The sequence below is a fragment of the Ohtaekwangia kribbensis genome, assembly GCF_042676245.1.
Taxonomy (GTDB): Bacteria; Bacteroidota; Bacteroidia; order Cytophagales; family Cyclobacteriaceae; genus Ohtaekwangia; species Ohtaekwangia kribbensis.
Genome location: NZ_JBHTKA010000014.1, coordinates 1 through 56,623, shown reverse-complemented (window position 1 = coordinate 56,623; position 56,623 = coordinate 1). Strand labels below are relative to the sequence as shown.

The following is a 56,623-nucleotide window of genomic DNA, read 5'->3' as shown; positions in this document are numbered from 1 at the left end:
AGTAATGGAAGTACGCAGTGCTACGAACGAAGAAATTTCTCATGGCCATGTGCACGGTCCGGGTGGACACCACCATTAACAAATAGCTTCGAGTTTGAGCTGTGAGCTTCGAGCAGTAGATATAGCTGCTCGAAGCTCTTTTTTTTCTCCTAGCTGTGAGTTGCGAGCTTCGAGTACAAGATATAGTGGCTCGAAGTTTTTGTAGATGTATAGATATACTATGTGTAGGAGTAGCTATCCATCAGAAAGTTTCCAAGATTTCCATATGCCTTATCTCGTCAATGCGAAAGTCAATATTGTTCCAAAAATATATAGTACAATAAAGCTATCATTGAATACTGAAGGTTGATTGCGTAAAAATTCACGCTCCATTTTCTTAAAACGGCCAGCCGGCAAGAAAACAATACCATTCAATAACAAAAGCACTATGCATGGCACCCAAAGGGAACCTTCATCAATATTTTCATTAGCAGGCAAAAACGATAGTACATTTAATGTCTCTAATACTGAAATAATGAGAACGGCTATTATAGCATTGTGCAAGTCCGATTGATAATTCTTTTCACTTTTTTTCAAAAGCCTATATACCAGAAAAAACAAGTTTTTATAAATCCTGATCATAGGGCAGTAGGGTATACTCTCGAAGCTCGCAGCTCAAAACTCAAAACTATTTTTATTCCAGCGAGAGTTCTTCGCGCTTTTTTTGGTGAGTTTGCTTTTTATCAGTTCGTACGATTGGCGAATGTAGGTTTGGAGCTCTGTGGGTTTTACTGCATTTATATCGGTTAGCAATACCCACTTGTTGCGGCCCATATAGGGTGCCGGTATAAATCCTTCCTGGGCCGCGATTTCTTCGAAATCTTCATCGGGTACCTTAAATGATATTTTTCAGCGGTCCTTCCATCGAAGTAACGCAGAACATTTTTCCGCCTACGCTAAAACATAAATCTGCTCCCCACTTAACGTCTTCCGTTACTGCAGGGAGAGAAAGACAGAATTTACGAAGGGCCTCTATCTTCATACCAACGTATTAACTGTTGAAGATAAACCCGTAATTAAAGTATATATAGTTTGAACAACTCAAGCACTTACTTATAGTACGTTACTTCAACGCGGAAGCGCGGATCGATGGCTCCCAATCTATCGTAAGCAGATTTTGATATTTTGATAACCACTTTATCCGTAAGTGCTGTATCCGGAAGTTTACCCATTACGCGTACAAATACTTCGCGGTTGTTCAACTCGTTTCTCACTTTTAATATAGTACCTACAGGAGCGGTGCGATGGAGCGCCAGGTATTTTCGGTTGCCATCCGTTCCTTCAATCAACTCGGCTATACCTTTCTCCAAAATCTCATCTCCATTCTTTACCGATTCCGAAATACGAATTGTCTCCGTATTGGTCTTCACGGTTTCGCGCGGTGGTGTATCGTTCTTTACCGGAGGTGTATCGTTCTTGGGAACATCATTTTTCACCGGCTGTGTTGTGGTGTTCTGGCGCGCAGTAACAACCGACTGTTGTGTTGTTGCCGAAGTATCTCTCCGCACAGGCGTAGCATTGCGCGAAGGTTGTTTTACATAAATCGTTTGTCCGATATCGAGCTCGTTGCTTTGCAGATTATTCCACTCCTTCAACTGCTGCACCGTGATGTCATATTTATTGGCGATGGAGTATAGTGTCTCTTTTGCCTCAACGGTATGTGTACTGGCTGCATTCGTTGCAGGTGTTGTTGTCTGACGAGTGGTTGTTGGCTGCGTAGCCGTATTGCTGGCTGCGGAAGTGTTTCGTTTTTTAATAACAATCTCTTGTCCGATCGAGAGCGTATTATCTTTCAGATTATTCCACTGCCTGATCTCATCAACGGAAACACCATACGCTTTTGAAATGGAGAACATGGTTTCCTTGGCAGCCACTACGTGAATGATGCCACCTCCTCCTGCAGCTTTTGTATTTGTTGCTGCCGGAGTCGTTTTTGTATATGGAACTTTTAGTATCTGTCCGATTGAAAGACCTGAACTTGCCGAAGGGTTATATTGAACAATAGCATCTACCGTTGTACCGTAGCGCTTCGATATTCCATATAACGTTTCCTTCTCACCCACCTGGTGAACAACAAAGATTTTTCCATTGACAGTCTCAATGCCCAGTGAGTCCTGAGCGTGCGGCTGAAAAAATAAAGCACCCGCGTAAATCAATACATTCATCATAAAAAATAACTTATCAGCTCACGTTTATTCTTCACGAAAATTACACATCCTGAGAGGATGAAAAAAGTATCCTGGCCGATTCCTTTTAAGGACTCATCCAGTTTTTCATGCAGCAATAACTCGCCTGCATGCGACAATACTAACAAATAATTCGCCAGATCATTCTCTTTCGTGTAGTACGAAATAAAAATCTTCGAATCATATTCCAGATACTCCAACGCAACAACGGGCAATAAATTTAGCCTGGTCTCTAAAAATATTTTAACAGTGTTAAAGTACGAAGTTCCTTCGGAATAAAGCGAAGGTCGTATCACCGGCTCGTCTTTTTTTGCCGAGACTTCAGTCCATGATTCTTTCAGTTCTTTCCCCGAATGTAAATCAAGTACTACATCTTTCGCCCCCAGTTTTGAGGAAACTCCCAACACTCTGCCAGGAGCAACTGACACAATCGAGAAATCATTATGCCACCACAACAATTTCAGGTCTTTACCCGAACAGCCCAATATTCCTTTTTTATCCGGATTGTTTGTGTCGAGGTATATTGTAAAAAGTATAACGCCCTCAGCCGCGGCACTCAGGTTAACCCACCACGGTTCATCCAGTTTTATATGCTGCCAGCGAAATGTATCCGTTGCATAGTGCCATGCAGAAAATGTTACGATGCGCTCTTCATGACTGCGCTCTTCAACCAGCAAAAGCGATTCTTCCGGCAGCACCGCGGTGTTCCACACAAGACCGTTGAAGCGATGTGAAAACTTACGTTTCAGTCTTTCTGTCAACTTCGTTTAATTGGTTATTTTAGTGCAAGTATAGAAGATTGACCTTTGGATTGGAAGTTTAAATTCATGAAGACCCTGCCTGTATTACTGTTGAGTTTTTTGTTGCTTTCTTTTTCGGCCGTGGCACAGAAGAAGAATGTGATGATTATGGAGATCAAGCAGGAAATTGATCCGCGCATGACGCGCTATGTTGAACTCGCCCTGCAACATGCTGAAGAAACAAAAGCCGATATCGTAATTATTGAAATGGATACCTATGGTGGTGTGCTGACGGATGCAAAAGATATTGTTGACAAAATCATGGCTTTCAAAAATCCGGTGTGGGTATTTATCAATTCAGATGCTGCTTCTGCCGGTGCGCTGATTTCTATTGCATGTGATAGTATCTATATGGCACCTGCCGCCAGCATTGGTGCTGCTACGGTTGTAGATGGAAGCGGTGGTAAAGCTCCCGATAAATATCAGTCGTATATGCGCTCCATAATGCGCGCCACGGCAGAAGAAAACAAACGCGATCCGCGTATAGCAGAAGGCATGGTAGATGAAAGCGTTGTGATTGACAGCGTTAAGAAAGAAGGACAGATAATTACATTCTCTACATCCGAAGCGATCAAACATGGTTACTGCGAAGCCAAGGTTGAATCCATCAACGAGATACTGCAACGAAATAAGGTTACCGACTACGAGATCGATTATTATCAACTAAGCGCTACGGATAAAGTTGTAGCGTTCTTTCTCAACCCGTTTATCAGTGGACTTCTTATACTCGTGATCATTGCCGGAATATATTTCGAGATGCAGGCCCCGGGTATAGGCTTTGCCGGATTAGCGGCTTTGGTAGCACTGATACTTTACCTTGTACCGTACTACTTAAACGGACTTGCCGAAAATTGGGAGATCATCGCGTTCTTCGTTGGTATAGGTTTGATCGCAGTTGAAATTTTTATTCTGCCCGGCTTTGGTGTAGCAGGCGTTTCGGGTATAGTTCTGGTGATCGGATCGCTCGTACTCATCATGATCAACAACGATGCGTTTGATTTTGAGTTTGTACGCATGAATGATATACTCTATGCGCTGGCCGCTGCTATAGGCGGACTACTCGGAGGCACGGTACTTTTATTTGCGGGAGGCGCCAGACTTGCCGATACCCGCTTTTACAAACGTGTCGCGTTGGTCGATACGCAGGATCGCGCGCAAGGCTATACATCCAGCTTTAAAGAAAATATGAAAGGACAACGCGGTGTAGCCCATACGGTGCTTCGCCCCAGCGGAAAAGTTATGATCAACGATAAACTTCACGATGCATTTACGCGTGGTGAGTATATTGAGCGCGGTGAGGAGATTGAAGTGATTGATGATGAAACTACATCCTTAAAAGTTAAGAAAGTATCTGCATGAAAATTTTAGGAATTATACCAGCACGCTACGCATCTACCCGTTTTCCGGCCAAGCCGCTGGTAGATATAGCGGGCAAGTCGATGATACAACGTGTATACGAACAAGTGAAGAAGACTTCGGGTATAGCTGACGTAATTGTTGCAACGGACAATGACCTGATCTTTGATCATGTGAGGAAATTTGGCGGTGAAGTATGTATGACGAAAGAAAATCACGTTAGCGGAACGGATCGTTGCTATGAAGCACTGTCGCTTCAACCCGGTAAATATGACTATGTGATCAACATACAGGGTGATGAGCCATTTATACAGCCATCACAAATAGAATTACTCGCTTCGAAATTAAACGGCCAGACCGAGATTGCCACGCTGATCAAAGCAATCGACAACCCCACACACCTGTTCAATCCGAACCTGGTAAAAGTGGTGGTGAGCAAATCCGGTGAAGCGCTATATTTCAGTCGCTCTACCATTCCGCACATTCGCAATACACCGCAAGAAGAGTGGCTGAGTAAACATACTTTTTATAAACATATAGGAATGTATGCCTACCGTGCAGACATTCTGCAACAGCTTACGCAGATCCAGGTTTCATCGCTGGAGCGGGCAGAATCATTGGAGCAATTGCGTTGGCTTGAAAACGGCTTTAAAATTATGGTGGCCGAAACGAAGGAAGAGACTGTGGGGATTGATACACCAGATGATCTGAAACATGCCCTTAATCTCATAACCTCTCATGAATTGTAAAAACTGCGATGCAGCCACGCAAGGTAAATTTTGTTCATCATGCGGTCAGCAGATAGATACGCACCGGATCACCGTTCCGCATTTATCGCATGAACTTATACATGCACTGACGCACGCTGACAAAGGATTTTTACTGTTGCTGAAAGACCTTGTTACCAAACCCGGTATTGTAGCGCGGCAATACGTTGAAGGCAAACGCAAAAAATATTTTAATCCGTTAAGCTTCATTGTTATTACAACTGCGCTATCGGCCCTTATAAGTTTCAAGGCCGGATATTTCGAAGCCCTTACTTACCCGCAATCGAAACGACAACCTCCACTACCCTACTATCGCGAGAGCATGGAGTTTATGGTTGGCCATGGAAAAGTACTCGGCCTCGTATTGATACTACCGCTGCTTGCATTCTTTGCCTGGATATTTTTTAAACGTTCGCGGTTTAACTTTGCCGAAAGCTTTGTGCTTCACTGCTTCGTAATCGGTGAGACCAATATACTTCGTGTACTCGTATTTATACCCGCGTTTCTGCTTGCACCTCACGCTATCGGCATAAACGATGCTGTATTCAGTGTTGTATTTCAGGTATACCTGATCATTGCCTATAAACAGTTTTACCAGGGGAATATACTGTTGGTGATCGTGAAATCACTGCTGATCCGTATCCTGTTTATTATATTCTACTGGCTGCTGATCTGGAGCTTTGTAGCGGCAACACACGGGTTGTTCGGGTAGTACATATATTCTTCAGTTCGATACAACGCCCATTACCACACGAAGCGAATTGTAATCAGCATCCGATGCTTTTACAAATCCCTCTGAGCCGTAAAGCTCTAGCAGCATTTGTTTGCCTTTGGATTCTGTCGCCAGTTTTACCAGTGCAACGTATAGCTTACGTGCAGCTTCGGGGTTAAAGTTTTTGGAGAACACAATCGGGTCGTTGGGTATAGCATCCGTTTTTACCAGGGTAACTACCTTCTGCTCTACATCCGGATATTTATCCTTAAGCCGTAAGCGGGCATCGCGCAGTGTACCGTCTGTTGCAGGAGGCGAATAGAATGCGGCACCCGCATCAACCTTGCCTTCGTATACCAGCTTTACAACTTCATCATGCTTCTTAACGAAAATTTCTTTGGAAGGCGTCACATTATTTTTCTCCAGCATCTTTTTCGGATAGAGATAACCGGAGGTTGAAAGTTCATCGGTATAGGCAATTGTTTTCCCCTGAAGATCCTTAATTGATTTTATACCGGAAGAAGCACGCGTCAGAATCTGTCCATAATATACCGAGTGACCGAAACGAACCGTGCGCAGCTTTACAACAGCACCATGTTTTTTATTGGCCAGCACGTAACTCTGACTACTCATGATAGCGAAGCACGATTTGCTGGTTCCAAAGTAATCTACCATTTCATCGTACGATGACGGGATCGTCATGCGAATCTCAAGGCCCGTTTCTTTCTCCAGGTAATCTTTAATAAATGCACCATTCTTGTTGAGCAGCTCGGTAGATATAGACGGTGTCAGATAAAAATTTATAGCTTCCGTCTGTTGTGCCCGCAAGGGCATGGATGAAAAATATAGCAGCAGGAAGAAGACAACGATGCCTGCAATTTTACGACCCGACAAATCGGGGTGAATAATACTTACATGACTATACCGGAAGTAAGGGATATTCGAAGCAGGTTGCTTCAGTAGTTCAGGATGTATCATGGTTATAACTGGTTGTTTGTAAAGATAAAAGAACCTTTTAAAAGAGATACTACCCTTGTTGCAAACTCCTGTTGGGGATTAGCAATAATTTTATTTCATTTCGAGGTAAATCAATGAATTGCAATGAAAACCTATTTTTTCAGGCTGTTAACCGTTGTTCTTTTTAGTGTGATAGCTTCTTCGTGTGGTGGTAAAAAGGACGGTGAAGTAAAAACAACGCGCGACAGCCTGTCGTTGCACTATACCGTAATCAGCACCCTTCCACACAATGCAGAAGCATATACTCAAGGTTTAACGATCTATGATAACAAGATACTGGAGAGTACCGGACAGAATAACCGGTCGTGGATTGCCGAAGTAAATCCGGGCTCCGGACAACACGATAAAAAAGTAACATTGCCGGGCCAGTATTTCGGAGAAGGCATTACGGTGTTGAATGATAAAATATACCAGCTCACGTGGCAAAATAAAGTTGGCTTTGTGTACGATGCAAAAACATACCAGCAACTTCGCGAATTCAAATATGATACCGAGGGATGGGGCATTACCCATGACAACAAAAATCTGATCATGAGCGATGGCAGCGAAAAATTGTACTACCTGGACACTACGAGTCTTAAGCCTGTAAAGACAATAACGGTGATGGATGGCGGAACACGCGTAAAGAAACTGAACGAGCTCGAGTATATTAACGGGTATATATATGCCAATGTGTATGAAACTACCTGGATACTGAAGATTGATCCGGCTACCGGAAAGGTTGTAGGGAGAATCGACTTTTCTCCCATCGGCAATGAAATCAGAAGTATGTATCCGAATGCCGATGTGTTAAATGGTATAGCCTACGACCCCAAATCAAAAGCGCTGTTGCTAACCGGCAAGCTGTGGCCTAAATCGTACCTGATCAGACTGCAATAACAAACTATATTTCCTGGAACGTTACACGGTGCTAATCAGATCGACTGATTAGCCAGTGCTGCCAGACTCTTGGAAACCTTGATCTGTCGCTTGTCCAATTCGGTGTTGTTGATATCGAAACGCAGCGTGCTGTTTTCCATTACTACAAAACTGAAACCAGCACCTTTCTTGAATAAGCCTTCGCGTTCGCCAATGATGAGCACCGGTTTACCTTGTGTGAATTTGAGTATATCATCCAGCGCACTGCTCTTGCCATCGGCTACATATACTATCTGCGACTGGCCTATAGCATCTACATTATCGGCCTGACTTACTTTTACGATATGGCCGTTTACATTTTTACCATTCTGTTTCAGCAGCTCATCGTAGATCTTCGATTTGCCGAATACAGTGATGTGCAATTCCCCATTCTGTTCCGGCCATGACGAATACTTGGCGATGTTGATAACAAACAATGAATATACCTGGTAGTTGGTTGTTTGTGCATGAGCCGATACTGCCATCACCACAAAAACTATAATAGAAAGTATAACGTGACGCATATCCTTATTTAGCAAAGTTGAGCTGATACGAAAGTTTAACTACATATTCGCGACTGCGGCCCGGTATAGGTCCGTAACCACCGTTGTATGCCTGCGGTATAGCGGGTCGTTCATTGAGTATATCATAAGCACCAACACCTGCTGTTAATCCCGGGAGGAGATTTCTGTAGTTCAGAAATGCATTGGCCACAACATACGGATCGAGTGCTGTGCTTATCGCGTTGCCATCATCATCAACCGCAGTATACGCATATCGCTTGCTTGCATAGATGAACGTTGGGTTGAAGCTTAATTTCGAAGTGAGGTTAAAATTGGTATTGAGTGTAATCTTGTGAGTTGGAAAACCAACGTACTGTCTATCGGTCTGGCTTACTTCATATACTTCTACTGTATTGCTCTTGATAGCCTGACTGAACGAGTATGTAAGATGGGCATACCATGTTTTCTGGCGGACGCTGTACACTACTTCTATACCTTTACTGCCACTCTTCTGCGAGTTTTCATACCATTCCTGAAATGTTTCGTCTTCACCTTCCGAACCGTAGATCATAACGTTTCGTGTGCTGATGCTGAATGCGTTTACCGCCAGCAACATCTCCGGAGTAAACTGATAGCCGAGTTCCAACTCAAACACGTCAGACTTCTCCGGTTTGATCTTATCATTCAACGCTATATTTATATTCTGCAGTGAGGGCGCACGAAACGCCTGGCTATATAAAACCTTGAAGTGAAAGTTTTCGATCTTCTTGGTCAAAGCCAGTCGTGGTACAAAAGCGCCACCGTAGCGGTTGTTCTTTTCATAACGAAATCCTACGGTAGCATTTGCCAACCGATGTTTGAATAATGCCTGCGCGTAGAATGCGTAATTGGAAAGTGTTAATGAACGGTCTCCGGCAAACGTGCTCAGCACCGTTTCATAATCTCCATGATCGCGAAAATATATAGCACCGAAATTTATACTGGTTTTGCGTGAAGCGTTGTACTCGCCATCCGCTTGCGCATAGAGGCGAGTAGCCTGTGCTTCAAAATCCGGGTCCTTGTTTTCCTTCGGACCGTATGTCCATGGACGCTGATCTGTAAATTTCAGTTGAGGTGTTAATTTGAATTTATCATTGATCTTCCACGCGTAGCGCAGATCTGCAAAGAAGTTTTTGAATGACACATCTACCTGCGGATCTGACGTTTTAAATTCATCATACATCGTACGCAGGTATAAATCTTTATACCGCAGGCCGAGGTTAATATTCATGGGATCGGCCGTAGAAACTTTCGCAAGATTCTGATTAATATAGTTTGTATTACCATTGTAGGCGTTCTGTATCGGGTCATCGTGGTGCTGATCATCGCTTACAATACCTGCACCTTTAAAGAAAGAAAAATCCCACGCCAGTGATTCTGTTTTTCGGGAAGCCATAACACCAGCATTGGTACGCCCGGTAGCATCAGCATGAAAACCACCCGTACCATAAATAGCAACTCCGTTGAGACTCTCCGCTGCCTTGGTAATTATATTGATAACGCCATACTCGGCAGAACCTCCGTAGATAGCAGAACCCGGACCGCGAATAATTTCAATCCGTTCCACAGCATCTATAGGGAAGCGATTTCCTACAGCAACAGACTGGTATAATAAATCATTGAAGGGTTGTCCATCCATCATCACCAATACTTTCCCTTCGTTGGCCCAACTGCCGCGCAGACCAATGCCCATTACAAACTGCAGGTCTTGCATAACATCAAAGCCCGGCACAAGGCGCAGCACATCGGTAAGATCGCGGGCACCGCTGTTCTGAATTTCTTCAGCGGTAATTATACTCAGGATGCCTGGTGTCTCACGTGATGAGAGCTTTTGTGCAGATACACCTACGTTTTTATTCAATAACTTTTGCAGGTCACTTTCTTTCGTAAAAGCGTTGAGGTTCATTAACGAATCAAGATCCTGGGCTGATAGTAAAGATTGAGATAGGATGAGAAAAAGAAGAGTAGTGATTAGCCTCCACTGCTGCATACGGGTAAAATTCAGATCAGGTTAGTAGAAAACGTGTTGGACTGCTTAGAGGGAAGATCAGCCCTGGCACTTTTACAACCTAAAGTAAACCATTTTTTTTGAGACTATATAGGGCAAAAAAAGAAATCGGACAGCGATGTTATAAACATCCCTGCCCGATCGCTTTTGTTAATTTAATTATACCTTATAAACCGGGAATAATTTTGCCTTTCGGATATTTTACTTCGAATTTATAGGTTACCTTTTTGGTTTCGTTCGGCTGCACATTCAACTCCCACATCAGCTTGCCGGTGTCTTTGTTGTAACCCGCACCGCCCGCATCGGTAGACGTTACTTCTATCTGACTGTTTTGAGAAACCGGCAGCTGATCTTCCACTACAATTTTGACGGCTTCGTTTTTGGTATTGCGTACGGAGATCTCGTATGCAAAACTTTCACGCTGATTTGATCCTATCGTTTTACGCGAGTTATAGTCTTTTAACTTTTCACGTTTCACCACGATGCGCTTATCTCTACCCAACGATACTGCTAATGTATCTTTTATATTGTTCGGATCGAGATACGTTTTAGCAACAAATGTACCTTCAAAGAAAACGTTGGCTTCGCCCGGTAATAAACTCAGCTGTTCCCAATCAACAACCTGTGCCATCAAAAAGGCATCGGCATCCAGTTTAGGCGCTACGGAGTATTGATAGGTTGCCTTCAAATCATGTTTGCTGATGTCTACCAATGTTGGCTTGCTGGATGAAGCAACGGTATAGGGCAAGGCTATATCAAAAACAGCGTTGAGTGATGTTTGAATAGTGTTTACATAGTCGGCAGTAGTGGTAACTTCATTCAGAGCCTCCGCATCTTCTTCCGCTTTATCCTTTGCCATAGCAGGTGCTGCTGATTCCAGCATTACACCGGCTGCTCTTCCTTTAAGTCTTTTATAAAGAACAGGTTCTTCAAAATTAAGATACCAGGTATATAATTCAGGCTTTAAACCTCCTTCGCTTGGATTTGCCGTTGATAGTTTAAGCTTTACATTTTTCCATTCTTCACCGGTGCTCTGATATACATTTGCTTTGTAGCTCAACTGCACGGGGCTCTTTGTGTTGATTGCACGCAGATCGTATTGCGGATACCATCCGGCATTCGCTACTATATAATTTACTTGCAGGTCTGCCGCAGATGCTGCATCCGCAGAAATGCTGATCACAATTTCGCTTGTGTTGCGTGCATATAGCTCGTTCTGTTCCTGTATCTGTCGCTGTAGTTTAACAACACGTTCGTTTATCTTTTTAATCTTGTCATCGTGCTTCATGCGTGTTGTTACAATCTCGCTTAAGCGTACGCGATAAAAGTCTGCCATGCCTTTCAACTCTGCTACCGTCAGATTTTGGTTGGTGCCTCCAATCTTCTGGTTGCTCAAAAGCATTTGTTCTTCCTTGTTCAGAATTTCTTTCTGACTTTGCTCGAGTGCTATCTGCTTTTGCAAATATTCCAGGGAATCCTTGAGTATACGCAGCGAAGCCGGTACATTCAGTTCACTCAGATAATTCTGCTGATGTGTAATACCCAATATCACAAAATTACCCTTGCCGGCCACTTGTATACTTTGTGGATCGAGCTGCGATGTTAAGCCGGTTACAATCAGATCAGTTTTACCTGCCTCCACACGCGTTTTAATTACGCGTTCTATCTGCGCCTTGTTCAGAAATACGGTTACGTGACTAATTCGGGAATCAACGGTTTTAACTTGTTGTGCTGACAACCGTAAACTTAACAGCAACAGAAACCATAACATTGTCTTATTCATATCTGGATTGATTTTTTAGTAAGATGCAGGTGGGACAAATTTTCCATAAGGCACAGTTTCGATTTTTTTTGTTTTCTGAAATTCAGGGATCGGAACGTGACACCGGAAAAATTAGGAAGAATTTGTTACTTTTCTAATGTTGTGAGCCCACGCACTGCTACAGATTTAAAAACCGTTTAATAAGATGTTTAAAAAATCAGGGCAATCGTTAAAAATCACTGTAATCTATACCCTGCTGGGTATTGCCTGGATTTACGGAAGCACCGCATTACTAAACACATATTTTACGAACGAATCGGGATACGATGTTAAGATACTGAATGTGCTGATGCGGATAAGTTTTGTACTTGTTTCCGGACTGCTTTTATATATACTGATGAACAGCTTTCATGTTACGCTGCAGCGGAGAATAGCCGAGTACGAAAAACTCTTCATGAAGAATCCCAACCCTATGTGGGTATATGATTTGGAAAACCTGTCATTTCTCGCCGTGAATGAAGCGGCCGTGCGTGAATATGGCTATACCGAAAAAGAATTTCTGTCGCGAACCATTCGCGACATACGACCGGCTGAAGATATACCGAAACTACAGCAGGCTATTCTCGGGATCCCGAGCGGTGTATATAGCTCGGGTATATGGCGACATGTAAAGAAAGACGGTACATTAATATGGGTGCAGATAACTTCGTATGCTATGGAATGGAATGGCAAACGAGCCGAACTCATTTTATCGCAGAATGTTACCGAGCGTGTAAAGTTTGAACTCCAGCTTCAAGAACTGAATGTTAATCTCGAAGAAAAAATTATAGAACGCACGCGCCAGCTAGATGAAGCAAATCATGCACTGGCCAGCACCAATGAAGAACTGATCACCACCAACGAAGAATTACTGTCTACGAATGATCAGCTGTCGGCAGCACACGAGAAAATACAGGAACAGGCAAACGACCTGGTAAGACAAAGTCAACAGAAGTTGAGCAGTATACTCAGCACGCTGAAAGATATGGTATGGTCTGCAAAGTTTACCGGTATGCGCGAGATACAAATCGATTTTGTAAACAATGCTGCTGAAGAAATATTCGGATACTCGGCACAGGAGTTTTACGAGAACAACCTGTTGGTAGAGTGCATGCTTGTGGATGATCCGGAAGGAACAGCGGATGCCATGCATCAGCAACTGCTTGCTAAATCTTACACAGAAATCGAACACATGATTCTGAGCAAGCAGCGAAAACAAAAATGGGTAACCAGCAGAATATGGATGACGAAAGACTATACCGGCAAACCGGTGCGACTCGATGGAATTATCACCGATATAACATTACGAAAGAAAGCCGAGCACGAACTGATCCGTCAAAAAGAAGCATTGCAACGACTGATTGATAATTTACCATTGATCATTGTATTGTTTGATGTTCATAGAAATATAAACTTCATCAATCAATTCTGGGAGAGTACATTTGAGCAGGCCGATGGAGATATAGGCAAAGAACGTATTCTGCAACAGTTCTTCCCACGCAAGCTCAACACGAAAGAGACACTGGAATTTATCAGAAGCAGAGATGGAGAATGGCACGATTTCAAAATTGAGGCACCATCAGGTTTGGTTGACATCAGTTGGTGTATGATTCCGCTATCGGATGATTCAATCATCGGTATAGGACAAGATATCAGTCAACGTAAAAAACAGGAAGAAGAGAAGAGTAAACTTTTGCAACAACTGGTGATGCACAACAATGATCTGCTCCAGTTTTCTTTTATAGCATCGCATAATCTTCGCGGACCCGTTGCTACCATCATGGGACTTTCCAAACTGATAGAACTTCAACCTATCGAAAACCAGGAACTGAATATACTGCTCAATCACCTCTTCACATCTGTAACGAAACTCAATGAAGTTATCAAAGATCTGACGAAGATATTGGAGATACGCGGTGACCACTATCAATCCAAACAATGGCTTGATATAGCCGATCTCTATACCAGTATACGGGAAACACTGGCACTGCAACTGATTAGTAGTGAGATTGAAATACGAACTGATTTTTCGGCATACTCGCATTTCTTTACTATAAAAACATATTTCTATAGCATACTTTACAACCTGGTATCGAACGCTATCAAGTATAGATCTCCCCACCGGCCGGCCGTTATTGAGATCAAAACTTTTCAATCAAATGGTCATGTTGGATTCTTTGTTCGTGACAATGGCTTGGGTATAGATCTCGAACAATTTGGCAATAAATTATTTACCCTGTATCAACGCTTTCACCTCGATGTAGAGGGCAAAGGGCTAGGACTATACCTGGTGCGTACGCAGGTTAATGCCCTGAATGGTTCCATCGATGTTGCCAGCAAACCCGGGCTGGGCACTACATTCACGGTAAGTTTTCCGGCACCGTCTGTAATGCCCGATTAACAGCAACCATTATTCCGATTAGAACTATATATTTGTCCGCAGTATGGTAATGGACAAACTCTTTTCTTTCGAATCCCTACAGGTATTTACGCGTAACATCTTTAAGCATATAGGCTGTTCAGATGCAGAAGCTACGCTGGCGACAGAAGTTTTATTGAATGCTGATCTGCGTGGCATCGATTCGCATGGTATAGCGCGTCTGTCGGGTTACGTTCGTCTGTGGGAAGCAAAGCGCGTTAATGCCACTCCCAATGTGCGCGTGGTACACGAATCGCCCAGCACAGCCGTAGTAGATGGCGATAGTGGATTGGGATTGGTAGTTGCCCCGAAAGCGATGGAAATTGCTATAGCCAAAGCGCGTACTGCCGGCACCGGCTGGGTTGCTGTAAAGAATTCGAATCACTTTGGTATAGCAGGACATCACGCGATGATGGCATTGCCACATGATATGATTGGTATTGCTATGACCAATGCCAGTCCGTTAGTAGCACCTACATTTTCAGTGGAGCGACTGCTGGGTACAAACCCTATTGCGGTTGCTATACCTGCCGATAAACAACCTCCCTTCGTTGCTGACTTTGCTACAACGACTGCAGCCAATGGCAAGCTTGAAATTCTTCAACGTAAAAATCTGAATGCTCCTATGGGCTGGGTACAAACCAAAGATGGGAAACCTTCTACAGACCCGAATGAAACGAAGAGCGGAGGTGCACTTATACCTTTAGGCAGTGATCGTGAACACGGCAGTCATAAGGGATATTGCCTGGGTGCATGGGTAGATATATTTTCAGCCGTGTTGTCGGGTGCTAATTATGGACCGTGGGTTCCTCCGTTTGTAGCGTTCCTGAGTCCACCGAGTGATCCGGTAGGTGAAGGTATAGGACATTTCTTTGGAGCCATGCGTATCGATGCATTCCGTCCTGCAGCGGAGTTCAAACAACACATGGATAACTGGATCAACTGCTTCCGTTCTGCCAAGCCGATTGAAGGACAGGAACGCGTTCTTATACCGGGAGATCCTGAAAGAGAAATTACTGCACAGCGATTAGCGGAAGGTATACCACTCAACCCAAAAGTGGTGGAAGACCTCCAGTTACTCAGTGCTAAATTTGGAATCGCTTTTTAGAAACCGGCTGTTACACCTACGCGCAATACAAGTGGACTGTCGTATGGAGTAACTTCTCCCGGGTTTGCAGCTCTGTAACTAAAGTTATAGAGTGCAAGTGCATAAAAGCCTGCACGTCTTCCCAGTGGTTGAAACAAACCTCCACCTGCTAAAAAGCTGTTATACTTCTTGCGTATACTTTCGCTGGTAGTTACCGGGAATTCGTAGTTGAGGTATTCATATTCCGCCTGCAGAAAGAAAGGCGAGTATACATTGTAGCGCACAAACGGACTTATACCGTAATCATTGGTTGAAAACTTGGGTGTAAATTCTTTATAGCGGGTATAGCGATACTGTACTTGTATACCGGCCGCCAATTTAGGCGTTACTTTATACCCGATGAGTGGTGATACTGAAACAAAATCGTAATAGCTGGAGAAGCTCAGACCAAAACCACCACCGGTAAATATTCGTTCGCGCAGTGTTGGCTCATCGCTCATTTCTTCGTCTCCCCATTGCGCCATGGCCAGTGTGCACAGCGACAAAGCAATTAAGGTTAGTATAGTCTTTTTCATGTTATTATAACATTAGGTCGGATTTATACTAAGACAGGCTGCAGAAGACTTACCCCTATTGCATGGCTATGGATTTTATCAATCCACTTCTTCTACTATAAAAATATCTTCTGTCTCTTTCTTCATTAAGTACTTCTCACGCGCAAACTTCTCAACGGATTCTTTATCACCGAAAAGTTCATCGCGATCCTTTTCCACTTCCTTGATCTTCTCCTCGTAGTATTCTTTTTCATTTTCCAGCGAACGAAGTTTGGAACGTAACTGGAACCTCGCGATCAGGTTATTCGGATCCAACAACAACATCCATACAAAGAATACGATGGTTGTCAGTACAAAAAAATTACGGAACGGCTTTGGTAGTTTGTTCAGCATAAAGTTTAAAAAGTGATACGAAGATAGAGAAAAAAGTTATTCATTATTCGCTAAAGCCGTATCCGTGTAGTAATGCGTGTGTGCGTGCAACATAGTAAAAACGAAAAAAGCCAGAGTGTGTTGCTCTGGCTTTCTGTATTTAATAGCTATAGTATTAGAATTTACGGCCAGGGAAGTATGCTACTTCGCCTAACTCTTCTTCAATACGGATCAATTGGTTATACTTCGCCATCCGGTCTGAACGTGAAGCTGAACCTGTTTTAATCTGACCAGTGTTCAATGCCACAGCAAGATCAGCGATGGTGCTATCTTCTGTTTCACCTGAACGGTGCGACATAACGCTCTTGTAAGCATTGCGTTTTGCCAGGTTAACCGCTGCTATAGTTTCTGTTAACGAACCAATCTGGTTTACTTTAACAAGGATTGAGTTAGCAACACCTTTGTCGATACCATCCTGCAGACGGGTTACGTTTGTTACAAACAAATCATCTCCAACCAACTGAACTTTCTTACCGATTTTATCAGTCAGACCTTTCCAACCTGTCCAGTCATCTTCAGCCATACCATCTTCAATAGAGATGATCGGATATTTAGCAGCCCATGCAGCCCAGTAATCAACCATCTCGGCAGAGCTTAATTTCTTGCCGTCAGACTTTTTAAAAGTATAGGTATTGTTTTTCGCATCGTAGAATTCAGAGCTGGCAGCATCCATCGCGATGAATATATCTTCGCCTGGTTTGAAACCAGCCTTCTCGATTGCTTTCAATACAACTTCGATCGCTTCTTCGTTTGACTTGATGTTCGGAGCGAAACCACCTTCGTCACCTACGTTAGTAGAAAGGCCCTGATCGTGCAATACTTTCTTCAGTGTATGGAATACTTCAGTACCCATGCGCAGTGCTTCTGAGAATGTATCAGCCTTTACAGGCATAACCATAAATTCCTGGAAGTCGATTGAGTTATCAGCGTGGCTACCACCGTTGAGGATGTTCATCATTGGCACAGGCAATGTGTTAGCACTAACACCACCGATGTAACGATATAGTGGTATACCAGCTTCTGCTGCTGCAGCTTTCGCTATAGCAAGTGAAGTTCCTAATATAGCGTTAGCACCTAAGTTACCCTTGTTAGGAGTACCATCGAGCTCAAGCATGATTTTGTCGAGCAGGTTCTGATCGAATACATCAAACCCTACAATTTCAGAAGCGATTTTAGTATTTACGTTTTCAACAGCTTTCAATACACCTTTACCAACATATACTTTTTTATCGCCATCGCGAAGCTCAACGGCTTCGTGCGTTCCGGTTGAAGCGCCGGATGGAACTGCTGCACGTCCGAAAGCGCCAGATTCAGTTACAACATCAACTTCAACAGTAGGATTACCGCGGCTATCAAGAATCTGCCGGGCATGAATGCTTTCAATTAAGCTCATAGTTGTTATAGATTTATGGATTGTAGATTTTACCGCTATATATAGCAGTGATTATTTTATATCTGATTTAATCATGGTCACGAAGTCATCAAAAAGATAACGTGAGTCATGTGGCCCTGGAGAAGCTTCCGGGTGATATTGCACCGAGAAAGCTTTCTTATCTTTTCTGCGTATACCCATGATGGTGCTGTCGTTCAGGTGAACGTGCGTTACTTCAACATTTGGATTCTTCTCGATATCTTTTTCAGATACAGCGAAGCCGTGGTTCTGTGAAGTCATTTCACCTTTACCTGTTACCAGGTTCTTCACCGGGTGATTTAATCCGCGGTGACCATGGTGCATTTTATAGGTTGATACGCCTGATGCAAGCGCCAGCAACTGGTGTCCTAAACATATACCGAATACAGGTTTATCTGAATCTAAAGTTTGCTTTACTGTCTTCACAGCGTAGTCCATGGCTGAAGGATCGCCAGGACCGTTAGAGATGAAATATCCGTCTGGCCTCCATGCAGCCATTTCATCAAATGATGTTTTAGCCGGGAACACTTTGCAATAGCAACCTCTGCCCGCCAGGTTCTCCACTATACTTTTCTTGATACCGAGATCAAGTACAGCAATTTTTATAGGAGCATTTGCATTGCCAACGAAGTAAGGCTCTTTGGTGGTAACTATAGATGATAATTCGAGTCCATCCATGGAAGGAACCTTCTTCAATTCCGTCATCAGCTTATCAGGCGACAACTCAGAAGAGATGATTGCATTCATCGCACCTTTGCTGCGCAGGTAACGAACCAGCATGCGTGTATCTACATCTGCAATCCCTACTATGCCTTTTGTTTCCAGGTAATTCTGTAAACTTTCCTTCGCTGATTTTCTGCTATATTCTTTAGCAAAATCATTCACTACAAGTCCCGCGATCTGCGCACCCACAGACTCCTGTTCTTCGTCCATCGCGCCATAGTTACCTATATGCGATGTTGTGTTAACAATGATTTGTCCGTAGTACGATGGATCGGTGTAAATTTCCTGATATCCGGTCATGCCGGTGTTGAAGCAAATCTCTCCACCAGAAGTACCAATTTTTCCGATGGCAGTACCTTCTACCAGAAGGCCATCCTCAAGAAGTAAATAAGCTTTTTTCTGCATTGCGGTGACAAAAATACGTTAGAATTTGATGTTTAAAACAGAAAATAGTGTGGGCGTGTCTCTTTGTTAAAAATTCCTTTCAACGCAAACGAACCCGCCTGCCTTGCAGGGCAAAAAAAAAGGATTGAACTTTCATTCAATCCTTTTCTGTATATGAGATTCTCAAACACTATTCTTTAGCTTTTTTAGCTGCAGTTTTTCTAGGTTTCTTTTCTGCTTTAGCTTCCGCTGCAGGAGCTTCAGTAGCTTCTGTTGAAGCAGCAACTTTAGCACCTTCTTTCTTACCGCCTCTGCGGCTTCTGCGAGTTTTAGCTTTCTTCGCAGCACCTTCTTTAGTATACAGTGTATTGAAGTCTACTAATTCGATGAGGCACATTTCTGCGTTATCACCTACACGCGTATCAGCTAATTTGATGATACGTGTATAACCACCCGGACGCTCAGCTACTTTACCTGCTACCTCTCCAAACAAAGTCTTCACAGACTCTTTGTTCTGAAGATAAGAGAACACAGTTCTTCTTGAGTGAGTTGTATCGTCCTTAGCTTTTGTAATCAAAGGCTCAACATATTTTCTAAGCGCTTTAGCCTTCGCTACAGTCGTTGTAATCCGTTTGTTAAGGATCAACGATGAAGCCATGTTTGAAAGCAATGCTTCGCGGTGCGCTGTTTTCCTTCCTAAATGGTTAACTTTCTTACCGTGTCTCATGATTTCTTAATCCTCATCTAATTTATACTTGCTGAGATCCATACCGAAAGTAAGGTTCTTCTCAGCAACAAGTTGTTCAAGTTCAGCGAGTGACTTCTTACCGAAGTTTCTGAATTTCATCATATCAGAAATTTCAAGTTCAACAAGGTCACCTAATGTTTTTACATCTGCAGCTTTCAAGCAGTTGTAAGCACGTACCGAAAGATCAAGGTCATGAAGAGGAGTCTTCAACAGCTTACGCATATGCAGCATCTCTTCGTCAACCTGCTCAACCTCAGCATCTTTGCCAGTTTCAAGCTCCATTGATTTATCAGAGAACAATGCAAAGTGCTTGATCAAAATATAGGCAGCACCTTCCAATGCCTTCTCAGGGTGGATTGAGCCGTCTGTTTCGATATCAATTACGAGTTTTTCGTAGTCGGTCTTCTGCTCAACGCGGGTGTTCTCAACGCTATACTTTACATTTTTGATTGGTGTAAAGATCGCATCAATCGGAATGAATCCGAATACCTGCTCCGTTGGTTTATTCTCTTCTGCAGGGAGGTATCCTCTGCCTTTTTCAATTGTCAGTTCGATTTCAAAGTGAGCAGATTCATCCAAGTTACAGATTACATGCTCAGGGTTAAGAATCTCAAATGCAGAAGTAAACTTGGCTATGTCACCAGCTTTGAACTGCTTTTGTTTCTTAATGTTAACCGTTATCTTATTATCGAAATTGTCAGCTACTTTTCTGAAGCGAACCATTTTCAGGTTCAGAATGATCTCCGCTACATCTTCTACTACACCTTCTATAGTTGAAAACTCATGCAATACTCCTGGTATTTTAATTCCAGTAATCGCATAACCTTCCAGGGAGGATAACAGAATTCTTCTCAGCGCATTGCCAATGGTAACTCCATATCCTTTTTCCAGAGGCTTGAATGTAAACAGTCCGTGAAAATCATCAGACTTTTCCATTACAACCTTCTCTGGCATTTGAAATGCTAATATTGACATAGTCTTGGTTTGATTAACTGTTACAATTACTTCGAGTACAATTCAACGATCAGCTGCTCGTTGATGTTTTCCGGGATATCCTCACGTGGAGGTAAGTTAATGATCTTTCCGACCATTTCGGTACTATCCCACTCTAACCAGTTATATTTTTTAGCACTTTGAGTAGAAAGACTGTTGGTTACTACTTCAAGTGATTTAGAACGCTCACGTACGCCAACCAAGTCACCAGGTTTCAGAGAGAAAGAAGGTACATTAACAACGTCTCCATTTACCTGCACGTGCTTGTGCAATACTAACTGGCGGGCAGCTCTTCTGGTAGGAGCAATGCCTAAACGGTATACAGTATTATCTAAACGAGACTCGAGCAATTGGAGTAATACTTCACCGGTAACACCTTTTTTACGGGTAGCTGTATCAAACAATTTCGCGAATTGTCTTTCCAGCAATCCATAGATATATTTTGCTTTCTGCTTCTCAGCAAGCTGCGTAGCATATTCTGATTGCTTACGCTTTTTGCCACGACCATGCTGACCAGGAGCATAGTTTTTCTTTTGCAGAGCCTTGTTTTCACCTAAGATTGGCTCATTGAAACGTCTTGATATTCTAACTTTAGGGCCTGTATATCGTGCCATTCTATTCTAATTTTTAAATTTTAGACCTTGACTACAGCTCTTCGTGTAATCGTGAATCTTCAATTGTCTATATTAAACTCTTCTTTTCTTTGGAGGACGGCAACCGTTGTGAGGAAGCGGAGTTACATCGCGGATTGCAGTGATCTCGATACCAGAGTTCTGGATTGTGCGGATAGCAGACTCACGACCGGCACCAGGACCTTTCACGAAAACCTCAACCTTACGCAAACCAAGTTCAAAAGCTTTTGAAGCACAGTCTTGCGCTGCAGTTTGAGCAGCGTATGGTGTGTTCTTCTTAGAACCTTTGAAGCCCATTTTACCAGCTGATGCCCAAGATATAACCTGGCCAGTTGAGTTGGTAACGGAGATTATGATGTTGTTGAAAGTAGCGCGGATATGTACCTGGCCAACAGCCTCAACATTCACTACTCTCTTTTTTGCTTTATCTTTTCTCTTTTCAGCAGTCGCCATTATTGAAAAGTTTATCTATTAACCTTTAGTTGCTTTCTTCTTATTCGCTACAGTCTTACGCTTACCCTTACGAGTACGAGCGTTGTTCTTAGTAGTCTGGCCACGTACAGGAAGTCCTTTACGGTGACGAAGACCACGGTAGCATCCGATATCCATCAGACGTTTAATGCTAAGCTGAATCTCAGATTTAAGAACGCCTTCGATTCTGAATTTCTCAGCGATGATCGCGCGAATCGCATTTGATTCTTCATCATTCCAATCCTTAACTTTCTTATCCCAGTCTACACTGGCTTCAGAAAGAATATTTTGGGCTGACCTGCGGCCAATACCAAAAATATAAGTAAGGCTGATTTCGCCTCGCTTGTTATCAGGAATATCTACACCTGCTATACGTGCCATAGTCTATTATCCTTGTCTTTGTTTATACCTCGGATTCTTTTTGTTAATCACATACAGTTTGCCCTTGCGTCTGATGATCTTACAGTCAGCGCTACGCTTCTTTATGGATGCTTTAACTTTCATGTCTTTAATCTATCTACTTGTATCTGAATACAATTCTTCCTTTTGTTAAATCATACGGTGACATTTCCAAGCGTACTTTGTCTCCAGGTAAAATCCGGATGTAGTGCATGCGCATCTTTCCGGAAATATGAGCTAATACCTCATGCCCGTTTTCTAGTTGTACCCGAAACATTGCATTCGACAATGCTTCACTTATAGTACCATCTTGTTCAATTGACTTTTGTTTCGCCACTTATACGTATAATTTTCTTCTATATACTTGTGCGTTGTCAATATCTCCGTCCTATCTTCATGCACAGCGACAGTATGTTCAAAATGTGCTGAAGGTTTCTTATCTGAGGTCCGGATTGTCCATCCATCCCTCTCCTGCACCACATTCTTCGTTCCCTGGTTAATCATGGGCTCTATTGCGAACACCATTCCAGATACTATCTTAATTCCTTTGCCGCGCTTACCGTAGTTTGGTACTTCTGGGTCTTCATGAAGTTTTTTTCCAACTCCATGTCCCACCAGCTCTCTCACTACTCCATATCCGAAGCTCTCAACATAACTTTGGATAGCATGGGCTACATCCCCTATCCGATTTCCTGCTTTTGCTTGTTCGATCCCTCTATATAAAGAATCGTATGTTCGCTCTAGCAGAAGAAGCGTTTCTGAACCTACAGCTTCCAATGGATACGTATAGGCCGAATCACTGTGATAATCTTTATAATATACTCCGCAATCAACAGAGATTATATCAGTAGCTCGTAGTTCATAATTCCCAGGAAACCCATGAACCACTACCTCGTTGACAGATATACAAAGTGAAGCAGGGAATCCGTTATAATTCTTAAATGATGGTATTCCACCATTATCCCTGATAAACTCTTCGGCAACTTTGTCCAACGTTGAGGTTTTGACGCCTGGCTTAATCAGCTTAGCAACTTCTCCATGTGCTTTCCCAAGTATTTGGGCGCCTTCACGGATAAATATCAACTCCTCTTCCGTCTTTAAATGGACCATTCAGTTTAGGCCGCAGCAAATTGAGAACGTCCTTTCACTCTACCCGACTTCATCATACCTTCATAGTGTCTCATCAGCAGGTAGCTTTCGATTTGCTGTAGTGTGTCTAATACAACACCTACCAAGATCAAAAGAGAAGTACCACCGTAGAACTGAGCGAAGTTTTGACCAACTCCCGCTTTTACTGCAAATGCCGGAAGCACTGCAATAGCCGCCAGGAATATCGCACCCGGTAATGTGATCCGTGATAACACGGTATCTATAAATTCGGCAGTCTGTTTACCTGGCTTAACACCTGGAACAAATCCACCATTTCTTTTCAAGTTATCAGCGATGTCGTTTGAGTTGATTGTGATCGCGGTGTAAAAGAACGTGAAGATCAAAATCATGCTGGCAAACAACACACTATACTGCCATGAATAAGGATCTGAGAAAGTTGATCCTATATAGGCACCTAAATCGCTATCATTCCATATACCTGCCAGCAGTGCTGGAATAAACATCAGTGCTTGCGCGAAAATAATTGGCATCACACCAGCTGAGTTCAACTTCAGCGGAATAAAATCGCGTTTACCACCATATAACTTATTTCCAATAACCTGCTTCGCATATTGAATAGGTATTCTGCGAGTTGCCTGCGTTAACGCTATAACAGCTACTACTATACCGAAGAGGGCAAAAATCTCAATAATGAAGAAGATGGCCTTTCCCGGAAATTTATCTGTCACTTCAGACACCAAGGCTAGTGGTAGTCTTGATACGATACCAATCATGATCAGCATCGATATACCGTTACCTATACCTTTATCTGTTATGCGTTCACCTAACCACATACAGAACATTGTACCTGCAATGATCAATACCAGTGAAGTAACATAAAACATAGTACCCGGAGTTGTGATAACAGCAGGATCAATAGTCCCTTTCAAATAGCTATATCCCTGGAATACAGTAATAACAATGGTTAATACGCGCGTGAGTTGATTAAGTCTTTTACGACCAGATTCACCTTCTTTTTGGAGCTTCTGAAAATAAGGTACAGCAAATGTCAAAAGCTGTACTATAATTGAAGCTGAGATATAGGGCATTATACCCAACGCAAAAATTGATGCGTTGTTAAATGCACCTCCCAAAAATGTGTTCAGGTATCCAAGAATACCGCTGGTATTCCTGGTTGGATCCAATAAGTTTGGATCTATACCTGGCAATACAATGAAAGATCCGAGTCTGAATATGATCAGGAATCCGATAGTATTAAGGATTCTGACTCTCAGATCTTCAATTGAAAAGATGTTCTTTATGGTCTGAAAGAATCGCTTCATTACTTAACCGTTGTAGCAGTTCCGCCTACTTTTTCAATTGCTTGTGTCGCAGTTGCAGAGAAAGCATGTGCTTCCACACTTACTTTAGTTTTAAGTTCTCCTCTGCCTAAAACTTTAACTTTATCATTTTTCCCAATGACACCATTCTCTACTAATACCTGTAAAGTTAATGCATTGGTCTTAGCCTTTTCAGCCAAGCCTTCAAGAATGTCAAGATTAACTGCCTTGAAGTATTCCTTATTATTATTCTTGAATCCGAATTTAGGCACACGGCGCTGCAGCGGCATCTGACCACCTTCAAAACCAGCCTTCTTAGAATAACCTGATCTTGATTGAGCACCTTTGTGACCACGTCCTGCTGTGCTTCCGCCAGAACCTTGACCACGGCCAAGACGCTTGTTTGTTTTTGTAGAACCTTCAGCAGGTTTAAGTGTATGCAGTTTCATCTTAAAGTTCTTTTACGGTGATCAAATGATTCACTTTTGAAATCATTCCGGCAATCTGAGGAGTCAATTCCACCTCCACTGCCTTATTGATTTTGCCGAGTCCCAATGCAATCATAGTACGCTGTTGAGTCTCAGGTCTTTTAATCATGCTTCTGGTTTGAATAATCTGTACTTTAGCCATGATGCTTAACCGTTAAATACTTTCGACAATGAAACTCCTCTGTTCTTAGCAACAGTATATGCATCGCGCATGCTGGTTAATGCTTTGAAGGTAGCCTTCACAACGTTGTGCGGGTTTGAAGAACCTTTCGACTTAGCCAATACGTTGTGTACTCCAGCACTTTCCAATACGGCACGCATCGCACCACCAGCAATAACACCTGTACCAGGTGAAGCAGGCTTCAGCAGTACAAAACCACCACCGAATTTGCCAAGCGACTCATGAGGAACTGTTCCTTTAATGATCGGAACTTTAACCAGATGCTTCTTTGCATCGTCGATACCTTTTGTGATGGCATCTGTTACTTCATTGGCTTTACCGAGTCCGTAACCTACTACTCCATTACCATCACCTACTACAACGATCGCTGCGAAGCTGAATCTACGACCACCTTTTACCACCTTTGCAACACGCTCAATGGCTACTACGCGTTCTTTCAGATCGATTTCGCTGGCTTTTACTGTGCTAATATTGCTTACTGACATATTTCAGTTCTTAGAATTTTAATCCACCTTCTCTGGCACCTTCAGCCAAAGCTTTAATATTTCCATGGTACAGATAACCGTTACGGTCGAAAACGATCGACTGAATTCCGGACGCAATTGCCTTTTGAGCAATTTTTTTTCCTACATTCTTCGAGTTCTCAATGTTCAGCTTTGCTTTTTCACCAAGTTCAGTGGTTGAAGCGGCTGCTACAGTAACACCGTTTATGTCATCAATAATTTGTACATAAAGTCCGCGATTGCTTCTGAAAACCGATAATCTTGGGCGTTCTGAAGTCCCGCTGATTCTTTTACGAACACCGGCCTTTATTCTCTCGCGTCTTTCTCTATTCTTGCCTGCCATAGCTTTATTGCTCTATGATGCTTTTATTAGTTTAATTATTTAGCAGCAGCTTTACCAGCTTTTCTGCGAACAAACTCACCTGTGAAGCGGATACCTTTACCTTTGTAAGGCTCAACTTTGCGAAGTGATTTAATTTTTGCTGCAACCTGACCGATCAATTGCTTATCAATTCCTTCCAAGATGATCGTTGGGTTTTGACCTTTTTCCTGGATAGCCTGAACTTTAATTTCAGACGGTACCGCCAGGAACACGTTGTGTGAATAGCCTAAGCTAAGTTCCAAAACGTTTGATTGAGCAGTTGCTTTATAACCTACACCAACCAATTCAAGTTGATGCTTATATCCTTTTGATACGCCTTCGATCATGTTAGCTATCAATGCACGGTATAAACCATGCATAGATTTATGACGCTTCTGTTCTGTTGGGCGCTCAACTAATACTGTTCCGTCTTCCTGCTTTATTACAAAATCAGGATCGATTGCCTGGTGTAATTCACCCTTAGGTCCTTTTACACTTACTTTGTGATTAGCAAAGTTAAACGTAACACCTGACGGGATCGAAACTGGTTTACTTCCTATACGTGACATTTGCTTTTCTCTTTATTAGTAAACGTAACATAATACTTCACCACCGACATTCAGGGTACGTGCTTCCTTGTCAGTAATTACTCCTTTCGAAGTAGACAGGATAGCCACTCCCAAACCGTTCAATACACGAGGTAAAGAGCTGGTATCAACGTAGGTTCTAAGACCTGGCGTACTTATGCGCTCTAACTTTGTGATTGCTGATTGTTTAGTTTCAGGATTGTATTTCAATGCAATCTTGATACTACCTTGTCTGTCAGCAACATCCTCGAACTTATAGTTCAGGATATAACCCTTATCAAAAAGAACCTTGGTAATTTCTTTCTTGAGGTTGGATGCAGGGATCTCCACTACGCGGTGGTTCGCCTTAATGGCATTCCGCAACCGGGTTAAGTAATCTGCTATCGGATCAGTCATTTTATTCGTCCTTTTATATTAAAAAGCAAGCCCGCGTTTTTTAAACCGGGCTGCAAAGATATATAACAATTTATATTATCCAAACTGTTATCTGGTTTCACCTCGAAAGCCTTCGAGAGACCTTGATACTCAGCACCGTATGTTTTGAAATTAATTCCAGCACTTTAAGGTACTGGTTATCGTGTGGGATTTGTGTGTGTAAAGAAGCCAGAGTTACTACCAGCTTGCTTTTGTCAGACCAGGGATTTTACCTGCTGAAGCCATTTCACGGAACACGTTACGGCAAACTCCGAATTTACCGATGTATCCTTTTGGGCGACCTGTGAGCTTGCAACGATTCTTCAAGCGAACCGGGGAAGCATTGCGCGGAAGTTTATCCAGCGCTGCATAGTCACCAGCTTCTTTAAGAGCTTTACGTTTTGCTGCATATGTAGCAACAAGCTTTTCTCTTTTTGTCTGTCTTGCTATTACTGATAATTTAGCCATGCTCGATATTAGTTTTTAGTAGCGAAGGGCATTCCGAATGCTTTCAGAAGCTCAAAACTTTCTTCGTCCGTAGTTGCAGTAGTAACGAATGTAATATCCATACCACTGATTTTGTTCACTTTATCTATAGAGATCTCTGGGAAGATGATCTGTTCCTTCACACCCAGTGTATAGTTTCCGCGACCGTCAAACCCTTTGTTGCTAACTCCTTTGAAGTCACGCACACGAGGAAGTGCAATACTCATCAACCTGTCAAGGAATTCGTACATCTTATCACCGCGAAGGGTAACACGAACACCTATCGGCATATTCTCTCTAAGTTTGAAGTTAGAGATCGCCTTTTTAGATTTTGTAGAGACAGCTTTCTGACCGGTGATGTTTGTAATCTCTTCGATAGCAACATCGATCAATTTCTTATCGGTTACAGCTACGCCCATACCTTTGTTAATGCAGATCTTCTCGATCTTCGGAACCTGCATAACAGATGAATATTCGAATTTCTGCTTTAAAGCAGGGACAATTTCTTTTGTGTATTTGTCCTTTAATCTTGGAGTTGCCATTACTTAATAAATTCTCCGGTTTTCTTAGAAAATCTCTTCAGCTTACCTTTATCATCAAGCTTACGACCAACACGGGTTAGTTTCCCGCTGGCAGGATCAATCAGTTGTAAGTTACTGATGTGAATAGACGCCTCTGTCTTTTTGATGCCGCCTTCAGGTTTACCTGCCGATGGCTTCGTATGCTTTGTTACGATATTAACACCTTCTACTACTGCTCTGTTTTTATCAAGCAATACTTCCAGTATCGTACCTTCTTTACCTTTATCATCTCCAGCGATAACTCTTACCTTATCACCTCTGCGGAGGCCTAACTTAGGTTGTTTGTTGCTTTTTCTTTCCATGGCTTATATAACTTCAGGGGCCAATGAAACAATTTTCATGAACTGCTTCTCACGAAGCTCACGAGCCACCGGACCGAATATACGGGTTCCGCGAGGTTCATCTTGAGCATTCAAAAGAACGGCAGCGTTATCTTCAAAACGGATGTATGAACCGTCTTTTCTTCTGACTTCTTTTGTAGTTCTTACTACAACAGCTTTGGTTACAGTTCCTTTTTTCACCTGGCTGCTAGGCAGTGCAGACTTTACTGTAACTACGATCTTGTCGCCTACAGAAGCGTAACGTCTTCCGGTACCGCCAAGCACGTGCATACAAAGTACTTCCTTTGCTCCACTGTTATCTGCTACGGTAAGTCTGGATTCGGTGCGTATCATATCTTTATATCTTCAGTTCTGTTTATCCTTTAAGCTGAACGTTGTCTTATCTGATTGAGATTATTTCGCTTTCTCAACGATCTCAACCAATCTCCAACGCTTCTCTTTACTCATCGGACGAGTTTCAGCAATACGTACAGTATCTCCGATACCTGCAGTATTCTGCTCATCATGAGCCTTGAACTTGGTAGTTCTATTCACAAATTTACCATAGATCGGGTGCTTCACTTTTCTGTCAACAGCTACAGTGATGGTCTTCTGCATTTTATTGCTTACAACCTTACCGATCCTTTCTTTGCGTTCGTTACGTTCTTCCATAACCTATTTTCTTATTGGGCTATTTAGATGCACGTTCTTTTACGGTTAACTCCGTGCTGAGGCGTGCTATCAGCTTACGTGTTTCTTTCAATTTCATTGGGTTTTCTACCGATGAAATCTGATGTGCAAATTGCAGCTTACGAAGCGCTTCTTTTTCAGCACCGATCTTTTCCTTCAGCTCGGCTACAGTCAATCCCTTGATGTCTGTTGTTTTCATGGTGCTTATTGTTCTACGTAATCAGGTCTAACAGTGAATTTTGTTTTGATTGGCAATTTACCTTCTGCCAATTTCAATGCTTCCTTCGCGGTCGCCATATTTACGCCACCTGCTTCGAACAGAATAGTACCTGGCTTGATAACGGCTACCCAATATTCAGGAGCTCCTTTACCTTTACCCATACGCACTTCAGCTGGCTTGCGGGTGATCGGCTTGTCTGGGAAAATTCGGATCCACACCTGACCTTCGCGTTTCATCGCTCTGGTTACTGCGATACGAGCCGCCTCTAACTGACGAGCTGTGATCCATCCACCTTCCAAAGATTTCAATGCAAATGAACCAAATGCAATAGAGTGACCTCTTGTTGCAATGCCTTTTACGCGGCCTTTTTGCATTTTTCTGAATTTCGTTCTTTTAGGCTGTAACATTGTTACCTGGCTTTAATGCGTTTGTTCTTCTGATTAACCGTTTCTTTTTTGGCCTCCACCGCGATTATCTCCACCGCGTCTTCCTCCGCCACCACCTTCACGTCTATCGCCACCTCTTCTGTTGCGGCCACCTCTGTCGCCACCACGCTCGTTGCGATCTCCTCTTCCTCCGCGGTGTTCACCGCCACCACCTTGCTGGCCTGAAGTGCTTGCAAGACCTACATTTGGAGACAGATCACGCTTGCCGTAAATTTCTCCCTTGAAGATCCATACTTTGATACCGATTTTACCATACACAGTCTGAGCTTCAGAGTGCGCATAATCGATATCAGCACGAAGTGTATGCAATGGAATACGACCTTCTTTGTATTGCTCTGTACGAGCCATATCTGCACCAGCCAAACGGCCTGATGTTTTTACTTTAATACCCTCCGCACCTACACGCATTGCTGAAGCAATTGCCTGCTTCATGGCACGCTTGTAAGATATACGGGCCTCGATCTGCTGAGCGATGGATTCACCAACCAATTTCGCATCCAGCTCCGGGCGCTTAATTTCGAAGATGTTGATTTGAACATCTTTGCTGGTGATCTTCTTTAACTCTTCCTTGATCTTATCTACTTCGGTACCACCTTTACCAATTACAACACCCGGACGGGCAGTATGAATAGTAAGTGTAATACGCTTCAGTGTTCTTTCAATAACTATTTTAGCGATTCCGCCTTTAGGAATACGAGCCTTTACGTAATCTCTGATTTTCTGATCTTCAACCAGTTTATCAGCGAATGTTTTGCCACCGTACCAGTTAGAATCCCAACCACGAACGATGCCTAAGCGCAGGGCTACCGGATTAATTTTCTGTCCCATTATTCCTTAGTTTCTGTTTCAGTTGTTACCACTTCAGCACCGCTTTTCTTGAAGCTGTCCACGATCAATGTTACGTGGTTTGAACGCTTTCTCACGCGGTGAGCTCTTCCCTGAGGTGCAGGACGTAGTCTCTTCAGGATACGACCACCATCAACGAAGATATCTTTTACATATAGATCAGCTTCTTCAAGCTTCAGATCAGTATGTTTAGCTGTCCAGCCAGAGATTGCTGACAACAACAGCTTCTCTAGTTTAGGAGCACCTACTTTGGGCTCGTACTTCAAAATGTTAAGAGCCTTATTAACACGCTCGCCTCTGATAAGATCAGCGATCAGACGCATCTTACGTGGAGAGGTTGGTACGTTTTTCAGTTTCGCTACAGAAGGGCCGTTTTTAGCAGCTTCTTTCTTTGCATCACGCTTCTCGCGCTTAAGCACTGAACGTTTAGTTTTTTTCGCTACTTCTGCCATGATTACCTAGCGTTATCTTTCTTGTTTCCAGAGTGTCCACGGAAAGTACGTGTAGGAGCAAACTCACCGAGTTTATGACCTACCATGTTCTCCGTTACATATACCGGAATGAATTTATTTCCATTGTGAACAGCAAACGTATTACCGATCAAATCGGGTGTTACGGTTGATCTTCTGGACCAAGTCTTAATAACAGACTTCTTGCCTGATTTTTCCATTGCTTCTACTTTCTTGAGAAGACGGAAGTCACAATACGGTCCCTTCTTAATCGAGCGTCCCATTATTTTTTCCTTCTAGATATAATTAAATTATCAGAATACTTCTTCGGATGACGGGTCTTCTTACCCTTCGTGTACAGACCGTTGCGTGAACGAGGGTGACCTCCTGACGCACGTCCTTCACCACCACCCATCGGGTGATCAACAGGGTTCATCGCTACAGCACGTGTGCGAGGACGAACACCTCTCCAACGGCTGCGACCAGCTTTACCTACACTTTCGTTCATGTGGTCAGCGTTTGATGTTGCACCGATAGTAGCCATGCAAACATCTAACACATTACGCATTTCACCAGAAGGCATTTTCAATGTTGCCAAGCCGTTTTCACGAGCAAGCAACTGTACAAATGAACCTGCAGAGCGAGCTATCGCGCCACCTTTGCCTGGCTTCATTTCTACATTATGTACAATCGTACCGAGAGGAATTTTAGCAAGTGGAAGAGCATTGCCCACTTCAGGAGCTACATCAGCACCAGAAACAAGTTGCTGTCCTACTTTCAGTCCTTCAGGAGCGATGATATAAGATTTAGATCCGTCTATATAATACAGGAGAGCTATACGAGCAGAACGAGTTGGATCGTATTCTATAGACTTCACCGTAGCAGGTATACCTGTCTTATTACGTTTAAAGTCGATATCACGAAGTTTCTGCTTATGACCACCACCAATGTAACGCATAGTCATGCGCCCATTGCTATTTCTACCACCCGTCTTTTTTACTGTTGTTACCAGCGACTTCTCAGGCTTCGATGTAGTAATATCATCGAATGTAGTAGCGAGTCTATGACGCGTACCTGCCGTTACTGGTTTTAATTTCTTCAACGCCATCGTTCAAAAATTATACGTTGCTATAAAAATCAATTACTTCACCTTGTGCCAGGGTCACAACAGCTTTCTTGTAGCCGGGTCTGCGACCAGAAAGTATACCTGTTTTAGTGTAGCGGGTCTTTTTCTTACCCATTACATTCATGGTATTTACTTTCTCCACGTTTACGCCATATTGCTTTTCAACGGCTTTCTTAATCTCAACTTTGTTCGCATCAGCACTTACGATGAAACCGTATTTGCCTTTCTCGTTCAGAGCGGAAACTTTCTCCGTTACTAATGGTTGTTTCAGGATACTCATTATGCTTTATTTAATAAGTTCTCAACTTTACTAACAGAGCTCTCTACAAAGATTACGTTGTCAGCATTCATCACATCAAAGGTGTTGATCTGATCAGCTGTAGTAACTTTCGTATTCTGAATATTTCTTCCGGAAAGAACTACGTTCTTATTAAGTTCAGGAAGTACGAGGAGCGTTTTCTTATCACTTAATGCAAGAGCATTCAACAATGACAGGAATTGCTTGGTTTTAGGAGACTCAAATGAGAAGTCTTCCAATATCGCAATTGAATTATCTTTTGCTTTGTAAGAAAGAGCTGACTTACGAGCCAGATCTTTTACTTTCTTATTCAGTTTGAATGAATAGTCGCGAGGAGTAGGACCGAATACACGTCCACCACCTTTGAACTGAGGGTTCTTAATGTTACCTGCACGAGCGCCTCCGGTACCTTTTTGTTTCTTCAACTTTTTAGAAGAACCAGATATTTCGTTACGCTGCTTTGACTTGTGTGTACCTTGGCGTTGGTTTGCTAAGAAGCTTTTTACATCCAGGTATATAGCGTGGTCGTTCGGTTCAATGCCAAACACGTCAGAAGAAAGCGTAACTTTCTTTGAGGTTGCTTTACCACTATTATTTAATACTGCTACTTCCATTATTTCTGAAGGATTACAGTTGAATTCTTAGCTCCGGGAAGAGAGCCACTGATTACGATCAAATTCTGATCAGCAAGGATCTTAACAACCTGAAGGTTGGTAAGTTTTACACGATCGTTACCCATACGGCCGGCAAGACGTTTACCTTTTGGTACACGTGATGCGAACGATGCGTTACCCATTGAACCAGGTGCACGAAGACGGTTATGTTGACCGTGCGTAGCTCCACCTACACCACCAAAGTTATGGCGCTTTACAACCCCCTGAAAACCACGACCCTTAGAGGTACCAATGGCATCAATGAAATCACCTTCAACGAAGATATCCTGTATACGGATCTCTTTGCCAAGTTCAACTAAACCATCGAACTCAGTTTTGAAATCACGAAATTCAGCAACATCTTTTTTAGGAGTTGTGTTGGCTTTCTTAAAGTGACCGATGGCCGCCTTAGTCGTGTTCTTTTCTTTTTTCTCACCAAAGGCAAGTTGAACAGCGCGGTATCCATCCGTTTCTTCACTCTTTACCTGTGTTACTACACAGGGACCAGCCTCGATCACTGTGCAAGCTATATTCTCGCCATCCGGGCCGAATACGCTAGTCATTCCTATTTTCTTTCCTATAATGCCAGGCATAGTTGTGCTTGTTTTTCAGGACTTTCTGCTTGTAAAGTATACGTTGAGTAGACTCTTTCTGCAAAAAGGACTGCAAAGATAGGAACTAAAGGGTAGTTACCAAATGTGGGTTTCAAAATTTTTGGGAAATCTGGAGATAATGCTCCACTCATAAGTCACAGATCGTGAAATCATTGCTTCTTTTGACATTTGTAGCAGATTAACCAATCAGCACTTTTCATAGGATTTATAGCCATTCCGACAGTTAAAGCAGAATATTATATCGAAAATGATCACCAAAACTATTTTTTATACCGAACGCTCTTCCTCAACAAGAAGTCTTAACCATACCCTTTTATCCATGAAAAAAAAGAATTTTAAATGCTAAAAGGGTGACTAAATTTCAGCCGGATTTAGAAATCCATACTATTTTTTTCAATGAACAATAACCGCTGGCTGCTTCTTCCCTTACTCCTGATTTTACTGTTTGGTCTTAACCTTTCCCTGGGCAGTGTACATATTCCTTTTAAAGAGATCGTAACCATTCTGACAGGTGGCGAAAGTTCAGAACCTATATGGAGAGACATTGTCTGGAATTTCAGAATGACGAAGGCATTGACCTGCATACTGGCGGGAGGTGCATTGGCTTTGAGCGGACTGCAAATGCAAACGCTCTTCCGAAATGCGCTGGCGGGGCCTGATGTATTGGGACTGAGTTCAGGTGCGAGTCTCGCTGTATCACTGATCTTTATGAGTCAGGCTGCCGGCATTAGTTTCCTGCGTACACCCAATCCGTGGACAGTTGCCATCGCTGCTACATTGGGGTGCACAGGTGTATTCCTTATTATGCTCGCACTTTCCAAAAAACTTCTCGATAACGTTTCTCTACTTATCGTTGGTCTGATGATCGGGGCGGGAACCTCGTCCATCGTCAGCGTACTCCAATATATAAGTCGCGCGGAAGAAATGCAGACGTACCTCATCTGGACCTTTGGAAGTTTGGGAGGATTGAACTGGACGGAGCTCCTGGTATTAGCGTCTGTATTACTATTAGGAGGCAGTATAGCCCTGGGGTTGGTTAAGTCTTTAAATGCCTGGATGCTGGGCGATAATTATGCGGCCAGTATTGGTATCAACATGAAACGAGCCCGGTTCTGGATTATTTTGTCTGCCAGTATATTAACGGGAGGTGTTACGGCCTTCTGCGGCCCTATTGCTTTTGTGGGATTGGCTGTGCCTCACCTCGTGAAGTTTCTCGTCAAGACAACCAATCATAAAATATTAATCCCTACAGTAATGATCGGGGGTTCTGTACTGATGCTCTTCTGCGACATACTATCACAACTCCCGGGTAGTACACAAGTGTTGCCCATCAATGCCATTACTGCACTGATCGGGGCGCCTGTAGTGATATGGGTTATTGTAAGACATTCAAAAATGCGGGTATGAGTAGCGTGAAGAAAGCATTGCTGGAAACAAAAGATCTTTCAATCGGGTATACCGGCCAGTCTATACCATTGTTTGAAAAACAGAATCTTGCACTATACGCAGGAGAATTGGTTTGCTTTATGGGACCGAATGGCATCGGTAAATCCACATTGATACGAACCCTTGCCGGCTTGCAGAAAAGTATAGAAGGAGGTATATATATACATACTGATAACGCAGAGCTGCGGCAACAGATCGCTGTTGTACTGACCGACAAGATTACAACTCCGGGTATGACTGTGGAGGAGCTCATTACCTTCGGGCGTTATCCGTATCTGAACTGGAATGTAAGCCTACACGAAAATGATATCCGCATAATTGACGAGGCTATCGACCAGGTTAACATCCGGAATATCATTTCAAAAAAATTATATCAGTTAAGTGACGGCCAGTTGCAGATGGTTATGATTGCGCGGGCACTCGCACAGACTACACCAATCATTTTATTGGATGAACCCACAGCACACCTTGATTTGAACAATCGTGTCGAGATCATGCGTATGCTGAGGAACCTGGCGCGCAAAACTAACAAGGCTATTCTCATTGCTACACACGAACTTGATTTAGCGCTTCAGACTGCAGACTATATATGGCTCGCTGGCAACCAGAAAAATATCATCACCGGCATACCGGAAGACCTGGTGTTGAATGGTTCGTTCGATGATATTTTTCGTTTCAAAGGCTTTGACCTCAAAACCGGAAAAGTAAAACACGAAATAAATCGCGCGCGAACAATTCAATTGAACGGGAATGATTCGGAATATCTATGGACACGAAACGCACTGGAAAGAAACGGATTTCAGATTGTTCAGCACAACGGAGACACTACCATAAAAATTGAACAGAATAATAACGCTTGTGTATGGATTATCGGAGATAACCGGTATACATCGCTTCAGGGTTTACTGAAATACTTGTGCGGTTGATTTTCCTGTGCTCTTTCAAACCCACTGCTTCGCGTTAACATCGAAGCATATCGTGTCCACTTTACAGGTATACCCTTTGCGCGCAACGCTTTATGAAGGTCTTCAAACAGAGGTCCTTTATTATCAAAGTAATTATACGAAAGACCGAAGCAATAAAATCGAAATGTATGATGCGTGGTGATCTCAACCCATTTGTAGTCGAACGGAAATAACAACTGCGAAATCTCCTTCACAAAAAACTGAACAATGCGAGGTTTGATGCCCTCTCCTACTGTAACAGTCCAATCATGACGAAACAACGCCATGTTGATATCATACAGTAAAAATTTTCTTCTTCTTCTGAACAACGGCACTTTGCCCACAACTTCAAGCGTATCATCCGTCAGTATAAAATCATTGTTGGTTATACCGAGATAACTATATACACCTAACAGGTAAAGTCCAAAGAATGCAAGTGCCAGTCGCACATCGATCTCCGGCAGACTAAAATCATTAATAATATATACTGCTGACGTCAGTACAAACAGAATTGAGAGGTGGTTTCTGAGAATGCAGAGGGACGCTTTAACCAAACTACTTTCATACTTTTTCATAGGGCTCACACAATCTCCAAGCCCTTAAAATACAAAAGAATGCATTAAGAGTTACAACAATGTTTGTTTGAATTTTTTAGGCCCGTTCAGGCCTTGATTTTCTTGTGTTTTCCGCGCAAAACTCCGCCCACAGCGCCCTGCATGGCAGACTTAACCCAGTAATTAAAAATGGCTTTGTGCCTGATGCGCGGCTGACTGATAACCGTGGTGGCGTTTTCTTTACCGTTCTTTAAAATGCCATCGGCCAAAAACGTAAGCACTTCATTGCCCCATCGTTTTTTTTCAGAATCACCAGGCTTTCGTATTTCGAGGTGCAGGTTGTTGTACGAGATCACCGAAGCACCATTTGCCTGCTCGGCACCAGCAGTGAGTTGCAGATCAAATTTTTTCAGGTATCCTGATTTGATATGAATGCCTTGCAACGGTACCACTACACGGTTTAGCGCGGTAAGATTTAAATCTTTGAGACGCACATTGAGTTTAAACGAAGATGAGTCTAGTGTTTCATAGGTTACGTGCAAAGATCCTTCGTTGTATAGTCGTGCCGTTGCGACCATAACGAGCGGTGGCTCACCGCGTGTTTTACCAACTTTAAGATTGGCCACTATATTCTCAAATACCACCACACCATCTTCGCCGATCTTTTCAGAGGTTTCGGTATACTGTATCCTGCCATTCTTCAAATCAACGCGATTGATCGTTATAGATGGCGGAAGTTTTAACAGACCCTCCAGCGTAACCGGTTTTTCAACCATTGGGGGATCCGGCATTCGCTTATCACGTTTTATATCAAACGCAAAACGCTCTACGGCTATATCTGCATTTTTCAGAACCCGGTGTTCGATCATATCATTGATTGAAAAGCCATGAAGTGTAATACCCTGAAAGCGCGCATCGATGAAATCATTTTCAACCGTATTGCTATATATCCACTCTTTTCGCGGACTGATGTGAACCGAATCGATATTTACTTTATTATTCTTTAACACTACATCGTAAACCTGGACCGAGCTTTTTTCGGTTTCAGTTTTCAAAGAAGCACAACGAAAGTTTCCACTGCGGGTATCTCCCTCCAGTTTACCAAACGTGAGTGATTGATTGTCTTTCCATTTTACCTGGCCGGGATGGATGACAAACTGTTGAACGATGGCAAACGATGAAGTGCGTTCGCGATCAGATCGTTTTCGCTTAGGACCTGCTTCCGGTACGATCAATAGCGGATTATATACTTCGAGTCGTTTTACAGATGGCGGCTCATCTTTTGCTACCTCGGCATCGTTCATCACGATAGCATCGGAGCTGAAATATAGTTTACCATCTTTTATGATTTCGAGTTTGTTCGCCCTGAGTTTACGCGCACTCCAAAAATCTTCATCGCGTACCAGGTTATTCAGATCAAGAGCGGGAGCTGAAATTTCGATGTTATTTTTTTTGACCTGAAGATTTGTTACCTGAAAACGTGCCGGATAGTTCATTGCCATCTTGCTGACCTGCACACACAATGTTTTGAGTTTTACATCCACATCGGAAAGTTGCCCGCGAATAGAATCAAACTTTACATGTCCATTTTCCGAAATCATCTTTTCAATTTCCAGGTCTTTGCCGGAACATGCTATATATCGCTGATCGCGATGTAAATTGATCTTAGCATTACCGATCGAGAGTTGTCCGATCGATTCAAACAAATCGTCTTTCGGTTCATCATTCGCCTTTTTACCGGCACGGGCGGGTAGCCTTCCCGTTACTTCCAGCGAATTGAAATGTATAGCCTTCCAATGCTTATAGTTTTTTTGCAGCGGTTCATCGCCTTCCTTCAATGCCATGATCTGTTTGGCATGCAGGTGCAAGCTATCTTTTTGAACATCTACCTCGGCAGCGCGCAACAAGCGACCATCAAAATCAACACCTTTCATTTTGGATACCAGCGTTCCCGAAGTGTTTCGTACCCATGCATTGGCAAATCGTATATCACTGACAGTATATATAAAACCTCCCGCAGGCTGAGTCTTTAAATTGTTCACGGTTAGTGAAAGATTATTTACCCGTAACGACCTGTCTTCATCAGCATAGCGCACCGTTACGTTTTTGAATGATAACAGCCGCACGTTTACATTATCAATTTTGTCATCAGCAGTCTTTGCATCACCCTTTCGTTTGATCCTTTCGGGAGTAAGATTAACATCAGCATCTTCTACACTAAGTTCATCGGCCTGAATTTTTTTATCGAAAGCAAAATCCAGCAGGTTAAAATATTTTAATTTCAATTTGCCACAGTTCGCTATATTCTTGCGACTGGCAGAATCGTACAATACAACATCTGTCAGGGTGAGATCGCGATACTTATCGAACAGTATCGTATTACAATTGAACGATAAATTTCTGCGCAGCGCAATAGCTGTACGATCCAGGCCTACTTCAAGTCCACCCACCTGGAAAGCGCTGCTGTCGCGGATTACTTTAAAGGCATATACATTTATGTTTACGTGGGGTAAATCAATTTTAACAGAGTCTTTATCCTTCTGCACAACGAGGTGAATACGCGCATCGCGCACTACGGTACTATCAATCGAACACTCGCCTATAGCCTGCTTGAGAATACGCGTGAGCAGGTCGCGATCTTTAATACGGGTGGTATCCTTCTTCAATTTGAATTCGGCTATAACATGCGGCTGATCGATCATAGCGCGTTTAATAGCATAGCGCTGATTTTCATAAAGAGCTTTATAGTCGAGTCGCTGCAGCAAGAGTGATTTACCAGATACTTCCACCCGTGACTGCGACACCGTGTCAAGTGACGTAAAATTGAAATCTGTAAATTGTAAATGATGCTGCCGGAAGTTAAACTCTATACCGGAAAAATTTAGTGCTGCCTTGGGAAAGACAAGTGCCTGCGCACCAACTTTTAATTGTATCTGACTCTCCGGTGTGAGGTTCTGAATATTCCAATGCTCTACGAGCAGATCAACCAGGTTTAGTCTTACTGACGTGCGTGCTATATTTTTCATCCCCACGGTTGCCCTGCGAATAGAGAGCGACTCGATATCAAACCTACCCAGCAATGATTCTATAGCAGGGTATAGTTTTACCACCTGGTACGATACGTTGCTAGTGCTTATCCGCGCGGTAGTGCTGCGTTGTTGTTGCTGTGCATCGATCTCGATGATCGGTTCATCGATAATAAGGTTCTTGATATCAAACTGCTGCACCATGGACATGGATGCGATGGATCCGAACTTCAACTGCATATAGGGAATTGTTACCCCCAGTATACCTTTGGATGGTGCGTTAGGCGACCGTACTATTTTTACATCATTAAGTGTAAACGTCAGGGCCAGCATATCAATGGATGAACGTCCTATGCTGAGGGTATACATGCCATCGGTTTTGGATTGCACCAGTTCTGAAAGTGCGCGTTTAAAACCATAGAGCTTTCCGTATACCAGCCCGCCAAACAGAATAGCCAGTGGTATCATAGCAACAGCGATGCGAAGCACTATTTTTCGGGACGATTTTTTCAATGGCATCAAACTGTTTCTCTCTATTTACAAGATACTAAACCTTTGGTGGTAATTAAAATCAGAAGCACCGGAGCATCGTTATCATAACGAATTGAATGTGCATTATATTCTACGATTTATAACCGAAAGTAATTGCCAATCGAAGCCCTTCCGTGATTTTGATCAACCAAACTACAAACGTTTGCAACAAACCCTTGTAAGTTCTTTATCCACATTCATTAATCTGTATCCAATCTCTTTTATTAGTTTGTAGCTGTTTACCCCAAAATAGCATCAAGCATTATATAGTATGATCCGATTAAATGAACTGTTCCCTTATCAATTCGATAAAAAATATTCAAAGCCTGTAGCGTATTTCTCCATGGAATTTGCTGTTGACCAGCCGTTGAAAATTTATAGCGGAGGTCTTGGCTTCCTGGCAGGATCGCACTTGCGCAGCGCCTATGAACTGAAGCAAAACATGATTGGTATAGGTATTCTTTGGAAGAAGGGATACTACGACCAGGAACGTAACCAGGACCAAACCCTTCATGTAAACTTCCGTGATAAGGACTACTCGTTTCTAACCGATACGAATATTGTATTTCCAATTACCATTCATGGAGCCCGCGTGTTTGTAAAAGCTTACCTGCTGAAGCCGGATGTTTTTCACACCGCTCCGTTATTCCTGCTTACAACGGACATACAGGAGAATGATTACCTCGCCCAGACCATCAGCCACCGGCTCTATGACCCGAATGAGACAACGCGTATCGCGCAGTCTATCCTGTTAGGCATAGGTGGTGCCAAGCTTCTGGATATACTCGGACGCGAAACCGAGATATACCACATGAACGAAGGGCATGCGCTACCGATGTGTTTCTATTTACTCGACAAGTATAGAAGCATGGATGAAGTTAAGAAGCGAGTTGCATTCACCACGCATACGCCTGAAAAAGCAGGCAACGAAGAACATAGTGTACCACTGCTAAACAGCATGAGTTTCTTCAATGGCTTTACAGCAAAACAGGTTGAAGAATATGTACACCCTGAGAACGGAGTATTGAATTATACTCTTACAGCGCTCCGCTTTGCCAGACGTGCGAACGGAGTTTCTCAGTTGCATGGTGAGGTGTCCAGAAAAATGTGGGGCGACTATAAGGGTATATGTGAGATTACTGCGATTACCAATGCGCAGAATAAAAAATACTGGCAGGATGAAGAACTTGCACAGGCACTGAACGAGGGTGATGACCAAGCGCTTGTTGCCCGTAAAAAAGAATTGAAGTATAAACTCTTCCGCACGGTAGCGAACCAGACCGGTAAGCTGTTCAATGAAAATGTACTCACCATTGTTTGGGCAAGACGTTTTGCAGCGTATAAAAGAGCTAATCTATTGTTGACAGACTATAACCGTTTTCTGCGCATAGCACAGAATAGCAAGTACCCGGTGCAAATCATCTGGGCTGGTAAACCGTATCCGGAAGATTATGGTGCGATCAACATCTTCAACGAGATATACTGGAAGACTAAAGATTTACCGAACTGTACTGTTGTAACAGGATACGAACTGTGGCTGTCCGGTCATCTTAAAAAAGGATCGGACCTGTGGCTGAACAATCCAAGACTATATCATGAAGCCTCCGGTACGTCTGGTATGACTGCCGCGATGAATGCTTCAGTAAACTTATCAATTCCGGATGGATGGGTTCCTGAATTTGCCAAGCACGGCAAAAATTCATTTATCATTGATACAGCCAATGATCAATTAACCCAGGAATCAAAAGACAAGATCGAAGCACAAGCTCTACTCGATTTGCTGGAGAATGAAATCATACCGCTATACTACGAGAATCCTGAAAAATGGCAAAGCATCGTAAAGAGCAGTATGAAGGACGTAGTACCATACTTTGACTCCGGCCGAATGGCAGACGAGTACTACACCAAACTATACAAGTAATTCAGACTATAAATTAAGTGATCTAATTCTCAAACATCCCGCGCCACCGCCCGGGATGTTTTTTTAAAATCCCCACCAACCTACCTGCCTAAACACTTACTTCTTCTTCTTCGCTTTCGCTTCGCGGATCAACTTCATATCTACATTCTCTTTCGAAATCTGCGCATAGTTTCCATTTCCAAGTGTGGTAAGTTGTTGCAGTGCTTTAGAGGCACCAACACCTTTGCCAAAGTTGAAGATGGATAAGAATATATCTTCTTTGGAAAACTTTGAGATCAGCTGCAGTGTCTCATCACTCGTAGCGAACTCGCCATCGGTAGCAAGTACTATACGATTGTTTCCCCCGCGTATATAGTTCTCGTCAGCAGTTTTATAGGCCAGTTTTATGCCGGCATTGCCATCTGTTTTACCGGATGATTTGAGACTGTTGATTGCCTTGTTGATTTTGTCTTCATCTTTAAACGATGCTGATTCCAGCAATACTTTGGGTTTATCAGAAAAAGCGATGATGGAGATCCTGTCTTCCGGACGCATCATCGAAAGCAGGCTGATGATGGAGTTTTTCAGCAGTGGCAGTTTTTCAGCCGCATTCATCGAGCCTGATACATCCAGCAACAGCACCATGTTGTTGGTAGCATAACCTTCCATCGAGCGAATATCTTCACCGGCATCAGACAGGTATACTGTGTCGCGCTTCTCGATATATACCGTATCGTGAAGTACTTTCACGGATGACGAAGGACGCGTACTGCCCTGCTGTGTATTTTCATTTTTTGTTACCTGATTTTCGGATGCCTTTACAACGGGCGGGTTACTGGCCGGTGTTTTGGTTGCAGCTGTTCCATTTTTTGCCTCAGGATATTTCAGAATAAATAACTCCGGCTGATGCACCGTTGGCAGATGCTGCACCTGTGTGGAGAGCTCACAAAACTTGTTATAATCGTCTACAATATCGTTGTAATGATAAATCAATTTGTAATACGGATGATCGTAGCGTGACTTGTTACCGGCCGGCCGGAGTTTCCGAAGCTCTTCGCTAAATGACTTTGATGTTTCCGGTAAATCTTCATAAGGAGTATAAGGACACAAACCATTATTGCGACCTATTTTTTGAATGCCCTTCATGTTATCATATTCACGCGCAATAACATCACGAATGTTTTCATCAATGGCAGTGGTGGAAATCTTCATCGTTGTATCACCGGTATAGTATGCCTTGGCTTTGAACAACGCCTCACGATCCAGGTCTGCTAAATTACGGAGTGCTTTTCCCGATATATACCATGAGTTTGTTGCTGATGCCGGGTAAGCATCAAATACTTTACGCACATCGGTGTAGAGTTGTTCCTTGCGATTGTCCCATTCCTGAAACAACACCTTCTGTCTTTCCAGCATTTTATAAATGTTAGCAAGGCGATCCTTTTCATATTGTTTTTCACTCACCTCAATCGCGATGGAAGCACTGAGATCATCCAGCTCTTTTAAAATACTTTGGATTATCGTAGCCTGATCGTTCAATGATTTCGCGATAGCGGATTGAAGAATTCTACTATCAGCAATTGTCTTCTGATATTCTGCCTTCGGTATCTGATAATTGGCATAGTCGAAATGCAATGCTCCGTGGCGTTCGTATGAATCCAGTGTTCTGAAATAAGCAGCGCTTGAATTGAAATTCTCCAGTATAGATTGCAGGTTGCGTGTCTGCCGCCAGGTTTCGTTTATATAGGTAACGTAATTTACCAATGCATTGTACTGCGCTTTCGGTAAAGCCGTTTTCTGCGTTGCTATTGCTATAGGCGCATGTGGTACATCGTCAAATGGTTTTACAACTACTGCTGTAGACGCAGGCTGTGTGCGAATATCAATACGTGGAAAATACTTTAGAGCTTTTACGCCATTGTAGTTATCCCCCATGGCAAATTGTATAAAGCTGTTGTAATCTGCTACCAGCGTACCGTTCAGGTAATTGATCAGTTCGAGGTATACATCGTTACCGTGTTTGTCCGATTTCTTCGCTTCAAAATTATACTCATTCAACGCCCTGCGTTTTATTTCCAGTATCTGCAACAGATTCTCCTGGAACGAAGACCACATACTCGATGCCGGGTATTTCAGTGCAGGCTTCGAAGTAAGCATGGCTGCAGCTTGCCTATCCGTATCTAATATACTTTGCTCGAGCTTGTCAACCGGCCAGCCGGTGTGTATATCCTGTTTCAGATTGAATGCCCACGCACCCAGAAAGTTTCGTTCACGTTCAATTTCTCCGCGCATAAAGGCATCGGCATTGCGATAGGCTGCGGATGCTGTTGCTATACCTTTCTTTTGTATAGCATCCAATGCATCTTTTAGTATATTTTGTTTTTTCTGATACTCGTTCAGTAATGCAGGCAAATCGTTGATCAATTGTTCTGCTTTGGCAAAATTATCCTGCTTGTAATCTTCCAGCTTATGATAGGTATCGAGTGCCTTGCACTGCGCATCAATCTTTTCTGCCGAAGCGCGCAACTCCTTTAGCTTCGGTAAAAGATTACCGGAGATAGCCGCACTTAAATTCTTGTTTAGCGCAACGGCATTATTAAAATAATAATCATCCAATTGTACGGGACAGGTATAGCGAGGTGATCCCCATGAGCTTTTCTGACGGATAGAAGGATAGTATTGAATGATGCTTTTTACCACGTTCGTTACTTCATCAGCCGATTGATTGGCGTAATCGACATAGGCATTCAATGCTTTTTGCTGAACGGCTGTTATGGGCTGTGCGGCAGAAAGAAAAGGTAAAAGAATAAGCAGGTATACAAATCGCATAGTTCGAACTTACTAAAAATTAGTAATACGAAACAGAATCGGTCAGGTTCTCCTGATGCGATACCTTCGGCAGATTTTTCATCCGAAGAAATCAACATTGTAGCTTTTGAACTTTATGAATGGTTAAACACGTTAACCAAGTGAATGTTTCTATTATGAGTTCTGCTAAAGCGTTTCAAAAATTTACCGATACATTATCCAGTCACGAGCATACCATGCCATTGTTATTTATAGGACACGGCTCTCCTATGAATGGTATTGAAGACAATGAGTTCAGTATAAAATGGGAGCAGCTCGGCAAAGAGATTCCTTTACCAACGGCTGTACTTTGTATCTCGGCACATTGGCTCACCCGCGGAACGCACATCACTGCGATGGAACATCCACAAACCATTCATGATTTTGGAGGCTTTCCGCAGGCGTTGTTTGATGTACAATATCCGGCTCCCGGCAATCCTGCATTGGCAAAAGAAATAGCTTCGTTAATTCATAAAACTTCTGTGGGCCTTGATCACGAATGGGGCCTTGATCACGGAACATGGTCCATCGTAAAACGCATGTACCCGGAAGCAGCTATACCGGTACTGCAACTCAGCATTGATTATGGCAAAGGGACACAGTATCATTATGAACTGGCACATGAGCTGGAAGCTCTTCGTAAAAAGGGTGTGCTAATTATCGGCAGTGGAAACATGGTGCATAACCTGCGTATCATGGATTGGCACCGTATTGACTCCGGTTACGATTGGGCTATTGATATTAATGAGACATTCAAGAAATCAATTTTATCGGGCGATCATAAATCGCTCATCCATTATGAAGGTCTCGGGCAGGCTGGTAAACTATCCATACCAACGCCCGAGCACTATATACCTTTACTATATATTTTAGGTTTGGTCAACAACCATGAAAATATCTCTATCTTTAATGACAAACTGGTGATGGGATCAATCTCCATGACATCTGTACGCATCGATGCTCAATAAATAGCATCAACTCAGTTGATCCAGGAATTCGCGAATAGCCGTATATATCTCTGCCAGTTGTTCGTTCGTGATGACGTAAGGAGGAAGTATATAAATCACATTTCCCAGGGGTCTCAACAGTATATTCTTGTCAAGGAAGTACGGGTATATCTTCTTTCGGATCTCGTTATCATACGAAGTTATAGTGTTCGTTTTTATCTCGAGCGCCAGTATAGTTCCGAGTGATCGCACGGTGCCCACACGCCTATGACCTACGATAGACGCACTGAATTTTAAATGTTCGTTCGAAATGCGGATAATATTTTGCTGGCAAGTCTCATTCATCAACAGGTCGAAACTTGCATTGGCAGCAGCACAGGCAATCGGGTTAGCCGTATACGAGTGTCCATGAAAGAATGTCTTTAGAAAATCATCAGACTGGTATGCTGCCAAAACTTTGTCAGAGCATGCAGTTACTCCCAAGGGCATCGTTCCTCCTGTTATACCTTTGGACACCGCGATGATATCCGGTTTAATCGTGCAGTAATCAGAAGCAAATAATTTACCGGTGCGACCAAAGCCGGTAAACACTTCATCGGCTATACAAAGTATATCGTACTCTTCAGCAATCTCCAGTAAACCATTCAATACAGCCGGAGCGTACATGCGCATACCGCCTGCTCCTTGCACCAACGGTTCGTATATAAAAGCGGCTACATCCCCTTGTTCCGCTATATCTCTGAACTGCTGGAGTATATCTTCGTCACTGCCATTCGGGAAATCGATGAATACTGTCTCAAACAAATAGGGTTTAAAGGGATCGGTAAAGATGCCTCTCTCACCGACAGACATTGCTCCGAATGTATCTCCATGGTATGCACCTTCAATGGCAATGATCTTTGTCTTTTCAATATCTTCGTTGTGCCAGTATTGCATCGCCATCTTCAGTGCGACCTCTACGGCTGTGCTTCCATTATCAGAAAAGAAAATCCGCGATTGATTCTTCGGTAATATGGACAACAGGTTTTTCGAAAGACGTATAGCAGGCTCGTGTGTAAATCCTGCAAAGATAACATGCTCCAGCGAGCGGGCCTGTGCCGCTATAGCATCGGCTATATATGCATTACTGTGCCCGTGCAGATTTACCCACCACGATGATACAGCATCCAAAATTTTACGACCATCATCGGTATGCAGGTAAACGCCTTCGGCAGACTTTATAAATATAGGATCAGGTGCACCTTGCAACGGAGTGAATGGATGCCATATGTTTTTCTTATCGAGTTCAGCTAAAGTATTATGCATTCCAATTTTCTTTTAAGCGTTCAGCGTAACGCTTTACGGTTTCATGATTGATTGTTTCTTCCGGTGTTATTCGCAGGAGGCACGGCAGGCCGGAGTGATGCAGAATGATTCGTTCACTCTCCGGATTTGATTTTCCATTGAAGATTATTCCTTTTACAGGAAGCTCTCTTTTTTGCAATGCCTCTACGGTTAACAAAGTGTGATTGATACTGCCGAGGTATAGATCGGCTACCAGTATAACGGCATCGGCAACTTCGGGCGCTATATCAATAACAAAATTTGTGTCGTTCAACGGTACCAGGCAACCACCGGCACCTTCTATCACCAAATCATTTTGTGTATCAGGCGCTACAAACTTTGCAAGTTCAATGGTAACGCCATCGATGGCAGCAGCTGCATGTGGCGATGCAGGTGTATTTAATGTATAGGCCTCCGGAAATATTTTTACAGATTCGCTTGTGAGACTCTTTACGGTATCAGCATCCCGCGGAAATCCCGCTTGCACAGGTTTCCAGTAATCGGCCTTCAATGCCTCGCAAAGTATAGCAGACACCAATGTTTTTCCACTGTCGGTATCAATACCCGTGACAAAGTAATTCATGTGCGAAAGTTAACAAGGAAATTTTAATGCGCTAGAGCATGAAGCGATTTCAACGCACCGGTCAGTGCTTCGATTTCAGGTTGCGTGTTGAACGTATGTAAACAAATGCGAAGGCGCTCAGAACCTTTCGGAACCGTTGGCGAAAGTATAGGGCGTACATCAAAACCTTTCTGCTGTAATTCTGTTGCAACCTTTTTTGAATGATCGTTACCCGGAAATATCGCTGTCTGGATGGAACTATGGCTAACCGTTTTATTGGGTAAGTACTGAACAGCATGGCGATACGCATGGATGTTCTTCTGCAACTGCTGCTGCAGGTATATATTTTCCTGCAGGTAATTAAAAGCACATTCTATCGCTACTACGCTGTGCAACGGCAGGGCTGTGGTATAAATAAAAGGTCTGGCAAAGTTTATCAGGTAATTTCTTAGCTCCTTACTTCCTGCTATACAGGCACCATGTATACCCATAGCTTTCCCGAAAGTATATACCCGAACAGCAATCCGGTTGTGCAGATTTTCAGAAACAGCAAGTCCGCTTCCGCGCTCACCGTAAACACCGGTGCTATGGGCTTCATCCAGGATGATAAAGGCATTATACTTTTCGGCCAGTGTAACCAATGCCTGCAATGGACACTGATCTCCATCCATGGAATAAACGGATTCAACCGCTATATATATAGTTCCTTCTGCCCGTTTCAGTTTTGCTTCGAGATCTTCGAGATCATTGTGCCGAAAGCTGAAACGTTTTGCCAGACTTAAGCGTGCACCATCTTTGATGCAGGCGTGCGCCAGTTCATCGTACAGGATCGTATCATTTCGTTGTGGCAACGAAGAGAGTACTGCGAGGTTTGCTGCATAACCTGAATTGAGAATCAGCGAAGCTTCTACTTTAAAAATATCAGCAAGCTTCGCTTCTACCGATTCATAGTATTCTGTATTGCCGGCCAGCAGGCGTGAGCCGGTAGCACCATTGCTTTTTGTTGTGAATGAATCGAGGGCATGATGAATCTGATCGAACAACGACTGCGAACGGGCCAGCCCGAGGTAATCGTTGGACGTAAAATCAACCCGTGCAGATGTATACTTTAATGTACGAAGTAGTCCCTCCTGCTCGCGCGTGTCCAATCGCACCTGCAACTGCTTTCTGAATTCATCCATGCCTCAAAAATATAAATCTTTGATCAAGGTATACGCAGTAATCCCGCTAAGGTATATATTATTTGCCGCGCATCTTCTCAAGCATGTCCCACATCGGATCGGGCACCATTTCGAGGTGACTGAACTCGCCACCATTTCGCAGCCATTCACCACCATCAATCGTGATAACTTCACCGTTTACATAGGCAGAATAATCAGACATTAAATACCCGGCAAGATTAGCCAGCTCCTGATGTTCACCGACACGCTTTAGCGGCACGCGTTGCGCCGGATCAAATTTTTGTACAAGCTCTCCGGGTAATAAACGACTCCATGCACCTTCTGTTGGAAAAGGTCCCGGAGCTATAGCATTACTTCTGATTTTATATTTAGCCCACTCTACTGCCAGTGAACGAGTCAGTGCCAGCACACCAGCCTTACCACATGCAGAAGGCACTACATACCCTGAGCCTGTCCATGCATAGGTAGTAACTATATTTAGGAAAACTCCGGGTTGTTGTTTAGCGATCCAGTTCTTGCCGGCTGCGAGCGTTGTATAATATGTACCTTTCAATACTATATCTACTACTATATCAAACGCACGATGCGAAAGTCGCTCGGTAGGACTTATAAAATTACCGGCTGCATTATTGAGCACTCCGTGTATCTGTCCAAAGGTGGCTTCGGTTGTTTTAATAACATTATCGATCTCTTCATACTTGCGCACATCACAGGCTACTGCCAATACTTTGCCGCCTGTTTCTTTCATCAACTCATCGGCAGCTTTATCGAGCACATCTTTTTTACGGCTGGTGATCACCAGGTTTGCGCCCAGTTCCAGGAAGTACTTTCCCATAGAACGACCAAGTCCGGTACCACCACCGGTAACAATAATAGTTTTATCTTTTAAGCTTCCGGGTTTTAACATTCCTTCCATGTTATTCAGATTTTTAATTCATTGAAAGTAACGAATAAGAACATCTTTCCTATAGTTGTGCGATAAAAGAAATAAAAAAAGGCTGCAAATGCAGCCCTTTCTCATAAACCTTATAAACTATATATCAGCTGTTGATTTCCAGGTCCTGCTTGAGATTTTCAATTTCATCTACAACAGGCTGAAGCACAGTTTCCAGTTTTTCTTTCGAACCATCAGCATACTGCAAGTAAGCTACATAGGCTCCGTCTTCATCAACATGAACAATGTCACCTAACTTTTTATCGCCATCATACAGCGCAAGCTTTATAGCATCGTTCCAGTTAACTTCCTGTTCGTTCAGTGCATCACCGTTTATGGTGCCCTGTACTTTCAGATTTTCAATCTGCACATATCCTTCAATGCTCGAAAGACTTCCTTCTGCTTTTGAAGCATCTTTATACTTTACAGTTGCTGCGGTGGCTATTAACGTTTCCTGATTTTGCAAGAGTGAAATGTTTATGTATGATGATGTAGTGGAGCTGTCGTCAAACTCGATGTTGAGTTTGTAAGGAGCCACCTGGATCATTAGCGATGCTGCCAGCGGGAAACCATCCTGGTTCCATTCAGCTTCCAGGTATATAGATGCTACTTTAACCTGGTCTACATGCAGCGAAGCATTCAATAACGTTGGCTCGTAGTATGTTTCTTCAAACTCTTCATCATAGAATTCTATTTCGCTATAGTCTGTCAGCGTAAGCTTAGCATCATTGGTGGCTGAACCTTCCGTCGGGAATTGAATCTCAATTACTTCAGCATCGCTGATATACTCAAACTCACCTGCTTCGCCAAGCTCGGGGTTCCATGCATATACACCAAGGTTTGCTTCGAAATTAAAAGACTCTTCGGCTGTACGGCCGGCTGTATTTTTAGTAAATATACTCTTGAGGTCTTTACCTTTTTGCTGAAAGAAATGACGGAGTTTCTTTCGATCGGCACCTACGCGGCCAAAGGGATCATCCGTTTCTACCAAATCAAAAAGATCTTTAATTGCCTTTAATCCATCGGCATCGGAAAGATCCTGTAAATCTGTTTTTGCATTTGAATTGAACGAAGAGATTTTAGCTTTTGCTTCCGTCTTCGAAAGCTGTGTGCTGTCTTTTTGATCATCGTCATCACTATCACACGAAGTAAATCCGATAACGGCAGCAAGGGCTGCGAGGGAGAGCAGTCTTTTTGTAATAATCATAAGGGTTTTATTTTAGAAAAATGTTTTCTATAGGTTAAAAAAATTCAATAGCTCCTTTTACGGAAAAACGGTTCAGGCGGGTTTCAAAAGAAACTGAATTATTTCAGTTCGTGCATTAGACACAAAGACTATAAGGATGGTTGGAAGTGAATAATAATTATTAATTTGGGTCACTATTTTTTGAACGCAGTCTTAACCTATGAAGCAAGCATTATTCGCATTTTTTATCACCCTCATTTTTTCATCCTGTATTGTCAGCAAAAAAAAGTATGATGAACTGCTGGCACAGAAAATAAGAACCGAAGCTGACCTTGCCGACCGATCGGCCCAACTGAATAAAGCAAACAACGATCTTGATTCTCTTTCAGCACAATTAAAAAAACTGAAAGAAGATACAACCAAGCTTGGAACGGAGAAGAGAAGTAAAAGTCAGCAACTGGCAAGGCTTGAGAAGGAGCACAATCAATTAAACAACAACTATAAAAATTTACTCTCCAGCAGCGGTAAGCAAACGCGCGATCTTGTGCAGCAACAAGAACAACTGCAGGCTATACAGCAGCATCTTGATAAAACCAAACGTGAGAATGACTCGCTGAGCAATAGTCTTGCTGAACGCGAAAAGAAAGTACAGGAGCTTGAACAGGTGCTGGCCAACAAAGATAAATTTGTACAGGACTTGAAAAACAAGATCAGCAATGCCCTGCTGAATTTCAAAGAGAACGACATTACGGTGAAAGTGAAGAACGGAAAAGTATATGTATCGCTTGCCGAGCAATTGCTTTTTGGTTCCGGTAGTATAGAGGTAGATGCAAAAGGCGTTACCGCACTGCAGCAACTGGCCAAAGCTATAAAAGATCAGAAGGACATTAACATCATGGTGGAAGGGCATACAGACAATGTACCGATCTCGAAGAAGTCGCAGTATATGCAAGATAACTGGGACCTTAGCGTGATGCGTGCTACATCCATCACAAAGATCCTGACAAAAGCAGGTGTATCTCCCAAGCAGGTTACTGCGTCAGGTCGAGGTGAATTTGTTCCATTGTCAGCAAATGATACCGAGCAAAACAAACAGAAGAATCGCAGGACAGAGATTATTATTACGCCTGACCTCGATGAACTTTTCAGAATATTAGAAACCAACTGATACTATATATACTATGGGAAGATTCATATCACTCCTCATTCTGATCATTGATATATTGGTGATTGTAGATATACTTCGCAGCAACAAGGAAACTGAAAAGAAGATTCTCTGGATTATTGCAGTAGTATTTCTACCTGTACTCGGACCTATCTTATATTATTTTATAGGAAAGAATAAGTTATGAGCGAAAGCAAGTTCAAGCCACTCTGGAGTCTGCCTGTTGTTGTCGCAGCTTTAGGATATTTTGTAGATATATATGATCTGCTTCTTTTCAGCATTGTAAGAAGACCGAGTCTCATTTCATTGGGAGTTCCGGAAGATCAGTTGTTCGATCAGGGTGAGCATCTTCTTCGCATCCAGATGGCAGGCCTGTTGGTCGGTGGTATCATTTGGGGAATTATGGGCGATAAACGCGGAAGGTTGTCTGTATTATTCGGTTCTATACTGCTATACTCACTTGCCAATATTGCCAACGGTTTTGTTACTTCCGTAGATCAATATGTAATACTGCGCTTTATAGCAGGTATAGGACTAGCGGGTGAGTTGGGTGCAGGTGTTACGCTTGTATCAGAATCGCTGCCACCAAACCTGAGAGGTTATGGCACCACCATCATTGCAACGGTAGGACTGATGGGCGCTGTGGTGGGCAACCTGGTATCGCAGACTAAATTTGTCTCATCATCCTTTGAGTCGTGGCAGATATCATACTTCGTGGGTGGTGGTATGGGACTGTTGTTACTGATCGCCCGCGTGAGTGTTTTCGAATCGCGTATATTCATTGAATCAAAACAGCAAAATATAGCCCGTGGTAATTTCTTTCAGTTGTTCACCAAACGAAGCAGGCTCATCAAGTTTCTCGGGTGTATATTTATAGGTTTACCCATCTGGTATGTTATCGGCATACTGGTAACATTCTCTACTGAATTTGCGACAGCGCTTTCCATCGATGGAAAAATTACTCCTGGTAATGCCATTATGTATAGTTACATAGGGCTTGCGGTTGGCGATCTTGCCAGTGGTTTCTCGAGCCAGATATTCAAATCGCGAAAGAAGATTGTATTCATATTTATACTGCTTACGCTTTGCTTTATCGTGTTCTATTTGTTCACACCTGTTAGAGATGCAAATTTCTTTTATGTGACATGTTTTATACTGGGTGTTGGTATAGGCTACTGGGCATTGTTTGTTACCATTGCTGCAGAGCAGTTTGGTACTAATCTTCGATCGACAGTCGCTACTTCTGTTCCGAACTTTATAAGGGGAACGGTTATTCCTCTTACGTTGCTATTTAAATTTCTGCGCGATAATCTCCATGCCTACTATAGGCCATCGTTAGGTGATGCCGCTGCCAAGAGTACAGGTATGATTTATGGTGCGCTGATCGTGGGCGTTACTACCGTAGTGATTGCCCTGGTAGCGTTGCGTTTCATTGACGAAACGTATGGCCGCGATATGAATTTTGTAGAAGAAGATTAACCTATCTGGTTTCACTTTGCGTTTGGGAAATAGTAAGTTTATTCCAATCTTTCTATTTGTAAAAGACCCCGACCCGTAGTGAACAAAAAATTTATTATCCTCTCGTTCCTGCTATTCTGCGGTACGTTTTCTTTTTCTCAAAATGTTCAGTTAATCGATAGCCTTCACAAAAGTATTAAGTCCCATCCGACAGAAGACCAGCGTAAATTCGAATTGCTTAGCGACTTAGCCTGGGAGCATCGCTGGGCTAATCCCGACAGTACAATTTACTATTCGCAAAAAGCTGTAGCACTTGGCAAGAAACTAAATCTTAGCAAGGGCCTTGCTGAACCACTAAACTTTATGGGCGTTGCCTATAACTACAAAGGTAATCGCATAACAGCTTTCGAAAAGTATGATGAGGCTCTGCGGGTATCGACTGCACAAAAAGATTCATCACAGATCGCACATACTCATAATAACTTAGGACGTCTTTTCTTTGAACAGGGATTACTCTCCCGATCGTATGAACATTTTATTCGTGCGTTATCGTTGTTTGAGGCAGTCAATGATCTCTCTGGTTTGGCCTATACTTACCAGAGTCTTGCGGCCTTGTATAAACTTCAGCACGATCACGCGAAGGCAGAGAGTAATTTCAAGAAAGCCTATAACATCAGATTATCGCTAGGAAACACGCGCGATATTATGTCAGCACTTGCTCAGTTAGGACGATTGTTTCAGGAAACCAACGAGCACGATAAAGCCCTTCACTATCTCCATCTGGCAGACTCTGCGGGTCGCATCATCCACGATGAAATAAACCTTGCAGACATCAAGACCTATATAGCCGATAGTTATTTAAGTAAAGGATTGTTGCAGGAGGCAGAGGCTATATGTCTTGAAGGACTAAATGTGATGCTTAAAAAGAATGCTGTGCGCATGCTTCCCCAGGCCTATCTCATGCTCGGACAAATCAAGTTTACAAAGGGAGAACTTGGTGAAGCTAAAAAGTATTTAAACATCGCGCTCACCATGGCCGCTCAGTCAAATGATCTCTCCTCCAAGATGGATGCTTACTATTGGTTATGGAGATTATCAGAACAGCAACACGACAAGGTGAGCAGCCTTCAACACCACAATCAATATCTTATACTAAAAGACTCCATCAAGGACCTTGACCTCACCCGACAAGTGGAGCGTCTTCAATTTGAAATTGAGATTCAACGAAAGGAACAGGAAAATCAATTACTCAAAGCGAATGATGAAAAAAGTGAGGCGATTATCAAGCAACAAAAGCTTCAGAATATAATTCTCATCGTGGTAATTGTTTTTGGCAGTATACTTGGTTTTGTACAATGGCGTAATGACAAAAAGCGAAGAGAAATTAACGAGAAACTCGGACAGCAAAATCAATTTATAGCGAACCAACGCGAAGAGATCATTCAGCAAAACGAAAATCTGTTCCGCAGAAATCAGGAGTTATCAGATCTCAACCACGAAAAAGATACCCTGATGAGTATTGTTGCCCACGATCTGAAATCTCCCCTTAACAGAATAAAGGGTATAGCTGATCTGATGGAACTGGAAGGCAAGTTACCAGACGAACAAAAAGTATATCTTCAAATGACAAAGGATGCAACACAGGCTGGTCTTGACCTAATTAAAGATCTGCTTGATGTACACATGCTAGAAGAAAACGCGGCTCCTAATTTTTCAAATTTTGACATCAGTCAGTTCTTATTAGAGAAGATTGATGCTTTTGGTCCGTCTGCTGAATCTAAGAATATACATCTGCACATCACTAAGATTAACAACGATGAAGTTCGAATCGATAAAGATTACCTTAACCGGATTGTAGACAATCTTATTTCAAACGCTATTAAGTTTTCTAAAAAGAATTCTTCGATTGAGGTTTCTGCCGGCCATTCATCTTCTGATTTCTGGATCTCGGTGAAAGATCACGGCCCCGGTTTTTCAGAAAGTGACAAGACACATCTATTTCAGAAATTCAAAAAACTAAGTGCCCGCCCAACTGCAGGCGAAACCTCCAACGGTTTAGGACTCGCCATTGTAAAAACTCTTGTTGATCGTCTCAAAGGAAAAATTGAATTGATATCTGAACAAGGAAAGGGTAGTGAGTTTATAATTCGGTTTCCGGGTAAGTAATCCCGATGACTAATTAATCACTCTAAATATAGTGGCCATACTATCTTAAACGGTTCTACGCTAACCATTACCGATTCGGTTATTCAGTAGAGTTTTGTGGAGCTCGCATTAGAGCTAGTTCTTTAAACTATTCTTATTGGTTGATTTTTCAGAGGAGCGTGAGTTGTATTATTATTATTATTCTCACTTACGAGTATTCTTTGTCTTGTTGTTTTCGGTAGATTTCTCGTGGAGGATAAGGAGTTATCTCCGGAGATAGGTATCTATACTTAGAGTTTTGGAAGGCCCATAAAACAAAAAAGCCTTTGATATTTCTATCAAAGGCTTGTGTTAAAAGAAAGGCAACGACTTACTCTCCCAGGTATTATCCCAGTACCATCAGC

At 42.8% G+C, this 56,623-nt stretch carries 65 protein-coding genes (1 of these 65 cut by a window edge); 15 read left to right on the top strand and 50 right to left on the bottom strand.

The window, feature by feature from the left end; translation table 11 throughout:
- A protein-coding gene (locus ACFQ21_RS26170) for an FKBP-type peptidyl-prolyl cis-trans isomerase (protein ID WP_377584590.1) crosses the window boundary here: on the top strand, positions 1-79 show its 3' portion. Its footprint begins 392 nt before the window's first position; only the last 79 of its 471 coding nucleotides appear in the window; the start codon falls outside the window, past its left edge; the stop codon is at positions 77-79.
- A gap of 191 nt (positions 80-270) precedes the next feature.
- Here ACFQ21_RS26170 and ACFQ21_RS26165 read toward each other — a convergent pair whose 3' ends face one another.
- The 5 genes from ACFQ21_RS26165 to ACFQ21_RS26145 form a co-directional block, all read right to left on the bottom strand.
- A complete protein-coding gene (locus tag ACFQ21_RS26165; RefSeq protein WP_377584587.1) occupies positions 271-621 on the bottom strand; it encodes a hypothetical protein in 351 nt (116 codons plus the stop codon).
- 33 nt (positions 622-654) lie between these two features.
- Positions 655-828 carry a hypothetical protein gene (locus tag ACFQ21_RS26160; RefSeq protein ID WP_377584956.1) on the bottom strand — a complete coding sequence of 58 codons (174 nt, stop codon included), beginning with the start codon at positions 826-828 and terminating at the stop codon, positions 655-657.
- A gap of 46 nt (positions 829-874) precedes the next feature.
- Positions 875-1,021: an MmcQ/YjbR family DNA-binding protein gene (locus ACFQ21_RS26155; RefSeq protein ID WP_377584584.1), complete on the bottom strand. Its 147-nt coding sequence runs from the start codon at positions 1,019-1,021 to the stop codon at positions 875-877.
- Between the two features lie 67 nt (positions 1,022-1,088).
- Entirely contained in the window at positions 1,089-2,207 is a 1,119-nt protein-coding gene (locus ACFQ21_RS26150; RefSeq protein ID WP_377584582.1) for a LysM peptidoglycan-binding domain-containing protein, read from the bottom strand.
- The gene (locus ACFQ21_RS26145) at positions 2,204-2,986 is read right to left on the bottom strand and encodes a DUF4905 domain-containing protein (protein WP_377584580.1); all 783 of its coding nucleotides are present in this window, start codon (positions 2,984-2,986) and stop codon (positions 2,204-2,206) included. The genes ACFQ21_RS26150 and ACFQ21_RS26145 overlap by 4 nt, the downstream gene beginning before the upstream one ends.
- A gap of 66 nt (positions 2,987-3,052) precedes the next feature.
- On the opposite strand from ACFQ21_RS26145, the gene ACFQ21_RS26140 reads away from it, so the two are divergent.
- The 3 genes from ACFQ21_RS26140 to ACFQ21_RS26130 are packed head-to-tail and all read left to right on the top strand — an operon-like array spanning position 3,053 to position 5,860.
- The gene (locus tag ACFQ21_RS26140) at positions 3,053-4,384 is read left to right on the top strand and encodes an NfeD family protein (protein WP_377584578.1); all 1,332 of its coding nucleotides are present in this window, start codon (positions 3,053-3,055) and stop codon (positions 4,382-4,384) included.
- On the top strand, positions 4,381-5,130 hold the full coding sequence (gene kdsB, locus ACFQ21_RS26135; protein WP_377584576.1) for a 3-deoxy-manno-octulosonate cytidylyltransferase: 750 nt from the start codon (positions 4,381-4,383) through the stop codon (positions 5,128-5,130). The genes ACFQ21_RS26140 and kdsB overlap by 4 nt, the downstream gene beginning before the upstream one ends.
- Complete coding sequence (locus tag ACFQ21_RS26130; protein ID WP_377584573.1) at positions 5,120-5,860, top strand: DUF3667 domain-containing protein; 741 nt, start codon at positions 5,120-5,122, stop codon at positions 5,858-5,860. The genes kdsB and ACFQ21_RS26130 overlap by 11 nt, the downstream gene beginning before the upstream one ends.
- Before the next feature lie 12 nt (positions 5,861-5,872).
- Here the strand turns inward: ACFQ21_RS26130 and ACFQ21_RS26125 are convergent, their stop codons facing one another.
- Complete coding sequence (locus ACFQ21_RS26125) at positions 5,873-6,838, bottom strand: phosphate/phosphite/phosphonate ABC transporter substrate-binding protein (protein WP_377584570.1); 966 nt, start codon at positions 6,836-6,838, stop codon at positions 5,873-5,875.
- Between the two features lie 123 nt (positions 6,839-6,961).
- On the opposite strand from ACFQ21_RS26125, the gene ACFQ21_RS26120 reads away from it, so the two are divergent.
- Entirely contained in the window at positions 6,962-7,756 is a 795-nt protein-coding gene (locus tag ACFQ21_RS26120) for a glutaminyl-peptide cyclotransferase (RefSeq protein WP_377584567.1), read from the top strand.
- 35 nt (positions 7,757-7,791) lie between these two features.
- On the opposite strand, the gene ACFQ21_RS26115 is transcribed toward ACFQ21_RS26120, so the two are convergent.
- The 3 genes from ACFQ21_RS26115 to ACFQ21_RS26105 all read right to left on the bottom strand — a co-directional run bounded on the left by ACFQ21_RS26115 (position 7,792) and on the right by ACFQ21_RS26105 (position 12,107).
- A complete protein-coding gene (locus tag ACFQ21_RS26115; protein WP_377584565.1) occupies positions 7,792-8,298 on the bottom strand; it encodes a YfiR family protein in 507 nt (168 codons plus the stop codon).
- 4 nt (positions 8,299-8,302) lie between these two features.
- Entirely contained in the window at positions 8,303-10,222 is a 1,920-nt protein-coding gene (locus ACFQ21_RS26110; protein WP_377584562.1) for a TonB-dependent receptor plug domain-containing protein, read from the bottom strand.
- Between the two features lie 268 nt (positions 10,223-10,490).
- On the bottom strand, positions 10,491-12,107 hold the full coding sequence (locus ACFQ21_RS26105; protein ID WP_377584560.1) for a DUF4139 domain-containing protein: 1,617 nt from the start codon (positions 12,105-12,107) through the stop codon (positions 10,491-10,493).
- A 184-nt stretch (positions 12,108-12,291) separates the two neighbouring features.
- Here ACFQ21_RS26105 and ACFQ21_RS26100 point away from each other — a divergent pair, with 184 nt between their 5' ends.
- Both ACFQ21_RS26100 and ACFQ21_RS26095 read left to right on the top strand, forming a co-directional pair.
- The gene (locus tag ACFQ21_RS26100) at positions 12,292-14,526 is read left to right on the top strand and encodes a PAS domain S-box protein (protein ID WP_377584557.1); all 2,235 of its coding nucleotides are present in this window, start codon (positions 12,292-12,294) and stop codon (positions 14,524-14,526) included.
- Positions 14,527-14,569: 43 nt separating this feature from the next.
- A complete protein-coding gene (locus ACFQ21_RS26095) occupies positions 14,570-15,652 on the top strand; it encodes an Ldh family oxidoreductase (RefSeq protein ID WP_377584554.1) in 1,083 nt (360 codons plus the stop codon).
- Here ACFQ21_RS26095 and ACFQ21_RS26090 read toward each other — a convergent pair.
- The 33 genes from ACFQ21_RS26090 to rplC form a co-directional block, all read right to left on the bottom strand.
- Positions 15,649-16,206 (bottom strand): hypothetical protein, encoded by a 558-nt coding sequence (locus ACFQ21_RS26090; protein WP_377584551.1) that lies wholly within the window; start codon positions 16,204-16,206, stop codon positions 15,649-15,651. The two genes, ACFQ21_RS26095 and ACFQ21_RS26090, sit on opposite strands and share 4 nt — an antisense overlap.
- A 78-nt stretch (positions 16,207-16,284) precedes the next feature.
- On the bottom strand, positions 16,285-16,578 hold the full coding sequence (locus ACFQ21_RS26085) for an FtsB family cell division protein (RefSeq protein WP_377584549.1): 294 nt from the start codon (positions 16,576-16,578) through the stop codon (positions 16,285-16,287).
- A 154-nt stretch (positions 16,579-16,732) separates the two neighbouring features.
- Positions 16,733-18,010, bottom strand: a complete 1,278-nt coding sequence (gene eno, locus ACFQ21_RS26080) for a phosphopyruvate hydratase (RefSeq protein WP_377584546.1) — start codon at positions 18,008-18,010, stop codon at positions 16,733-16,735.
- Between the two features lie 51 nt (positions 18,011-18,061).
- Complete coding sequence (gene carA, locus ACFQ21_RS26075; protein WP_377584543.1) at positions 18,062-19,156, bottom strand: glutamine-hydrolyzing carbamoyl-phosphate synthase small subunit; 1,095 nt, start codon at positions 19,154-19,156, stop codon at positions 18,062-18,064.
- A gap of 169 nt (positions 19,157-19,325) precedes the next feature.
- Positions 19,326-19,862, bottom strand: coding sequence for a 50S ribosomal protein L17 (gene rplQ / locus ACFQ21_RS26070; protein ID WP_377584540.1), 537 nt, complete (start codon positions 19,860-19,862; stop codon positions 19,326-19,328).
- Between the two features lie 6 nt (positions 19,863-19,868).
- A complete protein-coding gene (locus ACFQ21_RS26065; RefSeq protein ID WP_377584537.1) occupies positions 19,869-20,858 on the bottom strand; it encodes a DNA-directed RNA polymerase subunit alpha in 990 nt (329 codons plus the stop codon).
- Between the two features lie 26 nt (positions 20,859-20,884).
- On the bottom strand, positions 20,885-21,490 hold the full coding sequence (gene rpsD, locus ACFQ21_RS26060; RefSeq protein WP_377584535.1) for a 30S ribosomal protein S4: 606 nt from the start codon (positions 21,488-21,490) through the stop codon (positions 20,885-20,887).
- Positions 21,491-21,562: 72 nt separating this feature from the next.
- Positions 21,563-21,961 carry a 30S ribosomal protein S11 gene (gene rpsK / locus ACFQ21_RS26055; protein WP_377584532.1) on the bottom strand — a complete coding sequence of 133 codons (399 nt, stop codon included), beginning with the start codon at positions 21,959-21,961 and terminating at the stop codon, positions 21,563-21,565.
- Between the two features lie 18 nt (positions 21,962-21,979).
- A complete protein-coding gene (rpsM, locus tag ACFQ21_RS26050; protein ID WP_377584529.1) occupies positions 21,980-22,360 on the bottom strand; it encodes a 30S ribosomal protein S13 in 381 nt (126 codons plus the stop codon).
- 6 nt (positions 22,361-22,366) lie between these two features.
- Positions 22,367-22,483, bottom strand: coding sequence for a type B 50S ribosomal protein L36 (gene ykgO / locus ACFQ21_RS26045; protein WP_079690082.1), 117 nt, complete (start codon positions 22,481-22,483; stop codon positions 22,367-22,369).
- A 13-nt stretch (positions 22,484-22,496) separates the two neighbouring features.
- Complete coding sequence (infA, locus tag ACFQ21_RS26040; RefSeq protein WP_331979749.1) at positions 22,497-22,715, bottom strand: translation initiation factor IF-1; 219 nt, start codon at positions 22,713-22,715, stop codon at positions 22,497-22,499.
- Entirely contained in the window at positions 22,676-23,488 is an 813-nt protein-coding gene (map, locus tag ACFQ21_RS26035) for a type I methionyl aminopeptidase (protein WP_377584525.1), read from the bottom strand. Before map ends, infA begins: the two co-directional genes overlap by 40 nt.
- Positions 23,489-23,493: 5 nt before the next feature.
- Positions 23,494-24,810, bottom strand: coding sequence for a preprotein translocase subunit SecY (gene secY / locus ACFQ21_RS26030; protein WP_377584522.1), 1,317 nt, complete (start codon positions 24,808-24,810; stop codon positions 23,494-23,496).
- Positions 24,810-25,256: a 50S ribosomal protein L15 gene (rplO, locus tag ACFQ21_RS26025; RefSeq protein ID WP_377584519.1), complete on the bottom strand. Its 447-nt coding sequence runs from the start codon at positions 25,254-25,256 to the stop codon at positions 24,810-24,812. Before rplO ends, secY begins: the two co-directional genes overlap by 1 nt.
- A 1-nt stretch (position 25,257) precedes the next feature.
- On the bottom strand, positions 25,258-25,437 hold the full coding sequence (rpmD, locus tag ACFQ21_RS26020) for a 50S ribosomal protein L30 (RefSeq protein WP_377584516.1): 180 nt from the start codon (positions 25,435-25,437) through the stop codon (positions 25,258-25,260).
- A 5-nt stretch (positions 25,438-25,442) separates the two neighbouring features.
- Positions 25,443-25,961 (bottom strand): 30S ribosomal protein S5, encoded by a 519-nt coding sequence (gene rpsE, locus ACFQ21_RS26015; protein WP_079690077.1) that lies wholly within the window; start codon positions 25,959-25,961, stop codon positions 25,443-25,445.
- Positions 25,962-25,971: 10 nt separating this feature from the next.
- Positions 25,972-26,322 (bottom strand): 50S ribosomal protein L18, encoded by a 351-nt coding sequence (gene rplR / locus ACFQ21_RS26010; RefSeq protein ID WP_377584513.1) that lies wholly within the window; start codon positions 26,320-26,322, stop codon positions 25,972-25,974.
- Positions 26,323-26,357: 35 nt separating this feature from the next.
- On the bottom strand, positions 26,358-26,909 hold the full coding sequence (rplF, locus tag ACFQ21_RS26005; protein WP_377584510.1) for a 50S ribosomal protein L6: 552 nt from the start codon (positions 26,907-26,909) through the stop codon (positions 26,358-26,360).
- 15 nt (positions 26,910-26,924) lie between these two features.
- Positions 26,925-27,323, bottom strand: coding sequence for a 30S ribosomal protein S8 (gene rpsH / locus ACFQ21_RS26000; RefSeq protein ID WP_377584507.1), 399 nt, complete (start codon positions 27,321-27,323; stop codon positions 26,925-26,927).
- Positions 27,324-27,539: 216 nt separating this feature from the next.
- The gene (gene rpsN, locus ACFQ21_RS25995) at positions 27,540-27,809 is read right to left on the bottom strand and encodes a 30S ribosomal protein S14 (protein ID WP_377584505.1); all 270 of its coding nucleotides are present in this window, start codon (positions 27,807-27,809) and stop codon (positions 27,540-27,542) included.
- A gap of 8 nt (positions 27,810-27,817) precedes the next feature.
- Positions 27,818-28,369: a 50S ribosomal protein L5 gene (gene rplE / locus ACFQ21_RS25990; protein WP_377584502.1), complete on the bottom strand. Its 552-nt coding sequence runs from the start codon at positions 28,367-28,369 to the stop codon at positions 27,818-27,820.
- The gene (gene rplX / locus ACFQ21_RS25985; RefSeq protein WP_377584499.1) at positions 28,369-28,710 is read right to left on the bottom strand and encodes a 50S ribosomal protein L24; all 342 of its coding nucleotides are present in this window, start codon (positions 28,708-28,710) and stop codon (positions 28,369-28,371) included. Before rplX ends, rplE begins: the two co-directional genes overlap by 1 nt.
- Before the next feature lie 3 nt (positions 28,711-28,713).
- Complete coding sequence (gene rplN / locus ACFQ21_RS25980) at positions 28,714-29,082, bottom strand: 50S ribosomal protein L14 (RefSeq protein WP_079690070.1); 369 nt, start codon at positions 29,080-29,082, stop codon at positions 28,714-28,716.
- 60 nt (positions 29,083-29,142) lie between these two features.
- A complete protein-coding gene (gene rpsQ, locus ACFQ21_RS25975) occupies positions 29,143-29,400 on the bottom strand; it encodes a 30S ribosomal protein S17 (RefSeq protein WP_377584496.1) in 258 nt (85 codons plus the stop codon).
- A gap of 19 nt (positions 29,401-29,419) precedes the next feature.
- Positions 29,420-29,617 (bottom strand): 50S ribosomal protein L29, encoded by a 198-nt coding sequence (gene rpmC / locus ACFQ21_RS25970; protein WP_377584493.1) that lies wholly within the window; start codon positions 29,615-29,617, stop codon positions 29,420-29,422.
- 5 nt (positions 29,618-29,622) lie between these two features.
- Entirely contained in the window at positions 29,623-30,045 is a 423-nt protein-coding gene (gene rplP, locus ACFQ21_RS25965) for a 50S ribosomal protein L16 (RefSeq protein WP_377584490.1), read from the bottom strand.
- Between the two features lie 33 nt (positions 30,046-30,078).
- A complete protein-coding gene (gene rpsC, locus ACFQ21_RS25960) occupies positions 30,079-30,912 on the bottom strand; it encodes a 30S ribosomal protein S3 (protein ID WP_377584486.1) in 834 nt (277 codons plus the stop codon).
- Positions 30,912-31,382 (bottom strand): 50S ribosomal protein L22, encoded by a 471-nt coding sequence (gene rplV / locus ACFQ21_RS25955; RefSeq protein WP_377584483.1) that lies wholly within the window; start codon positions 31,380-31,382, stop codon positions 30,912-30,914. The genes rpsC and rplV overlap by 1 nt, the downstream gene beginning before the upstream one ends.
- Positions 31,383-31,384: 2 nt before the next feature.
- Positions 31,385-31,663: a 30S ribosomal protein S19 gene (gene rpsS / locus ACFQ21_RS25950; RefSeq protein WP_079690064.1), complete on the bottom strand. Its 279-nt coding sequence runs from the start codon at positions 31,661-31,663 to the stop codon at positions 31,385-31,387.
- A complete protein-coding gene (gene rplB / locus ACFQ21_RS25945; protein WP_377584479.1) occupies positions 31,663-32,487 on the bottom strand; it encodes a 50S ribosomal protein L2 in 825 nt (274 codons plus the stop codon). Before rplB ends, rpsS begins: the two co-directional genes overlap by 1 nt.
- 10 nt (positions 32,488-32,497) lie before the next feature.
- Positions 32,498-32,785: a 50S ribosomal protein L23 gene (rplW, locus tag ACFQ21_RS25940; protein ID WP_377584477.1), complete on the bottom strand. Its 288-nt coding sequence runs from the start codon at positions 32,783-32,785 to the stop codon at positions 32,498-32,500.
- Entirely contained in the window at positions 32,785-33,417 is a 633-nt protein-coding gene (rplD, locus tag ACFQ21_RS25935) for a 50S ribosomal protein L4 (RefSeq protein ID WP_377584474.1), read from the bottom strand. Before rplD ends, rplW begins: the two co-directional genes overlap by 1 nt.
- The gene (rplC, locus tag ACFQ21_RS25930) at positions 33,417-34,049 is read right to left on the bottom strand and encodes a 50S ribosomal protein L3 (protein WP_377584471.1); all 633 of its coding nucleotides are present in this window, start codon (positions 34,047-34,049) and stop codon (positions 33,417-33,419) included. The genes rplD and rplC overlap by 1 nt, the downstream gene beginning before the upstream one ends.
- Before the next feature lie 417 nt (positions 34,050-34,466).
- Here rplC and ACFQ21_RS25925 point away from each other — a divergent pair, with 417 nt between their 5' ends.
- Positions 34,467-35,477: a FecCD family ABC transporter permease gene (locus ACFQ21_RS25925; RefSeq protein WP_377584469.1), complete on the top strand. Its 1,011-nt coding sequence runs from the start codon at positions 34,467-34,469 to the stop codon at positions 35,475-35,477.
- Positions 35,474-36,442 carry an ABC transporter ATP-binding protein gene (locus ACFQ21_RS25920; RefSeq protein ID WP_377584466.1) on the top strand — a complete coding sequence of 323 codons (969 nt, stop codon included), beginning with the start codon at positions 35,474-35,476 and terminating at the stop codon, positions 36,440-36,442. The genes ACFQ21_RS25925 and ACFQ21_RS25920 overlap by 4 nt, the downstream gene beginning before the upstream one ends.
- Here ACFQ21_RS25920 and ACFQ21_RS25915 read toward each other — a convergent pair.
- Positions 36,412-37,035, bottom strand: a complete 624-nt coding sequence (locus ACFQ21_RS25915; protein WP_377584464.1) for a hypothetical protein — start codon at positions 37,033-37,035, stop codon at positions 36,412-36,414. The two genes, ACFQ21_RS25920 and ACFQ21_RS25915, sit on opposite strands and share 31 nt — an antisense overlap.
- Positions 37,036-37,121: 86 nt before the next feature.
- On the bottom strand, positions 37,122-40,559 hold the full coding sequence (locus ACFQ21_RS25910; RefSeq protein WP_377584461.1) for a DUF748 domain-containing protein: 3,438 nt from the start codon (positions 40,557-40,559) through the stop codon (positions 37,122-37,124).
- Between the two features lie 283 nt (positions 40,560-40,842).
- Between ACFQ21_RS25910 and glgP the strand changes: the two genes are divergently transcribed.
- Positions 40,843-42,492 (top strand): alpha-glucan family phosphorylase, encoded by a 1,650-nt coding sequence (gene glgP, locus ACFQ21_RS25905; RefSeq protein ID WP_377584458.1) that lies wholly within the window; start codon positions 40,843-40,845, stop codon positions 42,490-42,492.
- A 96-nt stretch (positions 42,493-42,588) separates the two neighbouring features.
- On the opposite strand, the gene ACFQ21_RS25900 is transcribed toward glgP, so the two are convergent.
- Positions 42,589-45,300, bottom strand: a complete 2,712-nt coding sequence (locus tag ACFQ21_RS25900) for a vWA domain-containing protein (RefSeq protein WP_377584455.1) — start codon at positions 45,298-45,300, stop codon at positions 42,589-42,591.
- Between the two features lie 155 nt (positions 45,301-45,455).
- Between ACFQ21_RS25900 and ygiD the strand changes: the two genes are divergently transcribed.
- Positions 45,456-46,286 (top strand): 4,5-DOPA-extradiol-dioxygenase, encoded by an 831-nt coding sequence (ygiD, locus tag ACFQ21_RS25895; protein WP_377584452.1) that lies wholly within the window; start codon positions 45,456-45,458, stop codon positions 46,284-46,286.
- A 6-nt stretch (positions 46,287-46,292) separates the two neighbouring features.
- Here the strand turns inward: ygiD and bioA are convergent, their stop codons facing one another.
- From bioA to ACFQ21_RS25870, 5 genes are all read right to left on the bottom strand, one after another.
- On the bottom strand, positions 46,293-47,570 hold the full coding sequence (gene bioA, locus ACFQ21_RS25890; RefSeq protein ID WP_377584450.1) for an adenosylmethionine--8-amino-7-oxononanoate transaminase: 1,278 nt from the start codon (positions 47,568-47,570) through the stop codon (positions 46,293-46,295).
- Positions 47,563-48,171, bottom strand: a complete 609-nt coding sequence (gene bioD / locus ACFQ21_RS25885) for a dethiobiotin synthase (RefSeq protein ID WP_377584447.1) — start codon at positions 48,169-48,171, stop codon at positions 47,563-47,565. Before bioD ends, bioA begins: the two co-directional genes overlap by 8 nt.
- 23 nt (positions 48,172-48,194) lie before the next feature.
- Positions 48,195-49,331, bottom strand: coding sequence for an aminotransferase class I/II-fold pyridoxal phosphate-dependent enzyme (locus ACFQ21_RS25880; protein ID WP_377584444.1), 1,137 nt, complete (start codon positions 49,329-49,331; stop codon positions 48,195-48,197).
- Between the two features lie 58 nt (positions 49,332-49,389).
- Positions 49,390-50,256 carry an SDR family oxidoreductase gene (locus tag ACFQ21_RS25875; RefSeq protein WP_377584954.1) on the bottom strand — a complete coding sequence of 289 codons (867 nt, stop codon included), beginning with the start codon at positions 50,254-50,256 and terminating at the stop codon, positions 49,390-49,392.
- 115 nt (positions 50,257-50,371) lie between these two features.
- Positions 50,372-51,472 carry a hypothetical protein gene (locus ACFQ21_RS25870; RefSeq protein WP_377584441.1) on the bottom strand — a complete coding sequence of 367 codons (1,101 nt, stop codon included), beginning with the start codon at positions 51,470-51,472 and terminating at the stop codon, positions 50,372-50,374.
- Between the two features lie 199 nt (positions 51,473-51,671).
- Here ACFQ21_RS25870 and ACFQ21_RS25865 point away from each other — a divergent pair, with 199 nt between their 5' ends.
- The 4 genes from ACFQ21_RS25865 to ACFQ21_RS25850 all read left to right on the top strand — a co-directional run bounded on the left by ACFQ21_RS25865 (position 51,672) and on the right by ACFQ21_RS25850 (position 56,240).
- Positions 51,672-52,619 carry an OmpA family protein gene (locus tag ACFQ21_RS25865; protein WP_377584438.1) on the top strand — a complete coding sequence of 316 codons (948 nt, stop codon included), beginning with the start codon at positions 51,672-51,674 and terminating at the stop codon, positions 52,617-52,619.
- A gap of 13 nt (positions 52,620-52,632) precedes the next feature.
- The gene (locus tag ACFQ21_RS25860) at positions 52,633-52,803 is read left to right on the top strand and encodes a PLD nuclease N-terminal domain-containing protein (RefSeq protein WP_377584436.1); all 171 of its coding nucleotides are present in this window, start codon (positions 52,633-52,635) and stop codon (positions 52,801-52,803) included.
- Positions 52,800-54,095: an MFS transporter gene (locus ACFQ21_RS25855; protein WP_377584433.1), complete on the top strand. Its 1,296-nt coding sequence runs from the start codon at positions 52,800-52,802 to the stop codon at positions 54,093-54,095. Before ACFQ21_RS25860 ends, ACFQ21_RS25855 begins: the two co-directional genes overlap by 4 nt.
- A 78-nt stretch (positions 54,096-54,173) precedes the next feature.
- Positions 54,174-56,240, top strand: a complete 2,067-nt coding sequence (locus ACFQ21_RS25850) for a tetratricopeptide repeat-containing sensor histidine kinase (protein WP_377584431.1) — start codon at positions 54,174-54,176, stop codon at positions 56,238-56,240.
- Positions 56,241-56,623: the final 383 nt, after the last annotated feature.

Bases quoted from the DNA above. Each gene is read 5' to 3' on its own strand.
- ACFQ21_RS26165 (WP_377584587.1), bottom strand. From the start codon at position 621: ATGATCAGGATTTATAAAAACTTGTTTTTTCTGGTATATAGGCTTTTG.
- ACFQ21_RS26155 (WP_377584584.1), bottom strand. From the start codon at position 1,021: ATGAAGATAGAGGCCCTTCGTAAATTCTGTCTTTCTCTCCCTGCAGTA.
- ACFQ21_RS26150 (WP_377584582.1), bottom strand. From the start codon at position 2,207: ATGATGAATGTATTGATTTACGCGGGTGCTTTATTTTTTCAGCCGCAC.
- ACFQ21_RS26140 (WP_377584578.1), top strand. From the start codon at position 3,053: ATGAAGACCCTGCCTGTATTACTGTTGAGTTTTTTGTTGCTTTCTTTT.
- kdsB (WP_377584576.1), top strand. From the start codon at position 4,381: ATGAAAATTTTAGGAATTATACCAGCACGCTACGCATCTACCCGTTTT.
- ACFQ21_RS26130 (WP_377584573.1), top strand. From the start codon at position 5,120: ATGAATTGTAAAAACTGCGATGCAGCCACGCAAGGTAAATTTTGTTCA.
- ACFQ21_RS26125 (WP_377584570.1), bottom strand. From the start codon at position 6,838: ATGATACATCCTGAACTACTGAAGCAACCTGCTTCGAATATCCCTTAC.
- ACFQ21_RS26120 (WP_377584567.1), top strand. From the start codon at position 6,962: ATGAAAACCTATTTTTTCAGGCTGTTAACCGTTGTTCTTTTTAGTGTG.
- ACFQ21_RS26115 (WP_377584565.1), bottom strand. From the start codon at position 8,298: ATGCGTCACGTTATACTTTCTATTATAGTTTTTGTGGTGATGGCAGTA.
- ACFQ21_RS26110 (WP_377584562.1), bottom strand. From the start codon at position 10,222: ATGAACCTCAACGCTTTTACGAAAGAAAGTGACCTGCAAAAGTTATTG.
- ACFQ21_RS26105 (WP_377584560.1), bottom strand. From the start codon at position 12,107: ATGAATAAGACAATGTTATGGTTTCTGTTGCTGTTAAGTTTACGGTTG.
- ACFQ21_RS26100 (WP_377584557.1), top strand. From the start codon at position 12,292: ATGTTTAAAAAATCAGGGCAATCGTTAAAAATCACTGTAATCTATACC.
- ACFQ21_RS26095 (WP_377584554.1), top strand. From the start codon at position 14,570: ATGGTAATGGACAAACTCTTTTCTTTCGAATCCCTACAGGTATTTACG.
- ACFQ21_RS26090 (WP_377584551.1), bottom strand. From the start codon at position 16,206: ATGAAAAAGACTATACTAACCTTAATTGCTTTGTCGCTGTGCACACTG.
- ACFQ21_RS26085 (WP_377584549.1), bottom strand. From the start codon at position 16,578: ATGCTGAACAAACTACCAAAGCCGTTCCGTAATTTTTTTGTACTGACA.
- eno (WP_377584546.1), bottom strand. From the start codon at position 18,010: ATGAGCTTAATTGAAAGCATTCATGCCCGGCAGATTCTTGATAGCCGC.
- carA (WP_377584543.1), bottom strand. From the start codon at position 19,156: ATGCAGAAAAAAGCTTATTTACTTCTTGAGGATGGCCTTCTGGTAGAA.
- rplQ (WP_377584540.1), bottom strand. From the start codon at position 19,862: ATGAGACACGGTAAGAAAGTTAACCATTTAGGAAGGAAAACAGCGCAC.
- ACFQ21_RS26065 (WP_377584537.1), bottom strand. From the start codon at position 20,858: ATGTCAATATTAGCATTTCAAATGCCAGAGAAGGTTGTAATGGAAAAG.
- rpsD (WP_377584535.1), bottom strand. From the start codon at position 21,490: ATGGCACGATATACAGGCCCTAAAGTTAGAATATCAAGACGTTTCAAT.
- rpsK (WP_377584532.1), bottom strand. From the start codon at position 21,961: ATGGCGACTGCTGAAAAGAGAAAAGATAAAGCAAAAAAGAGAGTAGTG.
- rpsM (WP_377584529.1), bottom strand. From the start codon at position 22,360: ATGGCACGTATAGCAGGTGTAGATATTCCTGATAACAAGCGAGGCGAA.
- ykgO (WP_079690082.1), bottom strand. From the start codon at position 22,483: ATGAAAGTTAAAGCATCCATAAAGAAGCGTAGCGCTGACTGTAAGATC.
- map (WP_377584525.1), bottom strand. From the start codon at position 23,488: ATGGTCCATTTAAAGACGGAAGAGGAGTTGATATTTATCCGTGAAGGC.
- secY (WP_377584522.1), bottom strand. From the start codon at position 24,810: ATGAAGCGATTCTTTCAGACCATAAAGAACATCTTTTCAATTGAAGAT.
- rplO (WP_377584519.1), bottom strand. From the start codon at position 25,256: ATGAAACTGCATACACTTAAACCTGCTGAAGGTTCTACAAAAACAAAC.
- rpmD (WP_377584516.1), bottom strand. From the start codon at position 25,437: ATGGCTAAAGTACAGATTATTCAAACCAGAAGCATGATTAAAAGACCT.
- rpsE (WP_079690077.1), bottom strand. From the start codon at position 25,961: ATGTCAGTAAGCAATATTAGCACAGTAAAAGCCAGCGAAATCGATCTG.
- rplR (WP_377584513.1), bottom strand. From the start codon at position 26,322: ATGGCAGGCAAGAATAGAGAAAGACGCGAGAGAATAAAGGCCGGTGTT.
- rplF (WP_377584510.1), bottom strand. From the start codon at position 26,909: ATGTCACGTATAGGAAGTAAACCAGTTTCGATCCCGTCAGGTGTTACG.
- rpsH (WP_377584507.1), bottom strand. From the start codon at position 27,323: ATGACTGATCCGATAGCAGATTACTTAACCCGGTTGCGGAATGCCATT.
- rpsN (WP_377584505.1), bottom strand. From the start codon at position 27,809: ATGGCTAAATTATCAGTAATAGCAAGACAGACAAAAAGAGAAAAGCTT.
- rplE (WP_377584502.1), bottom strand. From the start codon at position 28,369: ATGGCAACTCCAAGATTAAAGGACAAATACACAAAAGAAATTGTCCCT.
- rplX (WP_377584499.1), bottom strand. From the start codon at position 28,710: ATGGAAAGAAAAAGCAACAAACAACCTAAGTTAGGCCTCCGCAGAGGT.
- rplN (WP_079690070.1), bottom strand. From the start codon at position 29,082: ATGATACGCACCGAATCCAGACTTACCGTAGCAGATAACAGTGGAGCA.
- rpsQ (WP_377584496.1), bottom strand. From the start codon at position 29,400: ATGGAAGAACGTAACGAACGCAAAGAAAGGATCGGTAAGGTTGTAAGC.
- rpmC (WP_377584493.1), bottom strand. From the start codon at position 29,617: ATGAAAACAACAGACATCAAGGGATTGACTGTAGCCGAGCTGAAGGAA.
- rplP (WP_377584490.1), bottom strand. From the start codon at position 30,045: ATGTTACAGCCTAAAAGAACGAAATTCAGAAAAATGCAAAAAGGCCGC.
- rpsC (WP_377584486.1), bottom strand. From the start codon at position 30,912: ATGGGACAGAAAATTAATCCGGTAGCCCTGCGCTTAGGCATCGTTCGT.
- rplV (WP_377584483.1), bottom strand. From the start codon at position 31,382: ATGGCAGAAGTAGCGAAAAAAACTAAACGTTCAGTGCTTAAGCGCGAG.
- rpsS (WP_079690064.1), bottom strand. From the start codon at position 31,663: ATGGGACGCTCGATTAAGAAGGGACCGTATTGTGACTTCCGTCTTCTC.
- rplB (WP_377584479.1), bottom strand. From the start codon at position 32,487: ATGGCGTTGAAGAAATTAAAACCAGTAACGGCAGGTACGCGTCATAGA.
- rplW (WP_377584477.1), bottom strand. From the start codon at position 32,785: ATGAGTATCCTGAAACAACCATTAGTAACGGAGAAAGTTTCCGCTCTG.
- rplD (WP_377584474.1), bottom strand. From the start codon at position 33,417: ATGGAAGTAGCAGTATTAAATAATAGTGGTAAAGCAACCTCAAAGAAA.
- rplC (WP_377584471.1), bottom strand. From the start codon at position 34,049: ATGCCTGGCATTATAGGAAAGAAAATAGGAATGACTAGCGTATTCGGC.
- ACFQ21_RS25925 (WP_377584469.1), top strand. From the start codon at position 34,467: ATGAACAATAACCGCTGGCTGCTTCTTCCCTTACTCCTGATTTTACTG.
- ACFQ21_RS25920 (WP_377584466.1), top strand. From the start codon at position 35,474: ATGAGTAGCGTGAAGAAAGCATTGCTGGAAACAAAAGATCTTTCAATC.
- ACFQ21_RS25915 (WP_377584464.1), bottom strand. From the start codon at position 37,035: ATGAAAAAGTATGAAAGTAGTTTGGTTAAAGCGTCCCTCTGCATTCTC.
- ACFQ21_RS25910 (WP_377584461.1), bottom strand. From the start codon at position 40,559: ATGCCATTGAAAAAATCGTCCCGAAAAATAGTGCTTCGCATCGCTGTT.
- glgP (WP_377584458.1), top strand. From the start codon at position 40,843: ATGATCCGATTAAATGAACTGTTCCCTTATCAATTCGATAAAAAATAT.
- ACFQ21_RS25900 (WP_377584455.1), bottom strand. From the start codon at position 45,300: ATGCGATTTGTATACCTGCTTATTCTTTTACCTTTTCTTTCTGCCGCA.
- ygiD (WP_377584452.1), top strand. From the start codon at position 45,456: ATGAGTTCTGCTAAAGCGTTTCAAAAATTTACCGATACATTATCCAGT.
- bioA (WP_377584450.1), bottom strand. From the start codon at position 47,570: ATGCATAATACTTTAGCTGAACTCGATAAGAAAAACATATGGCATCCA.
- bioD (WP_377584447.1), bottom strand. From the start codon at position 48,171: ATGAATTACTTTGTCACGGGTATTGATACCGACAGTGGAAAAACATTG.
- ACFQ21_RS25880 (WP_377584444.1), bottom strand. From the start codon at position 49,331: ATGGATGAATTCAGAAAGCAGTTGCAGGTGCGATTGGACACGCGCGAG.
- ACFQ21_RS25870 (WP_377584441.1), bottom strand. From the start codon at position 51,472: ATGATTATTACAAAAAGACTGCTCTCCCTCGCAGCCCTTGCTGCCGTT.
- ACFQ21_RS25865 (WP_377584438.1), top strand. From the start codon at position 51,672: ATGAAGCAAGCATTATTCGCATTTTTTATCACCCTCATTTTTTCATCC.
- ACFQ21_RS25860 (WP_377584436.1), top strand. From the start codon at position 52,633: ATGGGAAGATTCATATCACTCCTCATTCTGATCATTGATATATTGGTG.
- ACFQ21_RS25855 (WP_377584433.1), top strand. From the start codon at position 52,800: ATGAGCGAAAGCAAGTTCAAGCCACTCTGGAGTCTGCCTGTTGTTGTC.